Here is a 42,506-nt window from a genome sequence, read left to right as displayed (position 1 = left end):
TTTTCGATAAATCCCTATCCTAGAGGAGTAATGCCGAGCTTACATAGATAACGGTTAATGATATGACTATGAAATCCTAAGAATTCTAGAGCAATCGTGAGATTGTGTTTAGTTTATTGAGGGAGGTTAGTTCAAGAGTGCTGTTGATCTTTGTTCAACAATTGGGACATATTCTTGAATAACTAACGAAATTACACTTGTCATAAGAAAGAGCCTATCAAGGTAAACTCTTTCTATTTTCCTTTTAATAACCAAAAACCAATTAATATAATTGTGATACCAATCCCTGTTCGCCAATTGGGAATTTCTTTTGGAAATATATATCCAATTGCGACACTAACTAGTATCTCCATTCCTTTAGAGACAATAAGTGAGAAGGTTAAGTTATCTACAATTTTTGTTAAAAACTTCACTCCGTATCCAATCATAATAGGCAGAGCCATTACGAGCAATCCCTACTAGGACACGGGCGAGTTTTCCACAAAGTTTCATGATGGATTTCATTTTCTTAATCTTCTTCACTTTAACATTATTCGAGTGTAGGGCTTTATACTCAGACTCATGGTCACAAGGAAGAGGTAACGCCGCAGGCGTGATCTTCCACGTTTGGAAAGAACAATTTGGCCTTTCCACTTCCCAGAGCTTGCCTCAGCGAGATGCAATCCTGCATGACGAAGGAGCGCATTCCCGTGGGCGAACCCACTCAGATCTCCAGCTTCTCCTAAGATTCCCGCTCATGAAATCTCGCTTTTTCCTTTAATGGCAAGTATTTGCTTAACGAATGGAATCTGTTCCAAGACGTTTGTGACTTCTAGCGTCACTCTTTCGAGTTGGGATGAAGCGAGATCATATTCCTCTAATAACTGTCCCAAGTGAAGTTTATACGCATCAAGGGCTTGTTGCGTACCAATTGAACGCTTGGCCAATGCAAGCAGGGAACGGGCTTTTTTATGACCGGAATGTCGCTTCATACATGATTTCCACCCGGTTACGATATCTTGAGGCTGTAAGAAACATAATTCAGCTGGGGTAGGAAAGAGGCGTAGGGTTGCGATTGCCCCTTTACATGATACGTAGTAGCTATTCTTCACCATATCAGCGATGACAAGGGCATCTTTTTTATCACTTTTGGATTGCGTATTATGACGGTTTTCTTTGTTTCTTTTTACATGGTGAGGATTGACCGTGACGACATCCATGTTTTGTTTGACTAGCCACTTTGAAAGGTTTATCCAATAATGACCGGTAGGTTCCATTCCGACTATCGTTGTGTCTAGGTTTTTCATATGTTTTAGTTCCTTGATCCAGTTTAGTAATCGAGTAAAACCCTCTTCGTTATTTTCAAAAGACAAAGGTTTCCCGATCACAATGCCCCGAAGTTTACAGCACGGGCCACGTGTACGTGTTGGGCAATATCCACACCAACAACTAGATGTTGATCCGTAATTCTCTCAATTAGTTGATTTTGTATGTTTTGCATTTTAAAATTCATAGTAGGGCTTCCTCCTTAAGACTTTGAGTTAGATTGGACTCATACTCGTATCTTACTGAGGGGCTCTATTTTTTTCAAACCTAATATTTAACGACCTACAGGAATGCTAAAGGGCAGGTTAATTCAATAAGGATTTTATGATTAGTACAAACAAGCATGTATAGGAGGTTATAATGGATAAAGAACAAGGAAAAAGAATGGTAAAAAGGTTCTTTGCTAAAAGAATACAAGATAGAGTTATATTTGAACTATCATCAGAAAGGAAAAGAGTAGAGGCATTGAACAGACTTTGCACGATTATGCCAAACACTTATTCCAGAATATATGATTGAAATACCAACGCCTAATTCCGATTATCAAGAAATTGCTACTTTACTTAAAAAACAAGGTGCACCAAATGAGTGTTATGTAATTTCATGGAACGAAGAAATTGATGGTAAAAAATTATCCTTAAATGAAGCCTTAAAGAAAGTAGTTGAATATGGAAGTTTAAATAATCAACTATATTCACCTCTTAATTCACTAAACATATTGGTGTATAATAAATAAATCCATATAAAGACGGAGATGAATGCTTTGGTTACAATTACTGATATCGCGAGGCTTGCCGGAGTTGCGAAGAGTACAGTTTCACGTTATCTAAATAATGGTTCTGTTAGTGAGGCAACTAAAAATAAAATCGAACGTGTGATAAATGAAACCAGCTATGCTCCTAATGCCTTCGCTCAAAGTTTAAAAGCAAAGAAAACAAATATAATCGGTACCATCGTACCGAGACTTGATTCGTATGCTTCTTCTCATACGTTAATTGGCATTGATGAACAATTAAGAGAACTAAATTATCAAATGCTGATCTCAAATACCGGTCAGGATTTAGATCGGGAAATTGAAAATATTTACACACTGGCTAAGCAAAAGGTTGCGGGAATGATCTTGCTTCCATCCCAAGTTACAGACGCCCATTTAGAGGCCTTCAAAGAGCTGCACTTACCCGTTTTACTGGTTGGTCAGCAGCATGAAACAATTCACAGCATCATACACAATGATTATGAAGCAGCATATGATCTCGGAAAACATGTGCTGGAAAAAGGTCACCGTAAGATTGCTTTTTTGGGCGTAACAGGAAAAGATATTGCTGTAGGAGTCATGCGAAAAAAAGGATTTCAGCGGGCGATAGATGAAAAATCAGACTGTGAAGTAAGGTATTATGAAACAAGCTTCAGCATAACAGATGCATTAATCAATGTCCCCTCTATTATGGAAGAATTCACTCCCTCTATTATCGTATGTGCAACTGATAATATAGCGATTGGTGCTTTGAAAGCAGCTTATTTAAGAGGTTTAAAAATCCCAGAAGACTTGTCGATCACTGGATTTGGAGGTTATGAAGTAACAGAGATGATACATCCAGGCATAACTACAGCGAAATTTTACTACAAAGAAGCAGGACAAATGGCAGCTAAAAGTATCGTGAAGCTTGTTAACGGGGAAGAATTACCAAAATTATCTCTATCAAAATATAAAATTATTGAAAGAGAAAGCGTTGACAATCGTTTACTACACGGATTATAATCAAAATGAAACCGGTTACCAAATATTACCCTTCTAAAATGGAACCGGTTTCTGTGAATCAACTTGTTGATATTATATTTTTTTGGTTTATGGTGGAACCGGTTCCGTTGCTTAATATATTCATATATTTTTTGGATTCAAACGGAACCGGTTCCAAGTCAGCGTTTATAAACGTTTAAAAGGAGGATCATTATGAATTATGAAGAAGTATCCCAGGAAATATTGGAGGCAATCGGCGGGAAAGAAAATGTGGCAGCTGCAGCACACTGTGCGACTCGGCTCCGCTTAGCTTTACATGATGAAGATAAAGTCGATCAAGCAAAACTGGATGAGATGGATGCAGTAAAGGGAACATATTCAACTGGAGGACAATACCAGATTATTATCGGTGCGGGAACTGTTAATGAAGTATACAAAGAGTTTTCAAAGCTAACTGGACTTACTGAAATGTCGACGAAAGATGTAAAAGATGCTGGTTCGAAGAAAATGAATCCGCTTCAGCGCTTTGTAAAAATGCTTTCTGATATTTTTGTTCCTATTATTCCTGCAATTGTTGCCGGCGGTCTATTGATGGGGATTAACAACTTGCTCACAGCACCTGACTTATTTATCGCAGGGCAATCCATTGTCGAAGCTAACCCGGGATTCGCAGATTTAGCAGCTCTAATTAATACATTTGCCAACGCAGCATTCGTATTCCTTCCAATCTTAATCGGTTTCTCTGCCACACAGCGGTTTGGCGGAAATCCTTATCTGGGTGCTACACTTGGAATGCTAATGGTTCACCCTGACTTATTGAATGGTTGGGGATACGGAGGAGCGTTAGTAAGCGGAGAAATTCAGGTCTGGAATATTCTCGGATTTGAAATTGAAAAAATCGGATATCAAGGCACGGTGTTGCCGGTACTTGTTGCTTCCTTTATTTTAGCAAAAATAGAAACGTATTTGCGAAAAGTCATTCCTTCCGCACTAGACAATATTTTAACACCATTATTGACAATTTTTATTACTGGTATCTTAACGTTCACAGTAGTAGGACCGATTACTCGTGCTACAGGGAACTTATTAACAGACGGTCTCAACTTCTTATATGATGGAACTGGTTTTATCGGTGGAGCTATATTTGGACTTCTTTACGCACCAATCGTTATCACAGGTATGCATCATAGCTTTATTGCTGTAGAAACACAATTACTTTCTGATATTTCAAAAACTGGGGGCTCTTTTATTTTCGCAATTGCAGCAATGTCCAATATTGCTCAAGGTGCAGCAACCCTTGCAGTTACTTTCATTACGAAAGATAAAAAAACAAAAGGTACGGCATCTGCAGCGGGTATTTCGGCTCTTTTAGGGATTTCAGAACCTGCAATGTTCGGTGTTAACTTAAAACTGAAGTATCCATTTATTGGGGCAATTATAGGTTCAGGAGTGGCTTCTGCTTTCGTCACCTTCTTCAAAGTAAAGGCGATTGCACTTGGTGCTGCAGGTTTACCAGGGATTATTTCCATCAAAACAGATACAATTATCTTTTATATAATTGGTATGGCCATTTCCTTTGCTGTTGCCTTTATCGCAACATTCAGTTTAGCAAATCGGGCAGATAAAAAAGTTGCTGCCCTTTCTCGAAAAGAAGCAGCCTAATTTATTAATATGAAAAGGGCTGTTCGAAACAAGGAACAGCCCTCTGATTTTTTAAAGGAGTCGGATCACATGAGATGGACAAAAGAACAGCGTTATCGCCGCGTTGAAGATGTTAATCAGGTAGAGCTACAAAATTTGCAAACAAGAGTAAATGAATGCACATGGAGACAAACCTTTCATATACAGCCTTTATCCGGCCTACTTAATGACCCTAATGGCTTTTCTTTTTATCATGGCGAGTACCATTTATTCTACCAATGGTTTCCACTTGGTCCTGTACATGGGTTGAAGTATTGGTATCATACGAAATCAAAAGATCTCGTTTCTTGGGAAAATGCCGGCATCGGGATCTCACCGGATGATTATTATGACAGCCATGGAGCCTATTCCGGAAGTGCTATTGAATATGAAGGAAAACTATATTTATTTTATACCGGCAACACCCGTGATGAGAATTGGCAAAGACGTCCCTATCAATGTATCGCCATCATGGAGAAAACGGGACAAATTGAAAAATTGACCCATCCATTCATTCGGGACGTACCAGAAGGATATACTAATCATTTCCGCGACCCGAAAGTTTGGAGAGAAAATGATACCTTTTATGCAGTAATCGGTGCACAGCGGAAAGACAAAACAGGGTGTGTCGTCCTTTATCGTTCCTCCGATCTAGCAAACTGGACATTTGAAGGAGAGTTGCAAGCTGACCTTGGAAATTTTGGATATATGTGGGAATGTCCAGATTATTTTGAACTGCAAAACTATGGTGTACTGATGTTTTCTCCACAAGGTTTGGAGCCCAAGGGAGACCTTTACCACAACATTTATCAATCCGGTTATGTTATTGGCAGCAAGCTAGATACAATAACGCACTCATTATCACATGGCTCTTTTCAGGAGCTTGACAGAGGCTTTGATTTTTATGCGCCGCAAACAATGGTTAATCCTGACGGAAGGCGTATCCTTGTCGGATGGATGGGCTTGCCTGAAATCGACCTACCCACAGACAAAAATGGCTGGGCGCATTGTTTAACACTGCCAAGAGAATTATCTGTTCGAAACGGCAAACTGATTCAGCGGCCAGTGCAGGAACTTCAAGCGCTACGCAGGCAGGAAACTGAAGTAAAAGGCGTTTTGAAAAACACCAAGAACATGTATGAAGAATTCAAAGGAGTATCCTATGAAATGGTATGTGAATTTGAAAACAACGATGCCGTTGAATTTGGTATTGAATTCAGGGCCGGTGATGATGAAAAAACGGTCATTAAATATGATACTGTAGAGAAAAAAGTCATTCTTGACCGCTCTTCTTCAGGTGAGACCGTTGGAGAAGCTTATGGAACAATCCGAAAATGCTTTGTGAATACCAAAAAAATTAAGTTTCATTTATTTGTAGATACCTCTTCTGTTGAGATTTTCATCAATGACGGTGAAGAAGTATTCACGAGCCGGATCTTCCCTCGTGAAAATAGAAATGAAATTCGTTTCTTTGCTTTATCTGGAAGCACCACTTTTCAAGCAAAAAAATGGAGTTATGTATGAAAGCGAGAGGTAAGGTATGAAAAATTTATATGCAATCGGTGAAGTATTAATTGATTTTATCCCCCTTCAAAAAGGAATCGCACTAAAAGATGTAATGGAATTCGAGCGTGCTCCAGGAGGCGCTCCAGCGAATGTTGCTGTATCAGTTGCCAGAAATGGCGGCAATGCATCGATTATTACTAAGCTCGGAATGGATTCATTTGGGGACTTTCTTTTAGAACAATTGCAGCAAGCCGGCGTGAAAATAGATAAAATTACGAGAACGAATGAAGCCAACACAGGCCTTGCTTTTGTATCTTTGCTTGAAAATGGTGAACGTGATTTCTCTTTTTACCGCAATCCTTCTGCCGATTTGCTGCTTCATGAGACTGAAATTAACGATAGCTGGTTTGCAAACGGCGACATCCTCCACTTCTGTTCAGTCGATTTAGTGGAAAGTCCAATGAAGCATGCGCATGTGAAAGCCATTACTTCTGTAAAAGCAAAAGGCGGAATCATCAGCTTTGACCCAAATGTCCGCCTTCCGCTTTGGAATGATCCTGAAGAATGCCGGAAAACGATTTTAGAGTTTGTTCCAATGGTTCATATTGTGAAAATTTCTGATGAAGAGCTTGAGTTTATTACCGGGATTACTGACAAAGAAAAAGCAGTTTCTTCGTTATTTACTGGTGCTGTTAAAGCAGTAATTTATACAAAAGGAGCTCAAGGTGCCGAATTATATGTAAGAGGTAAAAAATGCGAATCAACCGGGTATCGCGTCAGCGTACAGGATACAACAGGGGCTGGGGATGCATTTATCGGAGGCTTGCTGTATCAGTTATTAGAAAAAGACGTTCGGCAAGGAAATCTGGAAGAAGTTCTTGAACTTCATCATCAAGAAATCCTAAGCTTTGCAAACGCTAGCGGCGCTCTTACTACGACTGGAAAAGGAGCAATCTCTTCCATTCCGGCCAAAGAAGCGATTTATCAACTGCAGCAAATCGATCAATAATGAAGCCTGCTCTAAACGGAAAAGTACCGACCGATTGGACTGCTGTTTGGCAGCCGATTCAAGAAGGATTAAATGCTCTATCAAAAAATATGATTCATGCAAATCCTACCTTATCTGCTTTTATTTTTGGGTTGACTGAACGTGCGCTCATTCCTTTTGGTCTGCATCACATCTTTTATTCTCCTTTCTGGTTTGAATTTGGGGAGTATGTTAATAAAGCAGGAGAAGTGATTCGTGGAAATCAGCGAATTTTCTTTACGTAGCTAAACGATGGGGTTGAATTAACTTCCGGTACTTTTATGACAGGCAAGTTTCCATTTATGATTTTTGGTTTACCGGTAGCTGCATTAGCGATGTATCATGGGGAGCTCGCCCTGAAAAGAAAAAATTGTTTGCGGGGATTATGGTTTCTGCAGCTTTAACATGAATTACAGAACCAATTGAATTTACATTTTTATTTATTGCTCCTATCCTATTTGCAATTCACTGTGTATTTGTCGGCTTGTCGTTTATGATTATAGATCTATTGAATGTGAAAATTGGAATGACCTTCTCTGGTGGTATTATTGATTATTTATTGTTTGGAGTTCTGCAAAACCGCACAGATTGGTGATTAGTCATTCCGGTTGGCCTAGTTTTCTCTGTTGTTTATTATTTAGGGTTCCGTTTTATGATTTCAAAATTTGACTTGAAAACCCCTGGGCGTGAAGTGGAAACAGCGGAAGAACTGAGTGAATTACCGCGCAATATTTTGGCGGCTTTAGGCGGGCATGAAAATATTACACATTTAGATGAACGCATTACCCGCTTGCGCGTGTCGGTAAATCATATTGGAAAAGTTGATAAGGACCGATTAAAAGGACTTGGAGCTGCTGGCGTTTTGGAGGTAGGAAATAACATCTAGGCAATTTTTGGCCCGAAATCAGACCAGCTAAAAGAACACATCAAAAAAGTGATTGCTTAAGAAATTTGCTATTCAGCCAGAATATTAAAAATAATTGGAGGTATTACCTTGTTAAAAAACTTATTTGGAAAAAAATCGAAAATTTCGGAAATAAAATTAGTATCGCCCATTGAAGGAGAAATTTTAAAGCTTGAAGATGTACCGGATCCAGTTTTTTCACAGAAAATGATGGGAGATGGTATTGCTTTCTTTCCTATCGAAGGGAAGGTAGTGGCGCCGGCTGATGCAAAAGTCATCAATGTCTTCCCGACGAAGCATGCCGTTGCATTGGAAACGGCAGAAGGGTTGGAAATATTGATTCATATTGGATTGGACACGGTTAACATGAAAGGAGAAGGGTTTTCCGTTTGTGTGGCAGAAGGAGACCAGGTTAAAGCAGGAGACATATTGGTCACCTACAGCCTTGAACTGGTAAAGGAAAAAGCATCAAGTACTATTACACCGATGATCATTACCAATGGTGACATTGTGACACATTTAGAGTATCACTATAGTGGACAATCTGTAGCCGGTAAAACGACCGTTCTGGTAGTTACCTTAAAATAGGAGAATGAGTAATATAGAAGAAACTCGTTAAAGAACTTAAGAACTAAAGAACTAAAGAACATATGACCAAGAGATGTCCACCCCAGGAAATGGGGTGTTTTTATTTTAACTAAAGTTGGTATCATAACTTTACGGAATTGTGTTACTTTAGGGGATAATTTGCACTTATTTTTAAGTGCTATTTTGCACGTATATTATTACTGCAGTTTTCCGGGGCTACCATTTGGTGGCCTTTTTGCTTAATGAACTATAGGAGCAGGTTAGTGGAATAACTGAAAACTAAAGGGACATTTGTTAATGTTTTACTATAAAGGTAGCTTACTATTTATATTAAATTATTCAATTAAACAATTGAATAATTTATCTTTTTATCTTATACTAAAAAAGTTCCATTAATGAACTGTGGGAGGTAGAAAATGATGAAAATGATGAAAGCTATACAAATTCCTTCAAAAGAAGAAAAGATGAAACTGGTCCAGATCCCAGTACCTCAGCCTGGAGAAGGACAAGTACTGCTCCGTGTAGAAGCATGCGGAGTATGTAATGGAGACTCAATGGCCATTCAAGGGGGTTCTCCAGAGTATCCCCGCATTCCTGGTCATGAAGTGATTGGTGTAGTTGAAGAACTTGGCACAGGTTCGACGAAGTGGAAGATTGGTGAACGTGTCGGTATTGGATGGCATGGAGGGAACAACCATGTAACGGGTCTGACAATGGACGGTGGTTACGCTGAATACATGGTGGCCTATGAGGATAGTTTGTCTAGCATTCCAAATGAATTATCTGCATTAGAAGCAGCACCACTTATGTGTGCTGGTGAAACAACGTTTAGTGCATTAAGAAACAGCAAAGCTCGACCTGGCGATCTTGTAGCCATTCAGGGAATTGGTGGACTTGGGCACCTAGCCGTCCAGTATGCAAAGAAAGCAGGATTTCGCACTGTTGCCATTTCACGTGGTAACGATAAAGAAAAACTGGTACGTCAACTTGGAGCACATTACTACATTGATTCAGAAAAAGAAGATCCAGCTCAGGCATTACAGGCATTAGGCGGAGCTAAAGTAATCCTTGCTACAGCGCCGAACGCCAAAGCTATTTCTTCTCTGATAAATGGGCTTGGTTCAGACAGCGAACTAATTATTATAGCTGGTTCTGGTGAGCAATTGGAATTGTCAGCAATGGACTTTTTAAAAGGACCTAATACGGTTAGAGGTTCATTTACTGGACAAGCAAAGGAAATCCAAGAAGCCGTTAACTTCAGTATTCTCACTGATGTACGACCAATGATTGAAACTTTTCCTCTAGAACGTGCTAACGAAGCATACGATAAAATGATGGCAGCATCGACAAGATTCCGTGCTGTTTTGAAAATTTCTGAGTGAATTTTTAAATTAAACTTCATTAATAAAGGTCATAACTTAAAGTGGTTCTTAAAGAACCACTTTTTTGTCTTCATTCTATAGCGATCATTCTTATAGTAACTAACAACATAAGACAGCCTTGTTGTTTTTTATTTGATTGGGTTATATCCCGTCAATATGGATATTTTTCTTCTAATAAAAATCACTTTATGGGGGTTGACGAAAATTATTTTAAATTGTATAATTCAATTAATCAATTGAATTATTGATTAAAAGTTAATTAATTGCATCTCTTTAACATGAGTAAAAAAATAGAGGAGGTTCTTTCTATGGGAGCAATATCACTGACAAAAGAGACATTTCAAAACCACGTTCAATCCGGTGTTACATTGGTGGATTTCTGGGCTCCTTGGTGCGGACCTTGTCGAGTTCAACTTCCAATTGTAGAAGAGTTAGCTGATGAAATGAAAGGACAAGCGACAATTGCCAAAGTTAACGTGGACAATGATCCTGAATTAGCTATGCAATTCGGCATAATGAGTATTCCGGCATTGCTTCTGTTTAAAGATGGAAAGTTGGTAGATAAAATGGTAGGTATAAACCAAAAGCATGTATTAAAAGAGAAAATCTTAGAACTGAATGGCAATTAAAGCAGCTAATTATGGAAACTCAGCAATACTTATTGAAGTTTTGTAGATATTATGAAATTTTTTATATGTTGTAGAGAGAGTTGATAATGTGTTTGGTGAGTGACAATTATTAAAGGTATATAGAAAGTAGAGTGGACCCAATAATGGTCGTTCTATTTAGTTGAAAAGTGCTAGTAAGTATACAAATGTACACTCTGTACCAAACGGTATGTACAATTTATTTAAAGAGAGATAATTCTAATAAAAAAACCAAAACCAACATACGGAGGTAGATATTTATGGCTCAGAACAAATTAGGAACTTTAGTGAATAAGGAAATTGCAAACTTCAGTGTTCTTTATACAAAAATTCATAATTACCACTGGTTCGTGAATGGACCGCACTTCTTTGAACTTCACCAAAAATTGGAAGAGTTATATAAAGAAGTAACAACCAACTATGACGAATTGGCTGAAAGGTTATTGGCCATTGGTGAAAAGCCCGTCGCTACTCTTAAAGAATACCTGGAATTAACGACGATCGAAGAAGCGACAGGTAATGAAAATACAGAAGATATGGTTCAAAGCGTCATCAGTGATTTTGAGAAGCTTTCCGAAGAGTTCTTGGAAATTATCGAAGTTGCGGAACAAGAAGATCCGGTTACGGCTGATATGCTGACAGGCATGAAGAAAAGCTTAAACAAACATGCTTGGATGCTGCGTGCGTATTTAGGACATTAAGATTTAAGGAAAAGCTCTACTTCGGTAGGAGATATAAAAATGACAAAAATTTGATTGGGTTATATCACGTCAATATGGATATTTTTCTTCTAATAAAAATTACTTTTATTAGGGTTGACGAAAAGTATATTCCAATGTATAATTCAATTAATCAATTGAATAGTTGATTTATAGGTAAATTAATTGTATCTCATTAACATGAGTAAAAAAATAGAGGAGGTTCTTTCTATGGGAGCAATATCACTGACAAAAGAGACATTTCAAAACCACGTTCAATCAGGTGTGACATTGGTGGATTTCTGGGCTCCTTGGTGCGGGCCTTGTCGAGTTCAACTTCCAATTGTAGAAGAGTTAGCTGATGAAATGGAAGGACAAGCGACAATTGCCAAAGTTAACGTGGACAACGAATCTGAATTAGCTATGCAATTCGGCATAATGAGTATTCCGGCATTGCTTCTGTTTAAAGATGGCAAGTTGGTAGATAAAATGGTAGGTATAAACCAAAAGCATGTATTAAAAGAGAAAATCTTAGAACTGAAAGGCAATTAAAGCAGCGAATTATGGAAACTCAGCAATACTTATTGAGAAGTTTTGTAGATATTATGAAATTTTTTATATGTTGTAGAGGAGGAATAAAATGGCTATTATTCATGTAGCAAGTAATAAGCTAGAGAAGTATATAAACAAAGATAAAGTAGTATTATTAAATTTCTCAGCCACTTGGTGTGGTCCTTGTATTCGTTATGGAGAGATTCTAAAGCAATTAGACGAGGAATTAGGAGATAGCGTACAGATTGTAAAAGTCGATATTGATAAATATCCAAAGCTTGCTAAAGGTTTTAACGTAATGGGAATTCCTAACTCTCGATTCTACTTTAATAATCAATTTGAACAACCTTTTTTTGGAGGCAGCTTAAAAAAATTAAAAGAAGAGGTACTACGTATTAAAGCAAAGTAATGCGTATACCGAACCTAAATGAAAGGAAAAGCAGATGATAATAAAGGAGGAGATTAATGTGAAAAACCAAGAGACGTATGATGTTATTATTGTTGGGGCAGGTCCTGCTGGTATGACCGCAGCCGTTTATACTTCACGTGCTAATCTGAACACATTGCTTATTGAACGTGGAATACCTGGTGGACAAATGGCAAATACACAGGATGTAGAAAATTATCCTGGCTTTGCTCATGTTTTAGGTCCAGATCTCTCTAATAAAATGTTTGAGCACGCCAAAAAGTTTGGTGCTGTATATGAATACGGAGATATAAAAGAAATTATAGATGAAGGTCGTCTAAAAAAAGTAGTAACTACTAACAAAGAGTTCTATGCCAAATCTGTTATTATCGCTTCTGGGGCAGACCATAAAAAGCTTGGAGTTCCAGGGGAGAATGAGCTTGGTGGTCTAGGAGTTTCTTATTGTGCCATATGTGATGGAGCATTCTTCAAAGGACGTGAACTTGTTGTTTTAGGCGGAGGAGACTCAGCTGTAGAAGAAGCTGTGTATCTTACACGTGTCGCTTCAAAAGTAACTATTATCCATCGTCGAGATCAATTACGTGCCCAAAAAATACTCCAAGAAAGAGCATTTAGCAATGAAAAGATTGAATTCATTTGGAATAAAGAAGTTACAAGTATAAATGAAGGAAATGGAAAAGTGAATACAGTAACGTTAAAAGATACAAAAACAGGTGAACAATCTCAATTCCCTGCAGATGGTGTATTTATTTACGTGGGTACACTTCCGTTAAATGGTGCATTCAAAAACCTAGATATAACCAATGAAGAAGGTTATGTAGTGACGGATGAAGCAATGGCTACAAAAATTCCTGGTATTTATGCAGCTGGAGATATACGTGATAAGACCCTACGCCAAATTGTAACAGCTACGGGTGATGGATCAATAGCAGCTCAAAGCGTACAACACTATATTGAAAACCTTGAGAGTTGATAATGTGTTGGGTGACGATTATTAGAGGTGTATAGAAATTAGAATGTACTAAATAATGGACGTTCTATTTAGTTGAAAAGTACTATTGAGTATTCTAATTTATAGCCTGTACCAAACGGTAGGTACAGAATTTCGCTAAAATAAGATCTTGAATTCTTGCGATTAGTATAGGTAGTACTTCTATTCTTTATGGTCGAAAATGTTCTTGATAAAAGCAGTAAATAAGTGAAGTAAGGAGTGTTTAACTTGGCTAATATGCAGACGAATGCAAACGTTGTTTGGAATAATGGAGTAAAAGGGAACGGAGTGCTTAAAACAGAATTTCTTGATGCTAAGGTTGCTATTCCAACAGTATTAGGTGGTAGTGGGGATGGAGCATTCCCAAAAGAAGTTCTTGTAGCATCTGTAACAGCTTGTTATACATCTGTACTTGTATCTATGGCTGAATCAAGAGGGCTCCCTGTAGTAGAAATCAGTGTGGATTCTGAAGCATCGATATCTGATGATAAAATTATCCACCACCCTCAATTGGTTTTATCAGAGAATGCAACAGATAAACAAGTTCAATCCGCAGAACGATTATTTGTGGCAGCTGATAAAGGGTGTGTTGTAGGAAACTTGTTAAAAAAAGCAGACGTAAAAATCGAAGTTCAAGGAGAAATTTTCACAACATAAATTAGATCATAAAGGGGTAGCGTTAAGCTACCCTCCCCTTTATATATAGAAGATGTTTTTATATAGGAAACACTTATTGGCTAAACAGTTAATATTAATCAATTTATGTATTCATATAACTTTGTCACAATGAATGACATTTAATGTAAACCAAACATCCATTTCCTATTGTGCCAAGGTAATCATTGAGCATAAATAAGGAGTTAAATGAAAAAAAGGGAATTAAATAACGAACAGTAAAAAATTACACGCAGGTGAGTTTTAAGTAAATTATTCATTAGATAACAAATGAATATATGCAATCGGTTAGGAACTATATGTTGATAGCCAGAAGGATTATAAATTAGCAATTCTAGATAGACTATGGTAAAATTCATTTGTTTCTACTTACATTCATGCAAAGAGAATAAACCTAATAGAACTATTTTCACTGACATTGTATAACTGTGGGTAGTAATATTTAAACTAATGTAAATAATTTTCGTTATTTTCTATTGAACATGTAGAAAAAAGGTAAATTCACTAATAAGGGTGTGATTATAATATGTCTAAGCAACAAGAAATTCTCACTATAGCAAGAGAAGTTATTCATTCTAAAGGATATCAAGCTACATCTATTAGTGATATCCTAAGCTCTGCTAAAATTGGTAAAGGTCAATTTTATCACTATTTTTCTTCCAAGCATGATCTTGGCCTAGCAGTTGTAGAAAACTTTATTCAAGAATGGGATCAAAAACTGATTTTAGATATTCTTAAATCGGGTGACGATCCTGTGTCAAAATTAAACAATATGCTGGACTGGACTGTCAGCTATCATTCAGATATGGATTCAAAAACTGGATGCCCTTTTGGAAACCTCGCAATTGAGATGAGCGAACATGATGAACTCTTTCGATTAAAGATTCAACATTTTTTTGAACGTTGGATAGATGGAATTCAAAACGTGTTAGATGAAATGGTAGAAAAAAATTTATTTAATGACACCATTGATACCGAAAAACATGCTCAGACCCTCATTGCTATGCTTGAAGGGGGAATCTTACTGATGAAGAGCCAGCAGGATATGAAATGGTTTTTAAATGTAGTTGAAGTGATTCGTCAACAATATAATTTATCCTATTAGTAGGTATATACGTTGTTCCACTCTTACTATAAGGTAGGTGCAAATGAATAAAATGGAAGATAGCGAATAAGAAGATAAACAATAATCTGTTGTAAGAGCTTATTATTTTTTATCTTACGCTAATCTGTTGTACCATCATTTTAAATAAGGTAGATAACTTGTTAAGTGATAGCAATAATGAAGCTCTACGTCCATTGTGCTAAATTAATATTGGTCTTGTTATCTTGAAGATTAAGGGTTGCATATAATAAAAAATATGTTATTATAAAATTGTACCTACTGGTAGGTACAGAAATTTGGATATTAAAAGAAGATCATCTCCTTTTATTGCAAAAAGAGGAAGTCGTGGCAAAGCTCCCTTAAAGAATAAGGAAGATGTAATGTTATTCTCTAATATGGAAGGTACATGAAAAAACTGGAGGGAATCATGATGAAAAAATTACAAACAATGGATCAATTTGAGAAGTTAAAAAAAGAAGAGCGCGTTGTCTTTATGTTTTCAGCGAACTGGTGCCCAGACTGTCGGGTGATCGAGCCGATTTTGCCGGACATTGAAGCAAATTATCCGGAATATCAGTTTATCTATGTAGACCGGGATGACTTTATTGATTTGTGCATCGAACTGGATGTATTTGGTATTCCAAGCTTTATCGCTTATCACAGCGGAGAAGAAGCAGGGCGGTTTGTCAGCAAGGTTCGTAAAACACAAGAAGAAATCGAAACGTTCCTTAACAGCTTGTCCGCTTAATCGTTGCTATGAAAAATTGTTCAAATAATGATAGGTATGATTGGGGTGCTCAAACAAATCTTGATAAAATTGTTTTCTTAAACCTTCAAAGGCAAGGAATTCATTAACTATAAACAATAGCTTTGGTGATGTAGAGTCAATTAAAACTATATCCGAACTAATCGCACCATTTAATAGTAAAATTGTAAAAGTTAACACAGAATATTACATCTGACCTCCTTGTACCAAACGGTAGGTACAAGTGGGCGTAAAAAATAAAAAGTATTGTATTGATATCCACACTAAAGCAGCCAAAAAAGCAAAAGCAATGAGGGAAGAAGTGGCTGAATCCATTACGGTAGCAACAGCATTAAAAGCATGGTCTGCCCTTTCTCATGGAGTGAATGCATTGGTTGCATATGATGAATAAGTTTTATGGAGGAGTGAAAGTATGAAAATTGAAATCTGGTCTGATATTGCATGTCCATTCTGTTATATTGGAAAACAAAATTTAGAGAATGCGTTAGCTAAATTCCCTTATAAAGATCAAGTAGACGTTGAATTCAAAAGTTTTGAACTTGATCCGAATGCATCACTATATGACGGAACAAAATATGTTGAGAATTTAGCTTCCAAATTTGGTGGAACGGAGCAAGCAAAACAGTTTATTACTCAATTAACTCAACAAGCGAAAAATGTGGGCTTAACTTTTAACTTTGATGAAATGAAACCAACGAATACATTTAATGCTCACCGCCTAGCAAAATGGGCCAAAACTCAAGGTAAAGAAGCCATTGTGAATGAAAAGTTACTTTCTGCACATTTTACGGAGTCTAAAGATGTAGGAGATTTAGACACACTAGCTGATATTGCAGAAGCTTCTGGTTTAAATAGAGACGAAGCATTGAAAGTATTAAATGATAAGAAACAATACGCACAAAACGTAAAAGATGATCAATATGAAGCCAAGAGATATGGTATTAAGGGCGTTCCATACTTTATTATCAATCAAAAATATGCTGTCTCAGGAGCACAGCCAGCGCAAGCATTTTCTGAAGCGCTAGATAAAGTTTGGGAAGAAGACAATCCAGCACCCAAATTAGAAACTCTATCGGCGGATACTCCTGATGGAGGGGTATGTACTGATGGCAGCTGTGTCATTCCCCCTAAAAAATCATAAAAAAGTGCTTTGTAAAAACATTTATTAGATAACGAAATTGTAAAGAGATAATTCTTATAAAAAAACCAAATGAAGGAGATATAAAAATGACAAAAATTAATGGAGTCGATACAAAAGTTATTGAAAACATCGTAGAAAATTATAAGGAAAATCCTGAGGAAGGAATTGCAGGATATTCTTCTTCGGTAAAATGGAAAGGTGGATTTTACGCTGAAGCACAAGTAGGTGATCACAAACCCGTTCTCATTGATGAGCCAGATTGGTTCTCAGGATCTGATAAGGGGCCAAGCCCAGCTGAACTTTTATTAAGTGCATTAGGTGGTTGTTTATCCATTTCAGTTATTGCAACAGCTAGTTTAATGGGTATTAAGGTGAATTCACTAGAAGTTAACGCTTCAGGACAATTAGATTTAAATGTATTGTTGGGCTTAAAAGAAGGAAATCCAGGTTTTAACGAAGTGGATGTTCAATTCACAGTGGATAGTGACGCAGACGATAAACAACTTGAAGAATTAGTTTCAAAAGCAATGGAAATTTCTCCTGTAAGAAATTCACTAGAAAGAAATGTTCAAGTAAATTCAACTTTTAAACGTAATAAGTAAAAAGCTTCATGACAGTGCCGATCTTACTTTACCTTGTATAACTAACTTTAAAAGAACGTAGATATTACGCGACATGTTCCATGCGTAATGTCTACGTTCTCATACGTTACAGATAGAATTGGGAACGCGAGAGGAGGAAAGAACCATCATGTCTGAAGTTAACACAAGTATTAACAGATGGAGGGCTCTTTTTTGGATTGCATTGGCTGAACTATTTGCCCTCAGTTTATGGTTTAGCGCTTCAGCTGTTCTTCCCCAATTAGAACGTCAATGGGGGATGAGTGCAACAGAAGGGTCATGGATGACCACATCCGTACAGATAGGGTTCATTGTTGGAGCCATTTGTTCTGCTTTTCTAGGTTTGGCAGACCGGTATAACCCAAGAAAAATATTTGCTATTGCCTGTATATTCGGAGCTGTCATCAATAGTTTATTTACTTTAAGCTCTGGAATGGCTATGGGATTAAGTTTACGTTTTCTAACAGGAATGACTATGGCAGGTGTTTATCCTACTGCTGTGAAACTACTCTCTAATTGGTTTCAAGATAGACGAGGATTTGGCGTTGGAATTCTAATTGCAGCTCTTACATTAGGTTCTTCATTGCCACACCTATTTAATTTATTCATTCCGAATGTCAGCTGGAAGATATTAATGCTGGTCAGCTCTTTATTAGCATTAGTCGCAGCTGGTATTATGAAGTGGGTTCTTCCGGATGCTCCGGCATCTAAAGAAGAGGCAGCTACTGTGTCGATGAATACACTCAAATATATCTTAAAAGATCGCCCTTTAATGTTAGTTAACTATGGCTATTTTGGTCACATGTGGGAATTGTATGCTATGTGGACATGGCTTCCATATTTCTTAACAGCTAGCTTTAAAGCATCCTTAGAGGGGACAGCTCTACAAGAGGCCAGTACGTTATTCGCATTTTTAACAATTGGAATTTCAGGGGCTATTGGTTCGATATTAGGTGGATTATATGCTGATAAAATTGGAAAAGCACGCCTTTCTATGATTGCCATGATTGTTAGTGCCGTATCTTCTATATGTATCGGACTTACCTTTGGTCTTTCTATATGGATTACAGTTAGTGTAGCAATCATTTGGGGGATATCAGTTGTTGCAGATTCGGCACAATTTTCAGCAATGGTTGCTGATTTCGCAAAATCAGGATGTGTAGGAACTGCCTTGACATTTCAAATGGCTATAGGTTTTCTTATTACTGTCTTTTCTATATATTTGATTCCGGTCTTTGAAGATATCGTAGGGTGGAAATGGGCATTTTCAATCCTTGCGATCGGTCCTGTTCTAGGAGTTTTGGCAATGACTTCACTTATTCGTTATAAACATTGAACGATAAACTCATTTTGTATTTTTTGGGATGGGATTAGCATAACGAAATGGCGTAGCATTAGATGGAATTGATATATTAGCTGTACTGCTTTCTCGAAAATTACCGATTGGGGCAAGTGATCTCATTCTTTTCTTAAACATTATTGTAGTTATTTTCGGTTCAACCGCATTCGGTCTACAAGTGGCGATTCTTTCAGCAATTACTTATTTTATTGCTTCTAAAGTGGTTCACATCGTTGAAATAGGTTTATGTGGCTCTAAAACCTTTAAAATTATTACAACTCAACCCGAATTAATGGTGGAGACTATACGTGATCGCTTGGGTCGAAGTGCAACATAAAGCAAACGTTAATTGAATAGGAACAGCTTTGCTTGTGCCACTTATTTTTAAGACCATTCCTGTTATTATTCCACGCATAAGCGTAGAAGATTCATGGGAATTATGGGGTTTGTAATTATGTTCGCATCAGCTGTTGGATCAAAAGAATCAGGCTTGATTTTAAAAACTTAAAACATGGCACTTGATTTTCTGGATTTCACTACGATTATCGATTAGTGTTTGGTGTATTCTTTATGCAAAAGGTAAACAGAACCAACATAGCCGAGAAAAGTAGTATCGGTAAAGGAGGGTGAATGTTGATGGACAAGCAGTTACTTACGGAAACTGGTTATAATGCGTTGAAGAAAGAATTACTTTATTTAAAGGAAAAAAGATGGAAAGAGGTTAGTAAAAAAGTTCAAGAGAGCAGAAATTTTTGTGATTTTAAAAAAGATCCTGAGTATCAAATTTCAGTGGATGAATTCGCAACAATTAAAAAGAAAATAATTGATTTGGAATACATTATTAAGCAAGCAAAAATAATTAAAAATACAAATATACGAGTAGTAGGGATTGGATCAATTGTCACTGTTAAAGAAGTGACAGAAAAATATGAAATGCAGTTTAAAATTGTGAGTTCCGCAGAATCATATCTATCTGAAAACTATATATCCGATGAGTCTCCAATCGGCAAAAGTCTAATTGGTCACAAATTAAATGATAATGTAGTAGTCATGACCCCTTCTGGAATGATGCATTTATTAATCACTGAAATACAGTGATTATGGAGGTTGAAAACTGGAGAGTCAACCAGCCTGCAGAGTAGGAATTTTGGTCGGTTGGAGCCCTAATTAACAATGAAGCTCTACGTCCATTGTGCTTTGTAAATAAGAATGTAAATATCGGCCGTATTATTTTGAAGATAAAGGGTTGCATAAAAAAAAAAAGCATGCTATTATAAGTCTGTACCAACTAGTAGGTACAGCGTAGGTATTTGTTGTTGATAGGAGGAGAGTTACAATGATCCCTTTAAAGAATAAGGAAGATCTAATGTTATTCTCTAATTATTAAATAATGGGAGATAAGGTTTGCATGAAAATCCTACTATGGTAGACAGTTATGTAGAAATATGCGATTTAGGCTGAGCTAAATAATGAGGCGCTAAAGAAACCTGATATTTCTTGAAGTAAGTAAGACAATGTAATATATTTGACATCATTGATCTACCTTGGTGCTTTACTATCGCGTTTGTACCAAACGGTAGGTACAAATAGGTGTAAAATAAAAAAATTGGAGGAATTAATTATGAATCAAAACGATAGTTTATACAAAAAGTCACATATGAACCGTTTAGGTGAATTTAGTACACTCTCACCTGAAATCTTTAAAGAATTTCTAACCTTTGACAGAAAAGCGCTAGCTGAAGGAAAGTTAACAGCTAAATTAAAGGAATTAATTGCAGTGGCAGTTGCTCATACGACTGGATGTCCCCATTGTATTGATTTTCATGTTAAACAAGTAAAAAAACATGGAGCTTCCAAAGAGGAAATGGCCGAATCGATTATGGTAGCAACAGCCCTGAAAGCAGGATCTGCTCTTGCCCATGGTGTCAATGCTTTAAACGCTTATGATGGAACAGCTGATGATGAATTATATCGAGCTTCTTATATCAACCGACTAAAAGAGTTTTCTCAGTTAGATGGAGATGTCTTTAAAGCGTTTGTGACATTTGACCAAAAAGCGATGAAGGCGGGATTACTTAGTGTGAAGGAAAAAGAGCTGATTGCTATAGCAGTGGCGCATACAACAGGTTGCCCTTATTGTATTGATATCCACACTAAAGCAGCCAAAAAAGCAAAGGCAACGAGGGAAGAAGTCGCTGAATCCATTATGGTAGCAACAGCATTAAAAGCAGGGTCTGCTCTTTCTCATGGAGTGAATGCATTAGTTGCATATGATGAATAAGTCTTACGGATTCTAAAAATGTAGGAGAACTAGACACACTAGCTGATATTGCAGAAGCTTCTGACGAAGCATTGAAAGCATTAAATGATAAAAAACAATACGCACAAAACGTAAAAGATGATCAATATGAAGCCAAGAGATATGGTATTAAGGGCGTTCCATACTTTATTATCAATCAAAAATATGCTGTCTCGGTGCATAGCCAGCGCAAGCATTTTCTGAAGTACTAGATAAAGTTTTGGAAGAAGACAATCCAGCACCCAAATTAGAAACTCTATCGGCGGATATTCCTGATGGAGGGGTATGTACTGATGGCAGCTGTGTCATTCCCCCTAAAAAATCATAAAAAAGGGCTTTGTAAAAACATTTATTAGATAACGAAAGTGTAAAGAGATAATTCTTATAAAAAAACCAAATGAAGGAGATATAAAAATGACAAAAATTAATGGAGTCAATACAAAAGTTATTGAAAACATCGTAGAAAATTATAAGGAAAATCCTGAGGAAGGAATTGCAGGATATTCTTCTTCGGTAAAATGGAAAGGTGGATTTTACGCTGAAGCACAAGTAGGTGATCACAAACCCGTTCTCATTGATGAGCCAGATTGGTTCTCAGGATCTAATAAGGGTCCAAGCCCAGCTGAACTTTTATTAAGTGCATTAGGTGGTTGTTTATCCATTTCAGTTATTGCAACAGCTAGTTTAATGGGTATTAAGGTGAATTCACTAGAAGTTAACGCTTCAGGACAATTAGATTTAAATGTATTGTTGGGTTTAAAAGAAGGAAATCCAGGTTTTAACGAAGTGGATGTTCAATTCACAGTGGATAGTGACGCAGACGATAAACAACTTGAAGAATTAGTTTCAAAAGCAATGGAAATTTCTCCTGTAAGAAATTCACTAGAAAGAAATGTTCAAGTAAATTCAACTTTTAAACGTAATAAGTAAAAAGCTATATGACAGTGCCGATCTTAGTTTACCTTGTATAACTAACTTTAAGTGGTAGGGTAACAGCTCGTCTGAGATAATTTGTTAATTCTAGGTAATCGCCAATGTGGTTGGCCCAGAATTAATATTGTACTGAAAAGGTAACATAAGCAAGCAAAACATTAAATAAGGGCAAGGGTTCTTTTGGTCTATTTCAAGATGTACTGTTGGGAATTAGTTAGGTTGATTTAAATATTGCTAATATATTTCACGTTACGTCTTTACTATAAAATAACACATTTAGTGATAAAACTTGGAGGTTTTTATGAATAATTTTCAATCAGTTGAAGCTCTTTTTAAACCATTCGAAATGGGAAATCTGAAACTATCTAATCGTATTTTGATGGCACCTATGACGCGAAACTCTTCTCCAAATGGAGTACCAGGGGAGGATGTCGCTGCGTATTATCGTCGTAGAGCTGAAAAGGGTGTTGGACTTATTTTGACAGAGGGTACGTTTATCAACCATCCTGATGTTGCATCCGAGGTGCCAGCATGGCAGGAGGACGTACCACACTTATACGGAGAAGAGGCGCTAAACGGTTGGTCAAAAGTAGTTGATGGAGTACACGAGGCCGGTGGGAAAATTTTCTCTCAAATGTGGCACATGGGTGCACGAGGCAACGCTAATGATTACTCAAAACAAGAAATTTCGGAATTGGTTGAAGCTTTCGAACAGGCAGCAGCCAATGCTAAAAAAGTTGGTTTTGATGGCATCGAGATTATGGCAGCCCATGGATTTTTAATCGATCAGTTCTTCTGGGATAAAACAAACACACGTACCGATGAATACGGTGGCGACATAGTTAAGCGCACGCGCTTTGCGAGTGAGGTCATCGCAGCTTGCCGACGTGCTGTTGGACCAGAATTTCCAATCGTGTTCCGAATCTCACAATGGAAATATGATGACTATACAGCAAAATTAGTAGAAACTCCTGAAGAACTAAAACGTTTCTTGACGCCATTAGTTGATGCAGGCGTTGACATCTTTCATGCCTCTATTCGTCGCTTTTGGGAACCTGCATTTGAAGGATCTGAACTGAATCTCTCAGGATGGATGAAAAAACTAACAGGAAAACCAACAATTACAGTTGGATCTGTCGGTCTTGATGGCGCTGATTTCGTGGATTTCTTTGCTACCGGGGAAGAGGCTAATGGTAAAACCAACAAGATGGGCGATTTAATCGAGAGATTAGAACGTGAAGAATTCGATTTGATAGCGGTAGGTCGCGCATTATTGGCTGACCCTGACTGGGTAAACAAGATCCGAGATGGACGAACAGAAGAATTACTTCCGTTTACGCGTGAGGCAATCGAAACATTATATTAATCGCGGAGCTTGAAACATTAAAAGAACCCATTTTGATTTTTTCTCAAAATGGGTTCTTTTTAGTTACTTTCAAATAAAGAATCCCATAACATTTCTAATCAAACTTTATTTTAGCCCTCACCTTTTAAAATAGGCATTTTCCGTACATAAGCGTTCATTTTCAGCATGTAATGCCTCTAATGATCCCTCTGCTAGTATTTTCTTCGGTTCAAGAGCGTCTATTCCGTGAGTCTCCTATTGCTTTTTCCATTTAAGGATGGTCGAAGGAGAAGGAATATAACACGACAGCTACTTGCGTAAGGAACGCTCCAAAATCGTTCATATATTTTAGTATTTTAAAACTAAAATCATAGTTTGTATAGGTAGCCGTTAATCCTACTAATCCATGTTTTTCATAATGCGCAACCCAATTTTTAAAAGGAGTTAAATTGACATTAAATCTATCTGCGACGGATTTCAATGATTCCGTTCCTTCTAAATAAGTAAAGAAAGCTTTTAATTATATATCAAATGAATACTTTGTCATAAAAAAACTTCACCCCCAATTGGTTAGATGGTGTCTAATAATTGGGGTGTAGTTCAGAGGTTGGTCTTTTTTATTCCTTATTATGAAAAGTTATCCTTATTAGGTGAAACAATTTTAATTGACGAGTCGGAATTCTGATGCTATAATTCAATTATTCAATTATTCAATTGAATTATAAATTAAGTGAGTTATTCATGATGATCAGTCATCCTGTCAAATCATGAATTGTAAATGAAATTTTAAAAATCAAATCCACCTTTAGTAGTTAGATAAATAGTTAATATATTTACCTGTTATAAATCAATTATGTTAAAGTAACTAACCCTTTAAATAATAGGCTTATAGGTGGAAATGAACTTAAAAGGAATTCCAATAGTGATTGATGGAATAACTGAACTAAATAATAAAAATGGGAGATGAATGATAATAAGATTTGAAAATAAAACTGTAATCGTAACTGGTGGAGGTACTGGGATTGGGAAAGCAACTGCAAAAAGATTTTTTGAAGAAGGGGCCAATGTAATTATTAATGGACGTAGAGAAAATGTGTTAAAGGAAACGGCTTTAGAAATTGACCCAACTGGTAAAAAAGCTTTATATGTAGCCGGTGACATCAGTAAAAAGGAAACTTCGGAGAAATTGGTTAAAAAAGCAGTAGAAGTGTTTGGTGGTGTAGATATATTAGTTAATAATACAGGGAAATTTAATCCAACACCATTCCTTGACCATACAGAGGACGATTTACAATCCTATTTAGATACAATCGTTAAAGGAACATTCTACCCTTCTCAAGCAGTTATACCAGAAATGAAAAAACGTGGAGGAGGAGCAATAGTAAACACGGGTTCAATGTGGGCAATTCAAGCAGTGGAGTCAACTCCTTCGGCAGCTTATTCAGCTGCAATGGCAGGAAGACATGCTTTAACAAGAAATTTAGCCGTAGAATTCGCTGGTGATCACATTCGAGTAAATGCAGTAGCACCTGCAATTGTTGAAACACCAATTTTCAATACTTTTATGTCAGAAGAACAAGTAGCAGAAGTATTACCAACTTTTAATGAGTTTCACCCCATTGGACGCAATGGTACGCCAGAGGATGTAGCAAATGCAATTTTATTCCTTGCGGATGATTCATCATCATGGATTACAGGCATTATTATGCCAATTGATGGTGGAGTTACAGCTCGATTAAGATAAAAATAAAAAAAAGGAGCAATCTGGACTTACCCCTGTCAAGGAGATAACTAAAAAAGGCTATGCTGGCATCGATATTCAATCGGTGCCAGGTGGCAAGTCGTTTGCACTTGTCAGTGAATTTATTCGGTCAGGTTGTCTTACAATTACGACGATAAAAAGCTAGTGTTAAATAAATTGATTACAAAATAAAAGTATAGAAGAAAAAAAGGAGAATATATGATGTCACTACGTGATCAAGCACTACGTATGCACCAAGAAAAACAAGGAAAGTTAGAAGTTAAATCAAAAGTCGAAATTCAAAACGCTCAAGATTTAAGTTTAGCATACTCTCCAGGAGTAGCAGAACCTTGTAAAGTGATTCATGAACATCCAGAAACGGTGTATGATTACACAATGAAAGGAAATATGGTCGGCGTTGTGACAAATGGTACGGCTGTTCTTGGGTTAGGAAACATTGGACCTGCAGCTTCACTTCCAGTTATGGAAGGAAAAGCAATTCTATTCAAAAACTTTGCAGGCGTAGACGCTTTCCCAATCACGCTTGATACAACAGATACAGATAAAATTGTTGAAACAGTAAAGTTAATGGCTCACACATTTGGAGGTATTAACTTAGAAGATATCGCAGCTCCACAATGCTTTGAAATAGAAGAAAGATTGAAAAAAGAAGTGGATATCCCTGTTTTCCACGATGATCAGCACGGAACAGCGATTGTAACAGTAGCAGGACTAGTAAACGCACTAAAAATCGTAAACAAGACAATGAAAGATTTAAAAATTGTCTTAAACGGAGCAGGAGCTGCCGGCATTGCGATCACAAAGCTTCTTTACTCTTACGGCGTACGCGACATGATCATGTGCGATACAAATGGAGCAATCTATGAAGGCCGTCTGCAAGGCATGAATAAAGTAAAATCAGAAGTTGCTTCTTATACAAATGTAAACAAAGAAAGCGGCACGCTAAGCGACGTGATTAAAGGCGCAGACGTATTTATCGGTGTATCTGCAGCTGATGCTCTATCTCAAGAAATGGTTAAATCTATGAATGACAATGCGATTATCTTTGCGATGGCAAATCCTAATCCGGAAATTAATCCGGACGCTGCTAAAGAAGCAGGAGCGGCAGTTATCGGAACAGGGCGTTCAGACTTCCCGAACCAAGTAAACAACGTTCTTGCATTCCCTGGGATTTTCCGCGGAGCGTTAGACGTTCGTGCTTCTGATATCAATGAAGAAATGAAAAAAGCGGCTGTTGAAGCAATCGCTGGTCTGATTACTGAAGAAGAGTTAAACGCAGATTACGTAATCCCTGGACCATTTGATCCTCGTGTAGCGCCAACTGTGGCGGAATCTGTAGCAAAAGCAGCAATGGATTCAGGTGTAGCACGCATTAAAATTGATCCAGCAATTGTTAAAGCACATACAGAACAACTAACAAAAATCGAGAGCTAATCGCCGAATCTGTACCAAACGGTAGGTACAAAATGCGGTGCCGTATAAATCTTAAAGTATCAATACACAAAATGCTTATTAGATGAAGGAAAAGATAGAATGGGTAAAGATAGTTTATATCAAAATCAGACATTAATCGTTTAGGGGAATTTAGTAAATTAAACGGTAAAGCATTTCGTGAATTTGTCAACTTCGATCATAAGGCCTTAGCTCAAGGGAAATTATCATCTAAATTAAAGGAATTAATGGCTGTGGCAGTAGCTCACGTTACTGGTAGTCCATATTGTATAGAAATTCATGTTAATAAGGTATGAAAAATATAGGAAGTTTATATTGTAAGCATATAGAGTTAAGTAGTGAAGAAACATGGCAAACTCATATTGTACCAAACGGTAGGTACAATATGAGTTGCAAAAGCAACTATTAAAAAGGGCGTCTCTCAGCATACTCCAGAAAATGTTGAACAAGCTGTAAAAGATGTCTTGTGGCATCCAACTTATAAACCAATCAAAGCTAGTGAAAATTCGGAGATAGCTATGTAAGTTTAAATCAATGCCTATCACCTTGATAGACATTGGTATTTATTAAAGACCATTCACTTTGAAGTTAAATGGTTTAGATCAAAAGTGAAAGATGGAGGATTTTAAAATGGATATTAGTCAAATCTTTATTATTCTAACACCTATTTTCTTTGTCATCGCATTAGGATATTTTGCTGGATATTTTAAAAAATTTGATGCCATGACATCAAAAGGATTAAATACATTAGTAACTAAATTTGCATTACCAGCCCATCTGTTTGTGGGGATTACAACAACATCTAAGCAAACATTAATTGAAAAATGGCCATTTTTACTTGCCTTAGTCATTGGTATAGTAGGTTTTTATATTGTTTTCCTGTTAATAGCTAAATACGTATTTAAATTTTCATTAACAGGAGCATCAATGTTTTCTTTAAACTCTACCCAACCAACTTTTGCATTTATGGGAATTCCAGTTTTAGGAAGTTTGTTTGGAGCAGATGTGGTTGCGATTCCAATTGCCATTACAGGAATCGTTGTGAATGCCATGTTAGATCCATTAGCCACTATTATTGGAACAGTAGGTCAACGTCAGAATAAAGCGATTGACGAAGAAGAAAGTCTTTTTAAAGTAACTGTTAAATCAATTTTACATGGTCTTTCAGAGCCGTTAGCGTGTGTTCCTTTAGTTGGGGTTGTTCTAGTGCTATTTGGGTTCCATACACCAGATTTATTAGCGAATAGTTTAGAGCAAATTGGTTCCATTACATCGGGCGCAGCGTTATTTGCAGTGGGGGTCACAATCGGAATTCGTAGAATTCAATTTAGCCGAACTGCATTTGGGATTGCGCTTCTTAAAGTAATTGTTCAACCACTTGTCATGCTTGGAATTGCGCTTGCAATAGGATTATCTTCAGATGACGTAACAAAATTAATTTTATTAGTAGCATTCCCAGGATCTGCAGTAGCAGCTATGATTTCGGTGAGATTTGACAATCTAGCAAGTGAGACAGCCTCTGCTTTTGTTATTAGTGCGCTTATGTCTCTTGTCTCCCTTCCCTTTTTGATCTCTTGGTTGATGTAAATAAGTTATTATCAATCAGTTGAGATTGTAAAGAATACTAAAGCATCCGTAGAATTCAACTGTGTTGGTAACTGATTGTTGAATTTAATTCTATTAATATTTAAATGATGATTCTGTTGCAAAAAGAAGCAAACAGTTAAAGTACTATGAATTTTACCTGCCCTACGGGCCATTTTTATTCATAATAAAAAGTTAATACCGAATTTTTATAGTATAAAATCTTAAATGTTCGGTATTAACCTTATAATTTTGTTCATATTTTGACAAAACTCGAAGTTGTACCAGAACCATTTAGAGTTTATAAAATGAAGTGAGCGTATCTTAGTTGAGAGATTTATTGATAGATAGTATAGGAAAAAAGGTTTTAGTATTAACATGCCTTCTATAAAGTGTGCTGTTTTCAAAATAAAATAAATTTTTATATAAACTTTCTTTATAATAGAGATATGGGGATTTTATGTGGGATTGGATTTATACCAACATTATTAATACACCTGTTTTTCACCTCTTTACAATAATCACAACATAATATTATTAAATTTATTGGAAGAGTGATTATTTTTAATCCTCAAGGAAAGCGAATGACAGTCGATATAAAAGTGATATTAATACAATGAATTTTTATTGCGAGTGCTAAACAGCGACATTACATTTCATTATAGATTCCTGATAAGAAAACTATATTATATCCGAAAAGTTGACTAAATTTCTGATTTCAACCACCTCCTTTTCAAGTTTAGATTTTCCTGCTTTTATTTGGTATACTTCAAAATGAGAAGAGATTTTGAGTTATAATATAATCATCTTATAAAATTTAAAGGTGTGTTGATATGTCTAAGAAGAAAGAGATTATTTTAGCTGCAAATGGAGTTATCTACTCTAAAGGATATCAATCCACTTCAATACAAGATATCCTTGATGCTGCTGGAATTGGAAAAGGTCAATTTTATCATTACTTCTCATCGAAATATGATTTAGGATTAGCTGTTGTAGAGGACCTAATCCAAGAGTGGGAACAGAAACTTATTTTAGAAATTTTTCAATCCCGACTTGATCCAATAACTAAATTAAACAAAATGTTAGACAGAACATTGGTATTCCATACAGAAAGAGAGGGGAAATCTGGTTGTCCCATTGGAAACTTAGCTATCGAAATGAGCGAACATGATGAAACATTTCGATTAAAACTACAATATATCTTTAATCAGTGGATTGATTCAGTAGAGAGAACATTAAAGGAACTTTTAGAACAAGAACATCTTCCATCTACTATTGATCCGAAAAAACATGCTCAATCAATCGTTGCCACGATTGAAGGTGGAGTTTTATTAATGAAAAATCAAAAAGATATAAGTTTCCTCACAAATGTTTTAGATTTAATTAGGATACAATATCGTCTTTCTTAATGATATGAGACTGTCTCATATCATTTCCTTGTGTATTCCTCATCAATGGTAATAAATTAATAATGTACCAAACGGTAGGGACAGTTTGATTCCAATACATATTACATATATTGAGGATATAAAAGCTTTTGTTGATACGATTACAATTTCTGGAACTTTTGTTCCGGCACCCATATAGCTACTGAACTAATTTATGGGGAATATTAGGAACTGCGTGAAAAATACGGAGACCACGAAATTGTATATAGTTAAACAGGATTTCATTAATTAAATTTTCATCCTGAGCCCATCTAAATAAAGATTTAATAACCACTTTTTATAGCATCTATTGGGGAACTTGGGGTTTTCGAAGTTATCTTATTTACTACTCATCCTTTTAAGCATGCTTCCCGGCCCTTCCTTTTTCGATGTGATGCTATTCGATTATTTTGCCTTGATGTCGCTAATACACATTCTACGGCCATCGTTTTTAATGCTTTATTTCCTTGTGTGGTTTTACTCGTTTTTTTTTACCAGCACTTTCGTAATTTCCAGGACTCACACCAGCCCAAGAGGCAAGATGTTTAGCTGACTTAAATACGGACATATCTACACCCATCTCCGCAATAAAAGTAGCTGCGGCAGCTTTGTTCACACCAGGTATACCATCCAATAATTCTACTTCCTTACGATTAGGGTACAGGAGTTGATCGATTTGTTTTTCCAATTCTTCTATGGTTTGTTCTAAATAACCCATATGCTCCCAATGGTAACGCAACATATTACAATGATGACGGCGAATACGGCCATTAATTGCATTGGCAATGTCAGTTATACTTGCTTTTGTTCGCCAATCCACCATTTTTCGAAGACCATCGGTCTCTATTTTTTCACCGTTTAGAATCGCTTCAAGGATACGGCTTCCCGATACACCGAAAATATCTGATAGAACGGATGTTAGCTTGATATTAGCATCTTGAAGAATTTTGTGAATGCGATTCTGCTCTGAGGTACGATGATGAATCAATTTTTTTCGATAACGAGTAAGATCTCGTAAATCACGAATGTCCTCCGGTGGAACAAAATTGCTTTCAATAAGTCCGCATCTTAAAAGCTTGGCAAGCCATTCGGCATCTTTCACATCAGTTTTACCCCCTGGAACATTTTTGACATGTCTGGCATTGGCCAGCACAAGGTGAAAAGAACCTTCAAGTATATTCCATATTGGTTTCCAGTAAACTCCGGTACTCTCCATCACAACATCGGATACCTGAAGGGTAGAGAGCCAATCACTTAAAGCCAAGAGTCCCGTTGTTGTAGTCGAAAACGTTTCAATAGAGGTTTTTGGCTTTTTATCTAATGGACCAAATAATACACAGGCTACTACTGTTTCTTGGTGTACATCTAGGCCAGCACACCGTTCAATCATTGCTTCCATAGGAGAATCACCTCAAAAAAAGATTAACAATACATATGACAGTAGATTTGTAACAAAAATTTTTGTATACGTACTAGCAGTACACTAAATGGTTCTTCCATACTGTCACAACCAGTTTCTTATACAGGGTATCTTTCTTAAGATCCACCAAAAAAGGTTCAGCCTGGTTGTATTGTTATCATCCATTATCGTCAAGGGGTTAATGGGTTAGACTCTATTTTTGAGATTAGATTTTCGTAGTAGATGGTGGCGGCGAGGAGCGCCGCCATAGGAGTTTCTTATGCAACTATAGGGGCAGGTTAGTTTAAGAGTGCTGTTTGACCTTTGTTCAACAATTGGGCCAGTTTGTTAAAGATACTTCTTAAAGACGCTTGGAAATTTATGTTAAAATAAGGGAGGTATACATTAATCTAAATCAGCTGTGAAATTTAGGAAGGGGAGTAACAAAAGATGGCATTTGCCGTAGGGTATGGAATTGCATTTATAGGAGTACTTGTAGCTTATCAACTTAGCAAAGGCAAGTCGAAAAAAAGAAAATGTATTGTTTGGGGCATCGCTCTTATGTTGGCAATTTCACCATTCTTATCTTTTGCGATTGGTTTATCATACGCATTTATTGTTGAGGATCCTTGGGCAACTTTGGTTATGTGGTACTTGTTCCCAATCGGTTTCATCATAGGACTTATTATGCTACTGGTAGGCATATTTAAGAAAAAAGAAATAGAGAATGTCATGTAACTTCTTCAACTAAAGGGCGCGATTCTTAAAGAAATTTCGCTTTTTCGCTTTTCTTAATGAACTAACGGGTGCTTTAGCTGAAGATCGGAGCTGTCTTTAAGGCATCTTTTTCTGTATGCAACTATCGAGGCAGTTTAGTGGAAGAAGAATTTAAGTTGTTACAATTCAGGTGGATATTTTAATAATATTTAATAAGAAAAAAAGTAGGGGGAACAGAGTGACTATTGAACAAAAGTTATATCAAGCAGCGAAAGAACTTATTGAAAAAAGATACCCTACTGGCTGGGGTGGTGCAGCAGCAATGTACACTAACAATGGAGAAATATTGACAAGTGTATCACCAGAGGTCATAAATGCTTCAACGGAGTTATGTATAGAAACAGGTGCGATTTTGGAAGCACATAAATTTAATACAAAAATTACTCATTCAATTTGCGTTGTAAGAGATGATGAAAACCAAGAATTTAAAGTATTAACTCCTTGTGGGGTCTGTCAAGAAAGATTGTTTTACTGGGGACGGGATGTAAAAGTCGCAGTAACTATTTCAAATGATGAGAAACAATTACTTTTTAAAACCTTAGATGAAGTCCAGCCGTATCATTGGTCTCACGCATACAAAGATGAAGAATTATTCAACTAACGGGTGCGTTAGCTGAAGATCGGAGCTGTCTTTAAGACAGCTTTTTATTATGGAACTATCGGGGCAGGATAGTTGAAGAGTGCTGTTTGATCTTTATTCAACAATTGGGCCATTTAATTGAATAAAATAAACAAAACAATTACGAATTTTATGGAACCAGATCTAAGTAAAATATGCTTGTGCAAAATGAAAAAAGGAAATCAAAATGACCTCCTTTTTTCATTTGAATCTTAATCTATGCTTTATTTTAGTAAATATCTTTCCTTGATAATTGCTAGATGATGTAGTTCATGACCGGCAATTATGTACGCCAGTGCACGTGCAGTAGTTGATGGTTTAAAACTGTTCCTTTGCGTATCCATGCATCGTTGGAAAGACAGGCGATCAATGAAGAGGTGCATTGTCGTACAATCGAAAAATCTGAAAGTATGTCTTGGAAATCAAGTCGGCTGAAATCTGCATTAGTCATATATAAATCTTTATCAAATGGGGTAAATGAAGGAGTATCTCCACGAGTAACTACAAGAACATGAGAACTCAGTACGCGTTCAGCATCTGCCATGTGACCGAGTACCTCTTTCAAACTCCATTTTTTCGCTTCGTATTGATAATCTGCTTGTTCACTAGATATACCTCTTAGCAAATTAATAGTTGTCTCTTGTTGTTTCCTTAGAATATCAAGTAATCCTTCATCAGGAACAAGTGTTATGTACCTCTCAAAAAACGTATGGTATTCATTCGTTTCCGGACGTTTAAGCATTATAACCGCCTCCATACTAGTTATATCCTCTTATTAACTCATCTTTATAGATGTGTTGACTAACGATAACTAAATTTCGTGTGAAATAGACAGGAAAAAATATCTTATCTCAAAAACACAAAAGATAGACATTGCGAATCTAAAGGTTTCAAAAAGGCTCGTAATTTTTTAACTCATATAAGTATTTTTTTTTAATCACAATTTCTGCTATTGCTAAATTGAAAATCCAGCAAAGCCATACAGCAATCGTATATGAAAGACCATAGGAAAGATCTAATCCATTATGTGTAATTGCGACAATGATATAAATAATCATATTGGCAAAGGATAGAAAGAAACTTCGAGTGATCCATTGACTATGTCGTAAGACATCTTTTCTTTTTATATATATATAACCGAATATTGTTGTTATAAGCCATAGTGTATTTAAGATAAAAAACCCTATTGTACTTGGCCAACCTCCTGTCGCAAAGAACGAAACGTATAAACCGGGAATAAAGTTTACTACAATAGATAAAACGTAGACTCGACCATTCCATTGATGAAATGTTAAGGATTTCAAACGTAATCGTTTAATTATTCCGAGAGGTCCTGTAAGGAGTGCAATTATCGCAAGAATAATATGAACTCGTATCATCAATATCCATAGCATTTGATTAGAAAGAAGTTCATCTTTCTTTGATAGGAATTCCTGAAAACTTGGATCAATTACAAAATTCTTTGATAGTGTATGCATTACCCACATTACTGAAATAATTGATAAAATCGTAATTAGGAATTTACGTTGCTTCATATCCATTCTCCTCAGTTTTATAAAAGTATAGAAGGATTAGTCATTATAATGAGTGCAAAAAGTATGCAAACGAATAATGCCCAACTAAACATACTTAAAACTTTAAAATTCTTCTTCAAAAGGACCTCTGTTTTTTTTGAATCCTTTATTTGTCTAAGTTTTTTGTTAATCATGCCCATAAAAGCACCAATAAACAGTAAAGTGGTGAAGGATACTACTACCCAAATTATTGAGGGGAAAGCAGAATATATGACGATCATTAAGCCTCCAGATATTAGTAGGAGGATGAGTGAATAATGCCCTGCTCGTGTATACGATTGAATAAAATTAATGCGAAGTACCAGGTTGTCTCTTGGAATAGTTAGCATTTTTTTTATTTGCCAAGGTAATGTAAGGTAACTCCCAAGAAGTACCGCACTAATTACATGAACAAGTAATAATAGATGATACATAAGTTTATTCCTTTCGTTTTAATACAGGTAAATAATTAAAAGAAAAGGACCTCTTTATTTTAATTGAAACGAGGTTCTTGACCTTTATTTGACCAAACTGTTCCTCTTCGTTCAAACTCAAATACCTTCTCGAGATAGTGAGCAATTTTTGGGCCGAGCTTTTGTTCAATTGTGTAAATGGCAATATCTATACCTGAAGTTACACCACCACTGGATACTAAGTTTCCATCATCTACTATACGAGCATATACTGGCCTAGCCCCCATAGCCGGCAACGCATCCATCCCCATGTGATGTGTAACAGCATGTCGGCCATTTAATAGTCCCATCATCCCTAAAAGGGTAGAACCTCCGCATACTGTGGTTAAGGTAATATTAGGGTTTTGCGCTGCTTTTTGTAACAAAGTTTTCAGCTTCGTTTCAGAAGCTTTCTTTAATTTGGTTACTATCGAATTGGGACCATCACCATACATATCTCCAGCCCCACCCGGAACTAAAATAACACCTTCAGCGTTCGGATCAATTACTCCTGTGGCTTCAATTCCAACGTCATTAACGCCACTTTTGACTAGTCTTTTCCCTTCAGCTGTTACCAACTCTACTATTACATTTTCAGGTGAAAGAATTGCTGCAGCTGCAAAAACCTCAAAAGGAGCAATAGCATCCATTAAATCAAATCCATCAAATAAAACAATTTGAAATTTCATATTATATACACATCCTGACTTTATTTTAGGACCGAACCGTCCGGTCCGATAATTATATTATATAGTATATTGTTCGATTGTATATAATGAAATTGTGAATTATTAATGAAAAAAACCCCAATAACTTAGAAGTGGGGGTTTTTCAAGAAGAATAGTAATTCAATAAAGCTTTAATTTGTTCAATGCAATAAAAAATATGGTCATTATTAAATGATAAACGACTGGCCATTATTGCGCCTTCCATAGAAGACATAAGAAATGAAGCCAGAGAAAGGGAGTTTATATCTTTACGGAATTCGTTATTACGCATTCCATCCTCAATAATTGATTGTAAAAACAGTAGTGTTTGGGTGTAACTTTCAGAAGCAACCTTTTGAAGCTCTGGGTAGGTATTATCGGCTTCAATCGCAGTATTTAGTAAGGGGCAACCGCCTTCAATAGGAGGATTATTGACAGCATCTTGGTAAATGTATGATATTGCTATTATTTTATCAGTAGCCGTATTCGCTTGTTCACTTGCTTGAACCATATGGTTCCAAATTATTTCTCCTGCTTTTTCAAATGTAGCAAGAGCAATTGCCTCTTTGTTAGGAAATCTACGGTAAATAGCTCCTTTTGGTAAAGAAGATGCTTCCATAATATCCTGAATGGAAGTTTGGCTAAATCCTTTTGTATTAAAAAGGCGTAAAGCAGTCATTATAATTTGATCGCGCACTTCATCATTCTTACTCATTTTGTTGTTTCCTCCGAGTTCCTCTATATAACGATTAATATTATAACTCAAAAAATTTAAAAACTAAACTAGTAGTTCTCCTTTAATAAATGATCTTGAACAATCGGGCGCGATTCTTGAAGAAGTTTCGCTTTTCTTAATGAACTAACGGGTGCGTTAGTTCATTAAGAAGGCCGCCAATTGGCGGCCTTTTGAAAGTATGTTTCTTACACTAATCGTACATAGTTGAACAAGAAAGTAAATTATGTGTTAAAAACCATTAGGGTAGATTTATCAATCTGTACTAAGAGTTAATTGTTTAGGAGGAATACCCCATTCTTTAGATTTTAACTTTCTTAAGCGAGGTATTATCTTTGGTTGATTGAGTTTCTTTAGGAGTTACACTAATGTCAATATTGTTTACAGGTTCTACTTTTGATTCATCTCTTCCTTCACTGCTTGATTCAAGTGATTTTGTTTTTATTAAAAATACTTCCACATCTTTAAATTTTGGTTTCTGACTGTCTAGTTCGTCAATAACTAAGTTGATATCTTGAATTTCATATTGATAATTTTCTATTAATTCTTTTTCAACAAGGTTTTTCATTTCAGCAGATAGAATTTCAGGAATAGATTCTACTTTCCCCTTATTAATTACCTCTTCTTTTTCCATAATTGAATTTAATAATGAGTCCTTACTTACTGTATCTGAGGCTTTAATTGGATCAAAAATATCTTGAGGGGACAACTTATATAAATTTAAAATTGGGCTTATTAAACAAACTATAATGACCAAAGAGAATACTAACCTAATAACATTCCGATAACCATTATTTGGTAGCATCATGTCAATAACAGTAATGAATAAAATTAATACAATAAGTTGCGATATCCAATTACTAAAAAAAGACACGATTAATAACCTCCTCAAAGTATCTAATAATTTTTCATTGAAATTAAAAAAACAGATAAGATTATAGTTTAAGGCTAGTACACTTTATGCTAAATATAGTTGTTTAATGTCTGCTCCTTCTATTTAACGTAAGGGTTCTCTAATTAAATAAGGGAGGTTGCTGAGGTAACCGTTTTCTTATGGTACTAACGGGGCAGGTTAGCTGAAGAGCAGTGACATATAAAGGTATTGTCCCTTTTACATAGAATATTTTAAGAATAGCTTGTAAATAAATGGGGGTAATACATATGGAAATTTGTTTTATTGGTGGCGGAAATCACTTGAATAACGAATTAAGTGAAGTGTTCCTGGAACTTTCAAAAATGATTAAACCTGATGCTAAGATTTTAATAATCCCTTTTGTAACCGACAACTCCAGGTATGAAAGCTGGATAGCAAGTATCAAACAAGCCTTTTCAATAATGGAGAATGTGAGTGTTGAATTATTAAACGAAGACCTTTCAGAAAAAGAGATGAAAAAGTCTATAAAAGAACATGATGTTCTTTATTTTATTGGTGGAAAGCCAGAAAGGTTAATCCATGTAATAGAAGAAAAAGGACTTACGCCAATTATCAAAGACTTTCAAGGTTTAATCATTGGATATAGTGCAGGTTCATTAGCTTTCTGCAATGATTGCATAATAACAAAAGATAAAGACTATCCAGAAACGATAGTGATCAAGGGCTTAGGATTTGTTGGGTTTAGCGTAGAGGTCCATTACGAGGATACGATAGAAGGAGAATTAATTCCCCTATCAAATGAACGAATGGTATATGCAATACCAAACGGAAGTGCAATTTTCTCCAGGAATGGGGAACTATTTAAAGTGGTTAATGATATCTACTCCTTTCAAAAAATGAAAAAGGAAATAGTAAATTCATACTCCTTAATGAACTAACGGGTGCGTTAGTTCATTAATAAAAGGAGAGTACATATTATACATGGTTAATATGTACTCTCCTTTATTTATTAAGGTTTTTATAATTTAGGTATAGATAACTTGAGTTCCGTTATAAAATTTTCATCCTCGAAGGGTTGCTCTGTTTTGTGCAATAGCATAGGAGAAATAAACAAAGATACCACCTCATAATAATTGTAGCATTGATTGTTGAGTAATTTGTGAGGTAGATTATGTTAATTAAAATAAAAATACAAAATCAATTGCTTCATTTGCTTCATTTGAATAAAAGCTGAGCCCAAACCTAACTGAAAGTGAAAACATACCTTTTACCAGTTAAAAACACCTGTTTTTTTAAAAAATTAATGCTGAGAAACGCTCTACAACGAAATTAACTACATTTAGACTTAAATTACCTATTCGATTCAAATAAATAGGGTCATACATTCCATAATAGACGTCCGGAAAATGGGGATTTCTAACGTTAAGAAGGTTTCAACCCCAAAAAAAAGATCAATCTCCTGTAGAAATCGACCTTTTTTCTAATAATTATACAAAAATATTAGTTTCTTGGATCTACATAATCTGGATAATCCGTAATAATTGCGTCAACTCCCATATCTAATAGGAAATCTGCTGCCTCTTGACTACGTACTGTCCATGATCCAATTTTCATATCAAGAGAGTGAACTTGATTCACTAATTCTTCAGTAACAATTCCATAGCTTGGATTAAAATAGTCGGCATATGTTGAAAATTCCTGTAAGGCTAGTTCTGTTGTGTCAGCTCTTGAAGATGTTAACACACCGATTGGAACTTTAGGAACGAGATCATTCATTTTTTCCATTGATTTATGGTTAAATGATTGGATAATGATTTTTTCATTTTGTGGTTTATCAAGATTTCGTTCTTTTAATTCTTCAGCTATACTTTCTTCAATCCCAGGATAAAGCTCTGAAGCCTTTAATTCTATTAATATTCCAATTTTCCCGTGGTAACGATCAAGAATCTCATCAAATGTTGGGATTTGTTCACCAGCAAATTGCTCACCTTTCCAGCTACCTGCATCAAGGCTTCTTAGTTCTTCAAACATGAAATCACCAACTTTTCCAGTTCCATCAGTTGTACGATCAACTGTCGTATCATGGATAAGTACTAATTCTCCATCCTTGCTTCTTTGAACATCGATTTCAATATAATCTGCCTTCATTTCTACTGCTTTATCAAAAGCAGCAATCGTATTTTCAGGTGCATATGCCGATGCCCCACGATGGGCAACATTATCAACCTTTCTTAAGTCTCCTATTGTTTCTGATGCAAAAGCTTGACTTAGTGGACTGAATAACAACGTAAACGCTACCCCGGCACCTGCTAATAATTTTTTGTTCATGTTCTCCATCTCCAATCTAAAATATGTATACAACAATATTATAGAAAAGAAATGTTGAAGAAATATGTTTATAATGTATTGGTTTTATATGTCTAATATCCTTTTTAATCAATTGTATATTTACGGTTAAGATTCCCTATCAAGAAGAAGTATGGGACCGTTCAAACTTTATTTCTAAGTTACACATGCCTAAAGGCTTTGGCAGGGTTAACCCTGCCAAAGCCTTTAGGCTATTTATTATTCTTCACTATCTAGGATACGGAGAATGGTATTCATAGCTTCAGTGGTTTTGGAACACCTGCAGCACCAGAGTAGTAATACAGAACATGAATCTAGAAAATTCTGTTTTTTTCTGAATATAAATGATGATTTTAGGGGATATTAGGGTAAATACAAAATGACAGAGTTAATAAAGCTTATAGAAAAGGAGGAGCAAATGAGTAATACAAATAAAAGCCTCGAAAATAATTCAAACATTTCGAATCGATCTGTTTACTCAAGTAGAAATATATGGACTGGGATTCTATTCGGACTCGGTTTAGTCGGTTTTATCGATGAAGTTGTGTTTCATCAGCTGTTACATTGGCACCATTTCTACGACAAATCAACGACAGACATTGGACTGGTTTCGGATGGTTTGTTCCATGCTTTTAGTTGGTTTGCGACCATTGCTTCTTCGTTTTTATTAGCAGACTTACACCGTAAACAAGCTTATTGGTTCAAAAGGTGGTTAGCAGGTGTGTTTCTTGGGGGAGGGGCTTTCCAGTTATACGATGGGACCATCCAGCACAAATTAATGGAGTTACATCAGATTCGCTATGTAGATAATGTGTATGTCTATGATTTGATTTGGAATTTCCTTGCTATTGTCATGATTATAATCGGTGCCACCCTCATTATTCGTACACGAAGCAGACAACAACATGGAAAGACTGTTGCCCATGAATCACAATAATCACAGTAATAGCGTGGGAACTAACTTGAACCAAGTAGCAGAGATAGCACCTCAGCTACTTTTAGCACTGCCTTTTATATTAGCGTTAATTCTGTATATTTTTGCTGTAATTATCTCCAATCGGCATCATAAGCAATGGCCTCTATCCCGAACTGTATACTGGGTTTCTGGAGTTCTCTTGGCAGTTATATCAGTGGCCGGACCCCTAGCAAATCGCGCCCACATAGATTTTACAGCGCATATGCTAGGTCATTTACTCTTGGGGATGCTAGCTCCATTGCTTATGGTACTTGCTGCACCAATGACGCTAGTGCTACGAACAATAAGAATCACTTTAGCAAGACGTCTTACTCGTGTTCTAAGGAGTTGGCTGTCTCGCATGTTTACCCATCCTATTGTTACATCTGTCTTAAATATAGGAGGGCTGTGGTTGTTGTACACGACCAACCTATACTCACTTATGCACGAGAGTACCGTTTTGAATTTCATTGTGCATTTTCATGTATTCATGGCCGGTTACCTATTCACAGTGTCAATGATTTATATTGACCCAATACTCCACCGGATTTCTTTTTTATACCGTTCAATCGTGTTGATTATTGCCTTAGCTGGCCATGGTATTCTATCAAAGTACATCTATACTCACCCACCTGCTGGTATACCGTTAGAACAGGCAAATCAGGGAAGCATGATTATGTACTATGGTGGAGATATCATTGACATTATTATTATCTTCATACTTTGTTTGCAATGGTTTAGAGCGACCAAACCTCGGAGAGGACTAGCTTTGGGCCAAGAAATTGAACAAAGATAATTATTGTTTCACTAACAGGTGTTTCCTCAATCAAGAGTAAAGCCTTTTTTTATTGAACTACCATGAAAATAAGTTTCTTTAAAAATGAAAAATGACAATACTTAAGAAGACCCTACTCAATCGTTTTAAAAAAAGAGGAGAGAGTTAATTAATTAGACTATGGATTAGGGTTGACTGGGATTAAGGTCAGTATCAGTATTGACACTTCCTAACCATTTTCATTCTTTGTGGTGAATCGCCGATTTTTGCGAGTCATGGATGGCTAACGGGGCAGGTTAATCCAATAAGGATTGCTATACTAAATGGGGGGGATTAATGAAGATAGACATTGGGATTTTACCACATAAGTATGTTTCTAAAAAAGACTGTTCTTGCAAAGCTATGGAGTAGAAATTTCACGACTAAAAAAAGTCTATTATATCTATGAAGAGTCATGTAATCCTTCATGTTAGTGGATTGCTTGACTCTTCATTTTCGTTCACCTGCAAGTTTCTTTTCGGAAAAGCAAAGAAATCACGAGATTGTACTTATTTGGCATTGCGCGGAGGCTTATTAGTTGGATAAATTGCTTTTTCCAAGTCTTCTGCTGCGATCACTGGATCTACTGTATTGCTATTAGCTTTTCCCTTCTGACTATAGCCTTTATCACGCTTTTGGCTCATGTTTAGAACCTCCCTCCATGTAGCTTCATTTGTTAAGATGGACTAATAGATGGCGACTTATTCACCAAACGAGAAGGGCCTTTTTTGATGTGAATACATCCATATAGGGTTTAATATGTAAATGATGTCAGCTAATGTTGATATACAATTCAATGTTTAAACTTTCCCCCTCTTTAAATTGAAACGGGTGCGTTAGTTGATTAAGGAACATTAAAATGATCAATCTTTTTTATAAAAGAATAATCCAATTAAATAGTATAAGGGCATGTTTTGATAAAATCTTCAGTTTAGTGCGTCCCAGTTGATTAATTTAATGATGAAACACGTACGGTGGTTTTTTTGTATTCATTAACAAGATGGTTTCAAGAGGAAAGTGTTATTAGAAATTCTTATTTTACGGATTAAATGTTGACACTAAAGAAAAATAGTAGTATGATAATGAAGTCGCCTAATTTAATGAGCGATTTTAAAAAAAGAAATACTTCGTAGAAGTTGACAACTATTCAACGTTATGTTAAGATGAATTAGTTGAAAAAAACCTACAACAAATTGCTCTTTGAAAACTGAACAAAACAAAGCGCCAACGTTAAATTTTAAGTGAGCACACACTATTAAATAAGCAAAATGAGCAAGTCAAACATTTCTTCGGAGAGTTTGATCCTGGCTCAGGACGAACGCTGGCGGCGTGCCTAATACATGCAAGTCGAGCGAATCGATGGGAGCTTGCTCCCTGAGATTAG

General features: G+C 36.2%; 44 protein-coding genes, 1 rRNA gene and 4 pseudogenes. 38 read left to right on the top strand and 11 right to left on the bottom strand.

Annotated features, from left to right (window positions below; genetic code table 11):
- Positions 1–233: 233 nt before the first annotated feature.
- From Q8G36_RS25045 to Q8G36_RS29445, 3 genes and pseudogenes are all read right to left on the bottom strand, one after another.
- A complete protein-coding gene (locus Q8G36_RS25045) occupies positions 234–443 on the bottom strand; it encodes a hypothetical protein (protein ID WP_305162484.1) in 210 nt (69 codons plus the stop codon).
- 75 nt (positions 444–518) lie between these two features.
- Positions 519–707, bottom strand: a complete 189-nt coding sequence (locus Q8G36_RS29450; protein WP_423806866.1) for a transposase — start codon at positions 705–707, stop codon at positions 519–521.
- 366 nt (positions 708–1,073) lie between these two features.
- Positions 1,074–1,492: pseudogene (locus Q8G36_RS29445) on the bottom strand (IS110 family transposase); the annotation flags it as partial.
- 173 nt (positions 1,493–1,665) lie between these two features.
- On the opposite strand from Q8G36_RS29445, the gene Q8G36_RS25035 reads away from it, so the two are divergent.
- The 32 genes and pseudogenes from Q8G36_RS25035 to Q8G36_RS24875 all read left to right on the top strand — a co-directional run bounded on the left by Q8G36_RS25035 (position 1,666) and on the right by Q8G36_RS24875 (position 29,875).
- Entirely contained in the window at positions 1,666–1,824 is a 159-nt protein-coding gene (locus Q8G36_RS25035; RefSeq protein WP_305162445.1) for a hypothetical protein, read from the top strand.
- Positions 1,817–2,041, top strand: coding sequence for a hypothetical protein (locus Q8G36_RS25030; RefSeq protein ID WP_305162446.1), 225 nt, complete (start codon positions 1,817–1,819; stop codon positions 2,039–2,041). The genes Q8G36_RS25035 and Q8G36_RS25030 overlap by 8 nt, the downstream gene beginning before the upstream one ends.
- 27 nt (positions 2,042–2,068) lie before the next feature.
- A complete protein-coding gene (locus tag Q8G36_RS25025; protein ID WP_305162447.1) occupies positions 2,069–3,064 on the top strand; it encodes a LacI family DNA-binding transcriptional regulator in 996 nt (331 codons plus the stop codon).
- Positions 3,065–3,256: 192 nt separating this feature from the next.
- Positions 3,257–4,705 carry a sucrose-specific PTS transporter subunit IIBC gene (locus tag Q8G36_RS25020; RefSeq protein ID WP_305162448.1) on the top strand — a complete coding sequence of 483 codons (1,449 nt, stop codon included), beginning with the start codon at positions 3,257–3,259 and terminating at the stop codon, positions 4,703–4,705.
- 69 nt (positions 4,706–4,774) lie between these two features.
- Complete coding sequence (locus Q8G36_RS25015; protein ID WP_305162449.1) at positions 4,775–6,247, top strand: sucrose-6-phosphate hydrolase; 1,473 nt, start codon at positions 4,775–4,777, stop codon at positions 6,245–6,247.
- A gap of 16 nt (positions 6,248–6,263) precedes the next feature.
- A complete protein-coding gene (locus Q8G36_RS25010; protein ID WP_305162450.1) occupies positions 6,264–7,238 on the top strand; it encodes a carbohydrate kinase family protein in 975 nt (324 codons plus the stop codon).
- 44 nt (positions 7,239–7,282) lie between these two features.
- Positions 7,283–8,748, top strand: a pseudogene (locus tag Q8G36_RS29080) (glucose PTS transporter subunit IIA); the annotation flags it as partial.
- A 419-nt stretch (positions 8,749–9,167) separates the two neighbouring features.
- Positions 9,168–10,130 carry an alcohol dehydrogenase gene (locus Q8G36_RS24990; RefSeq protein ID WP_305162479.1) on the top strand — a complete coding sequence of 321 codons (963 nt, stop codon included), beginning with the start codon at positions 9,168–9,170 and terminating at the stop codon, positions 10,128–10,130.
- A gap of 308 nt (positions 10,131–10,438) precedes the next feature.
- Positions 10,439–10,759 (top strand): thioredoxin, encoded by a 321-nt coding sequence (trxA, locus tag Q8G36_RS24985; RefSeq protein WP_305162455.1) that lies wholly within the window; start codon positions 10,439–10,441, stop codon positions 10,757–10,759.
- Between the two features lie 278 nt (positions 10,760–11,037).
- Positions 11,038–11,478, top strand: a complete 441-nt coding sequence (locus Q8G36_RS24980; protein WP_096341202.1) for a Dps family protein — start codon at positions 11,038–11,040, stop codon at positions 11,476–11,478.
- A gap of 228 nt (positions 11,479–11,706) precedes the next feature.
- Complete coding sequence (gene trxA / locus Q8G36_RS24975; RefSeq protein WP_305162457.1) at positions 11,707–12,027, top strand: thioredoxin; 321 nt, start codon at positions 11,707–11,709, stop codon at positions 12,025–12,027.
- Positions 12,028–12,115: 88 nt separating this feature from the next.
- Entirely contained in the window at positions 12,116–12,436 is a 321-nt protein-coding gene (locus Q8G36_RS24970) for a thioredoxin family protein (protein ID WP_187049569.1), read from the top strand.
- Positions 12,437–12,494: 58 nt separating this feature from the next.
- On the top strand, positions 12,495–13,427 hold the full coding sequence (trxB, locus tag Q8G36_RS24965) for a thioredoxin-disulfide reductase (RefSeq protein WP_305162458.1): 933 nt from the start codon (positions 12,495–12,497) through the stop codon (positions 13,425–13,427).
- Between the two features lie 255 nt (positions 13,428–13,682).
- A complete protein-coding gene (locus Q8G36_RS24960) occupies positions 13,683–14,102 on the top strand; it encodes an OsmC family protein (RefSeq protein ID WP_305162480.1) in 420 nt (139 codons plus the stop codon).
- Between the two features lie 544 nt (positions 14,103–14,646).
- Entirely contained in the window at positions 14,647–15,225 is a 579-nt protein-coding gene (locus tag Q8G36_RS24955; RefSeq protein ID WP_305162459.1) for a TetR/AcrR family transcriptional regulator, read from the top strand.
- 430 nt (positions 15,226–15,655) lie between these two features.
- Entirely contained in the window at positions 15,656–15,973 is a 318-nt protein-coding gene (locus Q8G36_RS24950) for a thioredoxin family protein (RefSeq protein WP_187049565.1), read from the top strand.
- Positions 15,974–16,070: 97 nt separating this feature from the next.
- Positions 16,071–16,187: pseudogene (locus Q8G36_RS29440) on the top strand (glycine cleavage system protein H); the annotation flags it as partial.
- 27 nt (positions 16,188–16,214) lie between these two features.
- On the top strand, positions 16,215–16,382 hold the full coding sequence (locus Q8G36_RS24945) for a carboxymuconolactone decarboxylase family protein (protein ID WP_336622992.1): 168 nt from the start codon (positions 16,215–16,217) through the stop codon (positions 16,380–16,382).
- 21 nt (positions 16,383–16,403) lie between these two features.
- Positions 16,404–17,132: a DsbA family oxidoreductase gene (locus Q8G36_RS24940; RefSeq protein ID WP_275731302.1), complete on the top strand. Its 729-nt coding sequence runs from the start codon at positions 16,404–16,406 to the stop codon at positions 17,130–17,132.
- Between the two features lie 86 nt (positions 17,133–17,218).
- Positions 17,219–17,734 (top strand): OsmC family protein, encoded by a 516-nt coding sequence (locus Q8G36_RS24935; RefSeq protein ID WP_305162461.1) that lies wholly within the window; start codon positions 17,219–17,221, stop codon positions 17,732–17,734.
- A gap of 148 nt (positions 17,735–17,882) precedes the next feature.
- On the top strand, positions 17,883–19,088 hold the full coding sequence (locus Q8G36_RS24930) for an MFS transporter (RefSeq protein ID WP_305162462.1): 1,206 nt from the start codon (positions 17,883–17,885) through the stop codon (positions 19,086–19,088).
- A gap of 22 nt (positions 19,089–19,110) precedes the next feature.
- Positions 19,111–19,425, top strand: a pseudogene (locus Q8G36_RS24925) (YitT family protein); the annotation flags it as partial.
- 302 nt (positions 19,426–19,727) lie between these two features.
- Positions 19,728–20,189, top strand: coding sequence for a GreA/GreB family elongation factor (locus Q8G36_RS24915; RefSeq protein ID WP_158226213.1), 462 nt, complete (start codon positions 19,728–19,730; stop codon positions 20,187–20,189).
- 523 nt (positions 20,190–20,712) lie between these two features.
- Positions 20,713–21,372: a carboxymuconolactone decarboxylase family protein gene (locus tag Q8G36_RS24910; protein WP_252295891.1), complete on the top strand. Its 660-nt coding sequence runs from the start codon at positions 20,713–20,715 to the stop codon at positions 21,370–21,372.
- Complete coding sequence (locus Q8G36_RS29435; protein WP_370694119.1) at positions 21,369–21,602, top strand: DsbA family oxidoreductase; 234 nt, start codon at positions 21,369–21,371, stop codon at positions 21,600–21,602. The genes Q8G36_RS24910 and Q8G36_RS29435 overlap by 4 nt, the downstream gene beginning before the upstream one ends.
- Before the next feature lie 202 nt (positions 21,603–21,804).
- On the top strand, positions 21,805–22,320 hold the full coding sequence (locus tag Q8G36_RS24905) for an OsmC family protein (protein ID WP_305162463.1): 516 nt from the start codon (positions 21,805–21,807) through the stop codon (positions 22,318–22,320).
- Positions 22,321–22,624: 304 nt separating this feature from the next.
- Positions 22,625–23,689 (top strand): NADH:flavin oxidoreductase, encoded by a 1,065-nt coding sequence (locus tag Q8G36_RS24900; RefSeq protein ID WP_305162464.1) that lies wholly within the window; start codon positions 22,625–22,627, stop codon positions 23,687–23,689.
- 946 nt (positions 23,690–24,635) lie between these two features.
- The gene (locus Q8G36_RS24895; protein WP_305162465.1) at positions 24,636–25,412 is read left to right on the top strand and encodes an SDR family NAD(P)-dependent oxidoreductase; all 777 of its coding nucleotides are present in this window, start codon (positions 24,636–24,638) and stop codon (positions 25,410–25,412) included.
- A gap of 219 nt (positions 25,413–25,631) precedes the next feature.
- The gene (locus Q8G36_RS24890; RefSeq protein ID WP_305162466.1) at positions 25,632–26,864 is read left to right on the top strand and encodes an NAD(P)-dependent malic enzyme; all 1,233 of its coding nucleotides are present in this window, start codon (positions 25,632–25,634) and stop codon (positions 26,862–26,864) included.
- A 116-nt stretch (positions 26,865–26,980) separates the two neighbouring features.
- Positions 26,981–27,178, top strand: a complete 198-nt coding sequence (locus Q8G36_RS24885; RefSeq protein ID WP_336622993.1) for a carboxymuconolactone decarboxylase family protein — start codon at positions 26,981–26,983, stop codon at positions 27,176–27,178.
- A 334-nt stretch (positions 27,179–27,512) separates the two neighbouring features.
- The gene (locus Q8G36_RS24880) at positions 27,513–28,469 is read left to right on the top strand and encodes an AEC family transporter (protein ID WP_305162467.1); all 957 of its coding nucleotides are present in this window, start codon (positions 27,513–27,515) and stop codon (positions 28,467–28,469) included.
- 830 nt (positions 28,470–29,299) lie between these two features.
- Positions 29,300–29,875 (top strand): TetR/AcrR family transcriptional regulator, encoded by a 576-nt coding sequence (locus tag Q8G36_RS24875; protein ID WP_305162468.1) that lies wholly within the window; start codon positions 29,300–29,302, stop codon positions 29,873–29,875.
- Between the two features lie 469 nt (positions 29,876–30,344).
- On the opposite strand, the gene Q8G36_RS24870 is transcribed toward Q8G36_RS24875, so the two are convergent.
- The gene (locus Q8G36_RS24870) at positions 30,345–31,292 is read right to left on the bottom strand and encodes an IS110 family transposase (RefSeq protein WP_305162469.1); all 948 of its coding nucleotides are present in this window, start codon (positions 31,290–31,292) and stop codon (positions 30,345–30,347) included.
- Positions 31,293–31,742: 450 nt separating this feature from the next.
- Here Q8G36_RS24870 and Q8G36_RS24865 point away from each other — a divergent pair, with 450 nt between their 5' ends.
- The gene (locus Q8G36_RS24865; protein ID WP_106028281.1) at positions 31,743–32,030 is read left to right on the top strand and encodes a hypothetical protein; all 288 of its coding nucleotides are present in this window, start codon (positions 31,743–31,745) and stop codon (positions 32,028–32,030) included.
- A 217-nt stretch (positions 32,031–32,247) separates the two neighbouring features.
- On the top strand, positions 32,248–32,670 hold the full coding sequence (locus tag Q8G36_RS24860; RefSeq protein WP_305162470.1) for a cytidine deaminase: 423 nt from the start codon (positions 32,248–32,250) through the stop codon (positions 32,668–32,670).
- Positions 32,671–32,971: 301 nt separating this feature from the next.
- On the opposite strand, the gene Q8G36_RS24855 is transcribed toward Q8G36_RS24860, so the two are convergent.
- The 5 genes from Q8G36_RS24855 to spoIIIAF form a co-directional block, all read right to left on the bottom strand.
- Entirely contained in the window at positions 32,972–33,430 is a 459-nt protein-coding gene (locus Q8G36_RS24855; protein WP_305162471.1) for a DinB family protein, read from the bottom strand.
- Between the two features lie 148 nt (positions 33,431–33,578).
- The gene (locus tag Q8G36_RS24850) at positions 33,579–34,223 is read right to left on the bottom strand and encodes a DUF2306 domain-containing protein (RefSeq protein WP_305162472.1); all 645 of its coding nucleotides are present in this window, start codon (positions 34,221–34,223) and stop codon (positions 33,579–33,581) included.
- Positions 34,224–34,734: 511 nt separating this feature from the next.
- Entirely contained in the window at positions 34,735–35,382 is a 648-nt protein-coding gene (locus Q8G36_RS24845; protein ID WP_305162473.1) for a DJ-1/PfpI family protein, read from the bottom strand.
- Between the two features lie 142 nt (positions 35,383–35,524).
- Positions 35,525–36,115, bottom strand: a complete 591-nt coding sequence (locus Q8G36_RS24840; RefSeq protein ID WP_305162474.1) for a TetR/AcrR family transcriptional regulator — start codon at positions 36,113–36,115, stop codon at positions 35,525–35,527.
- A 319-nt stretch (positions 36,116–36,434) separates the two neighbouring features.
- On the bottom strand, positions 36,435–37,007 hold the full coding sequence (gene spoIIIAF / locus Q8G36_RS24835; protein ID WP_305162476.1) for a stage III sporulation protein AF: 573 nt from the start codon (positions 37,005–37,007) through the stop codon (positions 36,435–36,437).
- Between the two features lie 287 nt (positions 37,008–37,294).
- Here spoIIIAF and Q8G36_RS24830 point away from each other — a divergent pair, with 287 nt between their 5' ends.
- Positions 37,295–37,945 (top strand): Type 1 glutamine amidotransferase-like domain-containing protein, encoded by a 651-nt coding sequence (locus tag Q8G36_RS24830; RefSeq protein ID WP_305162477.1) that lies wholly within the window; start codon positions 37,295–37,297, stop codon positions 37,943–37,945.
- Positions 37,946–38,507: 562 nt separating this feature from the next.
- On the opposite strand, the gene Q8G36_RS24825 is transcribed toward Q8G36_RS24830, so the two are convergent.
- Positions 38,508–39,335 carry a glycerophosphodiester phosphodiesterase gene (locus Q8G36_RS24825; RefSeq protein ID WP_305162478.1) on the bottom strand — a complete coding sequence of 276 codons (828 nt, stop codon included), beginning with the start codon at positions 39,333–39,335 and terminating at the stop codon, positions 38,508–38,510.
- A gap of 436 nt (positions 39,336–39,771) precedes the next feature.
- On the opposite strand from Q8G36_RS24825, the gene Q8G36_RS24820 reads away from it, so the two are divergent.
- Together Q8G36_RS24820 and Q8G36_RS24815 are read left to right on the top strand one after the other, a co-directional pair.
- The gene (locus Q8G36_RS24820) at positions 39,772–40,290 is read left to right on the top strand and encodes a DUF2243 domain-containing protein (protein WP_137020876.1); all 519 of its coding nucleotides are present in this window, start codon (positions 39,772–39,774) and stop codon (positions 40,288–40,290) included.
- The gene (locus Q8G36_RS24815) at positions 40,277–41,104 is read left to right on the top strand and encodes a cytochrome c oxidase assembly protein (protein ID WP_305162482.1); all 828 of its coding nucleotides are present in this window, start codon (positions 40,277–40,279) and stop codon (positions 41,102–41,104) included. Before Q8G36_RS24820 ends, Q8G36_RS24815 begins: the two co-directional genes overlap by 14 nt.
- A gap of 527 nt (positions 41,105–41,631) precedes the next feature.
- Here the strand turns inward: Q8G36_RS24815 and Q8G36_RS24810 are convergent.
- The gene (locus Q8G36_RS24810; protein WP_289316305.1) at positions 41,632–41,766 is read right to left on the bottom strand and encodes a hypothetical protein; all 135 of its coding nucleotides are present in this window, start codon (positions 41,764–41,766) and stop codon (positions 41,632–41,634) included.
- A 642-nt stretch (positions 41,767–42,408) separates the two neighbouring features.
- On the opposite strand from Q8G36_RS24810, the gene Q8G36_RS24805 reads away from it, so the two are divergent.
- Positions 42,409–42,506 (top strand): 16S ribosomal RNA (locus tag Q8G36_RS24805); the annotation flags it as partial.

Origin of the sequence: Peribacillus frigoritolerans (assembly GCF_030676415.1) — a bacterium.
GTDB lineage: Bacteria > Bacillota > Bacilli > Bacillales > DSM-1321 > Peribacillus > Peribacillus frigoritolerans_A.
This window is presented reverse-complemented; position numbering and strand designations above follow the sequence as displayed.

Excerpts from the sequence above, each read along its gene's own strand:
- Q8G36_RS24950 (WP_187049565.1), top strand. The coding sequence starts at position 15,656 with ATGAAAAAATTACAAACAATGGATCAATTTGAGAAGTTAAAAAAAGAA.
- trxA (WP_305162457.1), top strand. The coding sequence starts at position 11,707 with ATGGGAGCAATATCACTGACAAAAGAGACATTTCAAAACCACGTTCAA.
- Q8G36_RS24930 (WP_305162462.1), top strand. The coding sequence starts at position 17,883 with ATGTCTGAAGTTAACACAAGTATTAACAGATGGAGGGCTCTTTTTTGG.
- Q8G36_RS24915 (WP_158226213.1), top strand. The coding sequence starts at position 19,728 with ATGGACAAGCAGTTACTTACGGAAACTGGTTATAATGCGTTGAAGAAA.
- Q8G36_RS25030 (WP_305162446.1), top strand. The coding sequence starts at position 1,817 with ATGATTGAAATACCAACGCCTAATTCCGATTATCAAGAAATTGCTACT.
- Q8G36_RS24880 (WP_305162467.1), top strand. The coding sequence starts at position 27,513 with ATGGATATTAGTCAAATCTTTATTATTCTAACACCTATTTTCTTTGTC.
- Q8G36_RS24870 (WP_305162469.1), bottom strand. The coding sequence starts at position 31,292 with ATGGAAGCAATGATTGAACGGTGTGCTGGCCTAGATGTACACCAAGAA.
- Q8G36_RS24905 (WP_305162463.1), top strand. The coding sequence starts at position 21,805 with ATGACAAAAATTAATGGAGTCAATACAAAAGTTATTGAAAACATCGTA.
- Q8G36_RS24875 (WP_305162468.1), top strand. The coding sequence starts at position 29,300 with ATGTCTAAGAAGAAAGAGATTATTTTAGCTGCAAATGGAGTTATCTAC.
- Q8G36_RS24910 (WP_252295891.1), top strand. The coding sequence starts at position 20,713 with ATGAATCAAAACGATAGTTTATACAAAAAGTCACATATGAACCGTTTA.
- Q8G36_RS24895 (WP_305162465.1), top strand. The coding sequence starts at position 24,636 with ATGATAATAAGATTTGAAAATAAAACTGTAATCGTAACTGGTGGAGGT.
- Q8G36_RS24980 (WP_096341202.1), top strand. The coding sequence starts at position 11,038 with ATGGCTCAGAACAAATTAGGAACTTTAGTGAATAAGGAAATTGCAAAC.
- Q8G36_RS24990 (WP_305162479.1), top strand. The coding sequence starts at position 9,168 with ATGAAAATGATGAAAGCTATACAAATTCCTTCAAAAGAAGAAAAGATG.
- Q8G36_RS24840 (WP_305162474.1), bottom strand. The coding sequence starts at position 36,115 with ATGAGTAAGAATGATGAAGTGCGCGATCAAATTATAATGACTGCTTTA.
- Q8G36_RS25035 (WP_305162445.1), top strand. The coding sequence starts at position 1,666 with ATGGATAAAGAACAAGGAAAAAGAATGGTAAAAAGGTTCTTTGCTAAA.
- Q8G36_RS24955 (WP_305162459.1), top strand. The coding sequence starts at position 14,647 with ATGTCTAAGCAACAAGAAATTCTCACTATAGCAAGAGAAGTTATTCAT.
- Q8G36_RS25010 (WP_305162450.1), top strand. The coding sequence starts at position 6,264 with ATGAAAAATTTATATGCAATCGGTGAAGTATTAATTGATTTTATCCCC.
- Q8G36_RS25020 (WP_305162448.1), top strand. The coding sequence starts at position 3,257 with ATGAATTATGAAGAAGTATCCCAGGAAATATTGGAGGCAATCGGCGGG.
- Q8G36_RS24850 (WP_305162472.1), bottom strand. The coding sequence starts at position 34,223 with ATGAAGCAACGTAAATTCCTAATTACGATTTTATCAATTATTTCAGTA.
- Q8G36_RS24820 (WP_137020876.1), top strand. The coding sequence starts at position 39,772 with ATGAGTAATACAAATAAAAGCCTCGAAAATAATTCAAACATTTCGAAT.
- Q8G36_RS24935 (WP_305162461.1), top strand. The coding sequence starts at position 17,219 with ATGACAAAAATTAATGGAGTCGATACAAAAGTTATTGAAAACATCGTA.
- Q8G36_RS24855 (WP_305162471.1), bottom strand. The coding sequence starts at position 33,430 with ATGCTTAAACGTCCGGAAACGAATGAATACCATACGTTTTTTGAGAGG.
- Q8G36_RS25045 (WP_305162484.1), bottom strand. The coding sequence starts at position 443 with ATGGCTCTGCCTATTATGATTGGATACGGAGTGAAGTTTTTAACAAAA.
- Q8G36_RS24900 (WP_305162464.1), top strand. The coding sequence starts at position 22,625 with ATGAATAATTTTCAATCAGTTGAAGCTCTTTTTAAACCATTCGAAATG.
- Q8G36_RS24830 (WP_305162477.1), top strand. The coding sequence starts at position 37,295 with ATGGAAATTTGTTTTATTGGTGGCGGAAATCACTTGAATAACGAATTA.
- Q8G36_RS24845 (WP_305162473.1), bottom strand. The coding sequence starts at position 35,382 with ATGAAATTTCAAATTGTTTTATTTGATGGATTTGATTTAATGGATGCT.
- trxA (WP_305162455.1), top strand. The coding sequence starts at position 10,439 with ATGGGAGCAATATCACTGACAAAAGAGACATTTCAAAACCACGTTCAA.
- Q8G36_RS24865 (WP_106028281.1), top strand. The coding sequence starts at position 31,743 with ATGGCATTTGCCGTAGGGTATGGAATTGCATTTATAGGAGTACTTGTA.
- Q8G36_RS25015 (WP_305162449.1), top strand. The coding sequence starts at position 4,775 with ATGAGATGGACAAAAGAACAGCGTTATCGCCGCGTTGAAGATGTTAAT.
- Q8G36_RS24810 (WP_289316305.1), bottom strand. The coding sequence starts at position 41,766 with ATGAGCCAAAAGCGTGATAAAGGCTATAGTCAGAAGGGAAAAGCTAAT.
- Q8G36_RS24825 (WP_305162478.1), bottom strand. The coding sequence starts at position 39,335 with ATGAACAAAAAATTATTAGCAGGTGCCGGGGTAGCGTTTACGTTGTTA.
- Q8G36_RS24815 (WP_305162482.1), top strand. The coding sequence starts at position 40,277 with ATGAATCACAATAATCACAGTAATAGCGTGGGAACTAACTTGAACCAA.
- Q8G36_RS24960 (WP_305162480.1), top strand. The coding sequence starts at position 13,683 with ATGCAGACGAATGCAAACGTTGTTTGGAATAATGGAGTAAAAGGGAAC.
- Q8G36_RS24970 (WP_187049569.1), top strand. The coding sequence starts at position 12,116 with ATGGCTATTATTCATGTAGCAAGTAATAAGCTAGAGAAGTATATAAAC.
- Q8G36_RS24940 (WP_275731302.1), top strand. The coding sequence starts at position 16,404 with ATGAAAATTGAAATCTGGTCTGATATTGCATGTCCATTCTGTTATATT.
- Q8G36_RS24890 (WP_305162466.1), top strand. The coding sequence starts at position 25,632 with ATGTCACTACGTGATCAAGCACTACGTATGCACCAAGAAAAACAAGGA.